General features: G+C 65.4%; 54 protein-coding genes (1 of these 54 cut by a window edge). 28 read left to right on the forward strand and 26 right to left on the reverse strand.

All coding sequences use genetic code 11. The features are described 5' to 3' along the window. The first annotated feature begins 344 nt into the window (after positions 1–344). From ACLB6G_RS18675 to ACLB6G_RS18710, 8 genes are all read left to right on the forward strand, one after another. Positions 345–1484: an MHYT domain-containing protein gene (locus ACLB6G_RS18675; protein ID WP_410357739.1), complete on the forward strand. Its 1140-nt coding sequence runs from the start codon at positions 345–347 to the stop codon at positions 1482–1484. A gap of 256 nt (positions 1485–1740) precedes the next feature. Beyond that, positions 1741–2595, forward strand: a complete 855-nt coding sequence (locus ACLB6G_RS18680; RefSeq protein WP_410357740.1) for an FAD binding domain-containing protein — start codon at positions 1741–1743, stop codon at positions 2593–2595. 14 nt (positions 2596–2609) lie between these two features. Beyond that, positions 2610–3101: a (2Fe-2S)-binding protein gene (locus ACLB6G_RS18685; RefSeq protein ID WP_410357741.1), complete on the forward strand. Its 492-nt coding sequence runs from the start codon at positions 2610–2612 to the stop codon at positions 3099–3101. Beyond that, complete coding sequence (locus ACLB6G_RS18690) at positions 3098–5518, forward strand: aerobic carbon-monoxide dehydrogenase large subunit (protein WP_410357742.1); 2421 nt, start codon at positions 3098–3100, stop codon at positions 5516–5518. Before ACLB6G_RS18685 ends, ACLB6G_RS18690 begins: the two co-directional genes overlap by 4 nt. Positions 5519–5566: 48 nt before the next feature. Next, positions 5567–6445 carry an AAA family ATPase gene (locus ACLB6G_RS18695; protein ID WP_410357743.1) on the forward strand — a complete coding sequence of 293 codons (879 nt, stop codon included), beginning with the start codon at positions 5567–5569 and terminating at the stop codon, positions 6443–6445. Then, a complete protein-coding gene (locus tag ACLB6G_RS18700; RefSeq protein ID WP_410357744.1) occupies positions 6442–7617 on the forward strand; it encodes a vWA domain-containing protein in 1176 nt (391 codons plus the stop codon). The genes ACLB6G_RS18695 and ACLB6G_RS18700 overlap by 4 nt, the downstream gene beginning before the upstream one ends. Then, positions 7614–8441: an XdhC family protein gene (locus ACLB6G_RS18705; protein WP_410357745.1), complete on the forward strand. Its 828-nt coding sequence runs from the start codon at positions 7614–7616 to the stop codon at positions 8439–8441. Before ACLB6G_RS18700 ends, ACLB6G_RS18705 begins: the two co-directional genes overlap by 4 nt. A 129-nt stretch (positions 8442–8570) precedes the next feature. Next, on the forward strand, positions 8571–9026 hold the full coding sequence (locus ACLB6G_RS18710) for a CoxG family protein (RefSeq protein WP_410357746.1): 456 nt from the start codon (positions 8571–8573) through the stop codon (positions 9024–9026). A 52-nt stretch (positions 9027–9078) separates the two neighbouring features. Here the strand turns inward: ACLB6G_RS18710 and ACLB6G_RS18715 are convergent, their stop codons facing one another. Further along, positions 9079–10671, reverse strand: a complete 1593-nt coding sequence (locus ACLB6G_RS18715) for a sulfatase-like hydrolase/transferase (RefSeq protein WP_410357747.1) — start codon at positions 10669–10671, stop codon at positions 9079–9081. Between the two features lie 365 nt (positions 10672–11036). Between ACLB6G_RS18715 and ACLB6G_RS18720 the strand changes: the two genes are divergently transcribed. After that, positions 11037–11870, forward strand: a complete 834-nt coding sequence (locus tag ACLB6G_RS18720) for a hypothetical protein (RefSeq protein ID WP_410357748.1) — start codon at positions 11037–11039, stop codon at positions 11868–11870. Between the two features lie 23 nt (positions 11871–11893). On the opposite strand, the gene ACLB6G_RS18725 is transcribed toward ACLB6G_RS18720, so the two are convergent. Further along, the gene (locus ACLB6G_RS18725) at positions 11894–12040 is read right to left on the reverse strand and encodes a hypothetical protein (protein WP_410357749.1); all 147 of its coding nucleotides are present in this window, start codon (positions 12038–12040) and stop codon (positions 11894–11896) included. Positions 12041–12084: 44 nt separating this feature from the next. Between ACLB6G_RS18725 and ACLB6G_RS18730 the strand changes: the two genes are divergently transcribed. Beyond that, positions 12085–13476, forward strand: a complete 1392-nt coding sequence (locus ACLB6G_RS18730; protein ID WP_410357750.1) for a hypothetical protein — start codon at positions 12085–12087, stop codon at positions 13474–13476. Between the two features lie 48 nt (positions 13477–13524). On the opposite strand, the gene ACLB6G_RS18735 is transcribed toward ACLB6G_RS18730, so the two are convergent. The 10 genes from ACLB6G_RS18735 to ACLB6G_RS18780 all read right to left on the reverse strand — a co-directional run bounded on the left by ACLB6G_RS18735 (position 13525) and on the right by ACLB6G_RS18780 (position 22587). Continuing rightward, entirely contained in the window at positions 13525–14232 is a 708-nt protein-coding gene (locus ACLB6G_RS18735; RefSeq protein ID WP_410357751.1) for an NADase-type glycan-binding domain-containing protein, read from the reverse strand. Continuing rightward, positions 14219–15880 (reverse strand): tetratricopeptide repeat protein, encoded by a 1662-nt coding sequence (locus ACLB6G_RS18740; RefSeq protein WP_410357752.1) that lies wholly within the window; start codon positions 15878–15880, stop codon positions 14219–14221. Before ACLB6G_RS18740 ends, ACLB6G_RS18735 begins: the two co-directional genes overlap by 14 nt. A 158-nt stretch (positions 15881–16038) precedes the next feature. Further along, complete coding sequence (locus tag ACLB6G_RS18745; protein ID WP_410357753.1) at positions 16039–18873, reverse strand: Calx-beta domain-containing protein; 2835 nt, start codon at positions 18871–18873, stop codon at positions 16039–16041. A gap of 240 nt (positions 18874–19113) precedes the next feature. Beyond that, a complete protein-coding gene (locus ACLB6G_RS18750; protein WP_410357754.1) occupies positions 19114–20220 on the reverse strand; it encodes an acyl-CoA dehydrogenase family protein in 1107 nt (368 codons plus the stop codon). Between the two features lie 269 nt (positions 20221–20489). Further along, positions 20490–21290 (reverse strand): transglutaminase-like domain-containing protein, encoded by an 801-nt coding sequence (locus tag ACLB6G_RS18755; RefSeq protein WP_410357755.1) that lies wholly within the window; start codon positions 21288–21290, stop codon positions 20490–20492. A gap of 10 nt (positions 21291–21300) precedes the next feature. Continuing rightward, positions 21301–21564, reverse strand: coding sequence for a DUF1488 family protein (locus tag ACLB6G_RS18760; protein WP_410357756.1), 264 nt, complete (start codon positions 21562–21564; stop codon positions 21301–21303). Between the two features lie 5 nt (positions 21565–21569). Continuing rightward, on the reverse strand, positions 21570–21878 hold the full coding sequence (locus tag ACLB6G_RS18765) for a hypothetical protein (RefSeq protein ID WP_410357757.1): 309 nt from the start codon (positions 21876–21878) through the stop codon (positions 21570–21572). After that, on the reverse strand, positions 21875–22117 hold the full coding sequence (locus ACLB6G_RS18770; protein ID WP_410357758.1) for a hypothetical protein: 243 nt from the start codon (positions 22115–22117) through the stop codon (positions 21875–21877). The genes ACLB6G_RS18765 and ACLB6G_RS18770 overlap by 4 nt, the downstream gene beginning before the upstream one ends. Positions 22118–22154: 37 nt before the next feature. Further along, entirely contained in the window at positions 22155–22298 is a 144-nt protein-coding gene (locus ACLB6G_RS18775) for a hypothetical protein (protein ID WP_410357759.1), read from the reverse strand. Next, entirely contained in the window at positions 22291–22587 is a 297-nt protein-coding gene (locus ACLB6G_RS18780; RefSeq protein ID WP_410357760.1) for a hypothetical protein, read from the reverse strand. Before ACLB6G_RS18780 ends, ACLB6G_RS18775 begins: the two co-directional genes overlap by 8 nt. Before the next feature lie 830 nt (positions 22588–23417). Between ACLB6G_RS18780 and bchI the strand changes: the two genes are divergently transcribed. From bchI to ACLB6G_RS18810, 6 genes are read left to right on the forward strand one after another with little or no spacing between them, the layout of a single operon-like run. Further along, positions 23418–24452, forward strand: a complete 1035-nt coding sequence (bchI, locus tag ACLB6G_RS18785; RefSeq protein ID WP_410357761.1) for a magnesium chelatase ATPase subunit I — start codon at positions 23418–23420, stop codon at positions 24450–24452. After that, positions 24445–26283, forward strand: a complete 1839-nt coding sequence (locus ACLB6G_RS18790; RefSeq protein ID WP_410357762.1) for a VWA domain-containing protein — start codon at positions 24445–24447, stop codon at positions 26281–26283. The genes bchI and ACLB6G_RS18790 overlap by 8 nt, the downstream gene beginning before the upstream one ends. Then, a complete protein-coding gene (bchO, locus tag ACLB6G_RS18795) occupies positions 26280–27197 on the forward strand; it encodes an alpha/beta fold hydrolase BchO (RefSeq protein ID WP_410357763.1) in 918 nt (305 codons plus the stop codon). The genes ACLB6G_RS18790 and bchO overlap by 4 nt, the downstream gene beginning before the upstream one ends. Beyond that, on the forward strand, positions 27194–28753 hold the full coding sequence (locus ACLB6G_RS18800; RefSeq protein ID WP_410357764.1) for a phytoene desaturase: 1560 nt from the start codon (positions 27194–27196) through the stop codon (positions 28751–28753). The genes bchO and ACLB6G_RS18800 overlap by 4 nt, the downstream gene beginning before the upstream one ends. Continuing rightward, on the forward strand, positions 28750–29940 hold the full coding sequence (locus ACLB6G_RS18805) for a phytoene/squalene synthase family protein (RefSeq protein WP_410357765.1): 1191 nt from the start codon (positions 28750–28752) through the stop codon (positions 29938–29940). Before ACLB6G_RS18800 ends, ACLB6G_RS18805 begins: the two co-directional genes overlap by 4 nt. After that, entirely contained in the window at positions 29933–30103 is a 171-nt protein-coding gene (locus tag ACLB6G_RS18810) for a hypothetical protein (protein WP_410357766.1), read from the forward strand. Before ACLB6G_RS18805 ends, ACLB6G_RS18810 begins: the two co-directional genes overlap by 8 nt. A gap of 15 nt (positions 30104–30118) precedes the next feature. Here ACLB6G_RS18810 and ACLB6G_RS18815 read toward each other — a convergent pair whose 3' ends face one another. Continuing rightward, the gene (locus ACLB6G_RS18815; protein ID WP_410357767.1) at positions 30119–30973 is read right to left on the reverse strand and encodes a carotenoid 1,2-hydratase; all 855 of its coding nucleotides are present in this window, start codon (positions 30971–30973) and stop codon (positions 30119–30121) included. Continuing rightward, positions 30970–32556 (reverse strand): 1-hydroxycarotenoid 3,4-desaturase CrtD, encoded by a 1587-nt coding sequence (gene crtD, locus ACLB6G_RS18820; protein WP_410357768.1) that lies wholly within the window; start codon positions 32554–32556, stop codon positions 30970–30972. The genes ACLB6G_RS18815 and crtD overlap by 4 nt, the downstream gene beginning before the upstream one ends. Positions 32557–32665: 109 nt before the next feature. Here crtD and ACLB6G_RS18825 point away from each other — a divergent pair, with 109 nt between their 5' ends. From ACLB6G_RS18825 to pufC, 12 genes are all read left to right on the forward strand, one after another. Then, positions 32666–33535, forward strand: coding sequence for a polyprenyl synthetase family protein (locus tag ACLB6G_RS18825; protein ID WP_410357769.1), 870 nt, complete (start codon positions 32666–32668; stop codon positions 33533–33535). 48 nt (positions 33536–33583) lie between these two features. Beyond that, positions 33584–34720, forward strand: coding sequence for a methyltransferase (locus ACLB6G_RS18830; RefSeq protein WP_410357770.1), 1137 nt, complete (start codon positions 33584–33586; stop codon positions 34718–34720). A gap of 115 nt (positions 34721–34835) precedes the next feature. After that, positions 34836–35774, forward strand: coding sequence for a chlorophyll synthesis pathway protein BchC (gene bchC, locus ACLB6G_RS18835; RefSeq protein ID WP_410357771.1), 939 nt, complete (start codon positions 34836–34838; stop codon positions 35772–35774). Beyond that, a complete protein-coding gene (locus ACLB6G_RS18840; protein ID WP_410357772.1) occupies positions 35771–36778 on the forward strand; it encodes a chlorophyllide a reductase iron protein subunit X in 1008 nt (335 codons plus the stop codon). The genes bchC and ACLB6G_RS18840 overlap by 4 nt, the downstream gene beginning before the upstream one ends. Before the next feature lie 15 nt (positions 36779–36793). Then, on the forward strand, positions 36794–38350 hold the full coding sequence (bchY, locus tag ACLB6G_RS18845) for a chlorophyllide a reductase subunit Y (protein WP_410357773.1): 1557 nt from the start codon (positions 36794–36796) through the stop codon (positions 38348–38350). After that, the gene (gene bchZ / locus ACLB6G_RS18850) at positions 38344–39789 is read left to right on the forward strand and encodes a chlorophyllide a reductase subunit Z (RefSeq protein ID WP_410357774.1); all 1446 of its coding nucleotides are present in this window, start codon (positions 38344–38346) and stop codon (positions 39787–39789) included. Before bchY ends, bchZ begins: the two co-directional genes overlap by 7 nt. After that, a complete protein-coding gene (locus tag ACLB6G_RS18855; RefSeq protein ID WP_410357775.1) occupies positions 39786–40070 on the forward strand; it encodes a hypothetical protein in 285 nt (94 codons plus the stop codon). Before bchZ ends, ACLB6G_RS18855 begins: the two co-directional genes overlap by 4 nt. 114 nt (positions 40071–40184) lie before the next feature. Continuing rightward, a complete protein-coding gene (gene pufB, locus ACLB6G_RS18860) occupies positions 40185–40406 on the forward strand; it encodes a light-harvesting antenna LH1, beta subunit (protein ID WP_410357776.1) in 222 nt (73 codons plus the stop codon). A gap of 11 nt (positions 40407–40417) precedes the next feature. Continuing rightward, a complete protein-coding gene (pufA, locus tag ACLB6G_RS18865; RefSeq protein WP_410357777.1) occupies positions 40418–40615 on the forward strand; it encodes a light-harvesting antenna LH1, alpha subunit in 198 nt (65 codons plus the stop codon). A gap of 101 nt (positions 40616–40716) precedes the next feature. After that, the gene (pufL, locus tag ACLB6G_RS18870) at positions 40717–41562 is read left to right on the forward strand and encodes a photosynthetic reaction center subunit L (protein WP_410357778.1); all 846 of its coding nucleotides are present in this window, start codon (positions 40717–40719) and stop codon (positions 41560–41562) included. Positions 41563–41573: 11 nt separating this feature from the next. Further along, a complete protein-coding gene (gene pufM / locus ACLB6G_RS18875) occupies positions 41574–42539 on the forward strand; it encodes a photosynthetic reaction center subunit M (protein WP_410357779.1) in 966 nt (321 codons plus the stop codon). A 13-nt stretch (positions 42540–42552) separates the two neighbouring features. Continuing rightward, complete coding sequence (gene pufC, locus ACLB6G_RS18880) at positions 42553–43698, forward strand: photosynthetic reaction center cytochrome PufC (protein ID WP_410357780.1); 1146 nt, start codon at positions 42553–42555, stop codon at positions 43696–43698. A 259-nt stretch (positions 43699–43957) separates the two neighbouring features. Here the strand turns inward: pufC and idi are convergent, their stop codons facing one another. The 12 genes in view from idi to ACLB6G_RS18940 are tightly spaced (at most 45 nt apart) and all read right to left on the reverse strand, a layout consistent with a single transcriptional unit that may run on beyond the window. Beyond that, positions 43958–44512, reverse strand: coding sequence for an isopentenyl-diphosphate Delta-isomerase (gene idi, locus ACLB6G_RS18885; RefSeq protein WP_410357781.1), 555 nt, complete (start codon positions 44510–44512; stop codon positions 43958–43960). A gap of 45 nt (positions 44513–44557) precedes the next feature. Beyond that, a complete protein-coding gene (gene hemA, locus ACLB6G_RS18890) occupies positions 44558–45775 on the reverse strand; it encodes a 5-aminolevulinate synthase (protein ID WP_410357782.1) in 1218 nt (405 codons plus the stop codon). Between the two features lie 2 nt (positions 45776–45777). Then, positions 45778–46659, reverse strand: a complete 882-nt coding sequence (gene puhE, locus ACLB6G_RS18895; RefSeq protein WP_410357783.1) for a putative photosynthetic complex assembly protein PuhE — start codon at positions 46657–46659, stop codon at positions 45778–45780. A gap of 7 nt (positions 46660–46666) precedes the next feature. Beyond that, entirely contained in the window at positions 46667–47776 is a 1110-nt protein-coding gene (gene acsF, locus ACLB6G_RS18900) for a magnesium-protoporphyrin IX monomethyl ester (oxidative) cyclase (RefSeq protein WP_410357784.1), read from the reverse strand. Beyond that, on the reverse strand, positions 47773–48078 hold the full coding sequence (locus ACLB6G_RS18905) for a hypothetical protein (RefSeq protein ID WP_410357785.1): 306 nt from the start codon (positions 48076–48078) through the stop codon (positions 47773–47775). The genes acsF and ACLB6G_RS18905 overlap by 4 nt, the downstream gene beginning before the upstream one ends. Beyond that, a complete protein-coding gene (gene puhC / locus ACLB6G_RS18910; RefSeq protein ID WP_410357786.1) occupies positions 48075–48569 on the reverse strand; it encodes a photosynthetic complex assembly protein PuhC in 495 nt (164 codons plus the stop codon). The genes ACLB6G_RS18905 and puhC overlap by 4 nt, the downstream gene beginning before the upstream one ends. A gap of 9 nt (positions 48570–48578) precedes the next feature. Then, positions 48579–49259, reverse strand: a complete 681-nt coding sequence (gene puhB / locus ACLB6G_RS18915) for a photosynthetic complex putative assembly protein PuhB (RefSeq protein ID WP_410357787.1) — start codon at positions 49257–49259, stop codon at positions 48579–48581. Next, positions 49256–50041: a photosynthetic reaction center subunit H gene (gene puhA, locus ACLB6G_RS18920; RefSeq protein WP_410357788.1), complete on the reverse strand. Its 786-nt coding sequence runs from the start codon at positions 50039–50041 to the stop codon at positions 49256–49258. Before puhA ends, puhB begins: the two co-directional genes overlap by 4 nt. Before the next feature lie 35 nt (positions 50042–50076). Continuing rightward, positions 50077–51489 carry a BCD family MFS transporter gene (locus ACLB6G_RS18925; RefSeq protein WP_410357789.1) on the reverse strand — a complete coding sequence of 471 codons (1413 nt, stop codon included), beginning with the start codon at positions 51487–51489 and terminating at the stop codon, positions 50077–50079. 23 nt (positions 51490–51512) lie between these two features. Continuing rightward, positions 51513–52223: a magnesium protoporphyrin IX methyltransferase gene (bchM, locus tag ACLB6G_RS18930; RefSeq protein WP_410357790.1), complete on the reverse strand. Its 711-nt coding sequence runs from the start codon at positions 52221–52223 to the stop codon at positions 51513–51515. 16 nt (positions 52224–52239) lie between these two features. Beyond that, complete coding sequence (gene bchL, locus ACLB6G_RS18935) at positions 52240–53169, reverse strand: ferredoxin:protochlorophyllide reductase (ATP-dependent) iron-sulfur ATP-binding protein (RefSeq protein ID WP_410357791.1); 930 nt, start codon at positions 53167–53169, stop codon at positions 52240–52242. Continuing rightward, on the reverse strand, positions 53166–56533 hold the 3' portion of the coding sequence (locus ACLB6G_RS18940) for a magnesium chelatase subunit H (RefSeq protein ID WP_410357792.1). It continues 403 nt past the right edge of the window; only the last 3368 of its 3771 coding nucleotides appear in the window; its start codon lies beyond the right edge, outside the window; it ends in the stop codon at positions 53166–53168. Before ACLB6G_RS18940 ends, bchL begins: the two co-directional genes overlap by 4 nt.

Here is a 56533-nt window from a genome sequence, read left to right on the forward strand (position 1 = left end):
GCAGCCCGCTGTCGCCAGCAGCGCCGCCGCCCTCGTTGTGAGCGGTATATAGGCCCCACCAACCAAACCTGTCAACAGCCATTTCTTGAAAAAATCACGGTTTCGGAGGATCGTTTTTCGGGCACCATTTTCTGCGGCATGCCCCTCCCTTGCGACACGGGGCGAACGGGGTCAGCGTCGATTGCCTGGCGGTGCGGAACGTTATCTCCTTTCCGGCCGATGGTGCCCGCACAGCCTGCCTGCCGCACTTCGCACGCAGCCTGCAATGACATCACTTGAGGCCTTCCTGTCGGCTGCGCGGCCCTGTAAAGTCCGCCGGCAATCCGGAAGTGGGGAGGCTTTTGGTGCTGGAATACAGCCATGACTGGCGCCTTGTCCTGGCGGCCTTCGCCATTGCGCTGATGGCAGGCTTTACGGGGCTATCGCTCACGCGCGGCGCTTCACGCCTCGAGATCGGCCGCCGCAAGGCCGTCGTCTCCATGGCCTCGGTCGCCCTGGGCGGCGGCATCTGGTCGATGCATTTCGTGGCCATGCTCGGCCTGCAACTGCCCATCCTCTATTTCTACGACGTGCTGACAACGCTCATATCCGCCCTGGCCGCCATCCTGATGACCGGCGTGGCGCTGCTGATCCTGCATTTCCGCAAGCGCTCCAACGGGAACATGGTGCTGGCAGGCACGGTGATCGGGCTCGGCATCGTCGCAATGCATTATATCGGCATGTCCGGCATGGAATTGTGCCAGCCGGTCTATACGCCCTTCGGCCTTGGCGGCGCGTTCGCGGCCTCGGTCGCGCTGTCCGTCCTGGCGGTTCGCGTCGCCTATTCGGAGCGCGGAAGGCGCAACATCGTGCTGGGCACCGTGTGCTTCGGGATCGCGGTCGTGATGGTCCATTTCATCGCCATGGCGGGAACCGGCTTCCTGCCGGCCGGTATGCCGGGCGCCATCGGACCGGCGATCAGCAACGAGACGCTGGCGATCCTCGTCACGCTGTCGACCTTCCTGATCTCGGCGGCCTTCCTGCTGACCGGAATCACCTTCACCCCGCCGGCCGAACCGGCGCAGGCGGCCGTTGCCGCGCCAGTCGCCGGTGTCAGCGCCGCGCAACCGGCGCAGCCCGTGGTGCCGCCATCCCTGCCGAAGGGCAATGGCGCGGGCCTGCGGATACCGCATGAGAAGGGCGGCAAGACCCTTTTCCTCGATCCGGCCTCCGTCTCGGCGGTGCGCGCCGAAGGTCATTACACCCGGCTTCACATGGGTTCAGAGACGCTGTTCTGCCCGTGGTCCATATCCGAGGCGGAGGAAAGGCTGGCACCTGCGGGGTTCTTGCGCGTGCATCGCAGCTACCTCATCAACCCTGCCCACGTGGCGAAATTCGAGCGGCTCAAGGACACCGGCCAATGCTCCGTGGTCGGCGCGGAGGACCTCTGGATCCCCGTCAGCCGCACCCGGCTGACGCAGTTTCGGGAGGAACTGGGGCTCTAGGGCAACATCGGCTGTCGTCGGCTCAATCCATTGGTCCGGCTTGCCGGTTTCTCGCAATTCCGGACGCAAAACCGGTTCCCGCTTCCGTCGGAATTGCCGTCAAGCCTGCCAATCCATTCCCTTTCGCAGTTCGTGCAACGATTTCGCAGTTCGTGCACCGACCGGATGCATTCGTTGAATCGCACTGCGCCCGCGACCACCAGCCGCCCTAGCTTGCCCGCAAATGCGTCCATACGACGCATGAGTGGAGGAGCACATGATACCATCATCGTTCGAATATCACCGGCCGTCAGACCTTGCGGCGGCCATCGGCATCCTTGCCGAACATGGCGACGAGGCGCGGGTGATCGCCGGCGGGCACAGCCTCATCCCGCTCATGAAGATGCGCATGGCCGCCGTGACGCATCTGGTCGACCTGCAGGGGCTTGGCGACCTCAAGCAGATCAGCATCTCGCCGGAGGGCGTCACCATCGGCGCCATGGTGACGCAGGCCGAGCTCATCGCGCATGAGGGACTGGCCGCAGCGGTGCCCCTGCTGCGCGAAGCGGCGCTGCAGATCGCCGATCCGCAGGTGCGCAACCTGGGTACAGTGGGCGGCAATGTCGCCAATGGCGATCCGGGAAACGACATGCCGGGCCTCATGCAGTGCCTTGACGCGACCTTCACACTCGAAGGCCCGAATGGCAACCGCGACGTCGCGGCGCGGGACTTCTACCTTTCCGCCTATGTGACCGAACGCGCCGACGACGAGATCCTGACTCGCATCCGCCTTGCCGCCACGGGCGGCGGCCATGCCTATGAAAAGCAGAAGCGCAAGATCGGCGACTATGCCACGGCGGCCGCTGCCGTGCTGCTCACCAAGGCGGATGGCAAGGTGGCATCGGCCTCCATCGCCATGACCAACCTGTCGGACGTGCCGGTCTGGTCGCAGGCCGCCGGCGATGCGCTCGTCGGCACCGATTGCGGGGAAGAAGCGGTCAAGGCGGCCGTCGCGGCGATGCTCGGCGACATCGACCCGCAGCCGGACAATCGCGGTCCCATCGAATTCAAGCGGCACGTGGCCGGCGTCATGCTCGGCCGTGCCATCGCCCGCGCCTGGTCGCGGGCCTGAGGGAGGAAAGCCAGATGGCAAAGAAGATGCAAGTCACCCTGACGGTGAACGGCGAGACGCATGAACTGCTCGCCGAACCGCGCGAACTGCTGATCCATGTGCTGCGCGAGCGGCTGGGGATCACCGGGCCGCATATCGGCTGCGAGACCAGTCATTGCGGCGCCTGCACCGTGGACATGGACGGCAAGTCGGTGAAGGCCTGCACGGTGTTCGCCGCCCAGGCCGACGGCGCCGACATCACCACCATCGAAGGCCTCGGCAATCCCGACGGACTGCACGTCCTGCAGGAAATGTTCCGCGAACATCACGGCCTGCAATGCGGTTTCTGCACGCCGGGCATGATCACCCGGGCGCACCGGCTGCTGATCGAGAACCCGAACCCGACCGAGGAGGAGGTGCGTTTCGGCATGGCCGGAAACCTGTGCCGCTGCACCGGCTACCAGAACATCGTCAAGGCCATCCTGGCGGCCGCAAGCCAGATGAACCAGAAGGAGGCCGCGGAATGAACGACATGACGCCAAGCCGCGAACAGCGCATCGCAAACCTCAAGGGCCTGGGTTCCAGCCGCAAGCGCGTGGAGGATGTCCGCTTCACCCAGGGCAAGGGCAACTATGTCGACGACATCAAGCTGCCCGGCATGCTGTTCGGCGATTTCGTCCGTTCGCCCTATGCCCATGCACGGGTGAAATCCATCAATACAGAGGCCGCCATGGCCATGCCGGGGGTGATCGCGGTGCTGACCGCCGCCGACCTCGCGCCGCTCAACCTGCACTGGATGCCGACGCTGGCCGGCGACAAGCAGATGGTGCTGGCCGACGGCAAGGTTCTGTTCCAGGGCCAGGAAGTGGCCTTCGTCGTCGCGACCGACCGGTACATCGCGGCCGACGCGACCGAACTGGTCGAGGTCGAATACGAGGAACTGCCGGTCGTGGTCGACCCGTTCAAGGCGCTGGAGGACGAAGCCCCGGTCCTGCGCGAGGACCTGGAAGGCTCGATGACCGGCGCGCACGGCCCGCGCCGCCATCACAACCACATCTTCCTGTGGGAAGCGGGCGAGAAGGAAGCCACCGAACAGGCCATCGACGCGTCGGAAGTCGTCGCCGAGGAAATGGTCTACTACCACCGCACCCACCCCTGCCCGCTGGAAACCTGCGGCGCGGTGGCCAGCATGGACAAGGTCAACGGCAAGCTCACCGTCTATGGCACGTTCCAGGCGCCGCACGTGGTGCGCACCGTCGCCTCGCTGCTTTCGGGCATCGAGGAGCACAACATCCGCGTCGTCAGCCCGGACATCGGCGGCGGCTTCGGCAACAAGGTCGGTGTCTATCCCGGCTATGTCTGCGCCATCGTCGCCTCCATCGTCACCGGCAAGCCGGTGAAATGGATCGAGGACCGGATGGAGAACCTGACCTCCACCGCCTTTGCCCGCGACTACTGGATGAAGGGCCGCATCTCGGCCACCAAGGACGGCAAGATCACCGCGCTGCACTGCCATGTGACGGCCGATCACGGCGCCTTCGACGCCTGCGCCGACCCGACCAAGTTCCCGGCCGGCTTCTTCCACATCTGCACCGGTTCCTACGACATTCCCGTCGCCTATGTCGGCGTGGACGGCGTCTATACCAACAAGGCGCCGGGGGGCGTGGCCTATCGCTGCTCCTTCCGGGTAACCGAGGCTGCCTATTTCATCGAGCGCATGATCGAGGTGCTGGCGATCGAACTGGGCATGGATGCCGCCGAACTGCGGCGCATCAACTTCATCCGCAAGGACCAGTTCCCCTACCAGTCGGCACTGGGCTGGGAATATGATTCCGGCGACTATCACACCGCCTGGGACAAGGCGCTGGAAGCCGTCGGCTACAAGCAGTTGCGGGAAGAGCAGGCTCAACGCATCGAGGATTTCAAGGCCGGCAGGACCCGCAAGCTGCTGGGCATCGGGCTGACCCACTTCACCGAGATCGTCGGGGCCGGACCGGTCAAGAATTGCGACATCCTCGGCATGGGCATGTTCGACAGCTGCGAGATTCGCATCCATCCGACCGGCAGCGCCATTGCCCGGCTCGGGACAATCAGCCAGGGTCAGGGCCACGCCACGACCTTCGCCCAGATCATCGCCAGCGAGATCGGCCTGTCGGCCGACAGCATCACCGTCGAGGAGGGCGACACCGACACCGCCCCCTACGGGCTCGGTACCTATGGCAGCCGCTCCACGCCGGTTGCCGGTGCGGCCACGGCGCTTTGCGGCCGCAAGATCCGCGCCAAGGCGCAGATGATCGCCGCCTACCTGCTGGAGGTGCATGACGGAGACCTGGAATGGGATGTGGACCGCTTCGTGGTCAAGGGCGCACCGGAGCGCTTCAAGACCATGAAGGAGATCGCCTATGCGGCCTACAACCAGGCCATTCCGGGCCTCGAGCCGGGGCTGGAGGCCGTCAGCTACTATGACCCGCCGAACATGACCTATCCTTTCGGCGCCTATATCGCCGTCATGGAGATCGACGTGGACACCGGCGAGCACGAGGTCCGGCAGTTCTACGCGCTGGACGATTGCGGCACGCGCATCAACCCGATGGTCATCGAGGGCCAGGTGCATGGCGGCGCGACGGAAGGCTATGCCATCGCCATGGGTCAGGAGATCGCCTATGACGAGATCGGCAACGTCAAGACCGGCACGCTGATGGACTTCTTCCTGCCGACCGCATGGGAGACGCCGCACTACACGACCGACCATACCGAAACCCCCTCGCCGCATCATCCGATCGGCGCCAAGGGTGTCGGCGAAAGCCCCAATGTCGGCTCGGTCCCGGCCTTCTCCAACGCGGTGCACGATGCCTTCCGCGCCTTCGGCCTGCGGCAGTCCCATATGCCGCACGACCACTGGCGCATCTGGAAGATCGCGCACGATCTCGGGCTTCACGGCTGAACAGGGAGGGGGCGGCACGGACGTTTCCGGCGCCGCCCCGCCATATCCATGACAAAACCCGCTGACATCCAGTCCGGCCTTGCAGGACAGGGCTATGTGGCCGCGCCGGATCTCGCCATGGCGCTGCACCTGGCGCTTCAACTCGGCCGCCCGCTGCTGCTGGAAGGTGCGGCCGGCGTCGGCAAGACCGAGGTCGCGCGCGCATTGGCGCAATGGAAGGGCTGCGCGCTCATCCGGCTGCAATGCTATGAGGGGCTGGACGCGGCGCAGGCCATCTATGAATGGAACTACCAGCGCCAGCTTCTGGCGATCCGTGCCCATGCCGAGGTCGGCGAGACCGGCGACGCGGTCGAGGCGCGGCTCTTTTCCGAGGAATACCTGCTGGAACGCCCGCTGTTGCGCGCGCTGCGCCAGGCGGTCGCGCCGGTGCTGCTGATCGACGAGATCGACCGGGCGGACGAGGAATTCGAGGCCTATCTGCTGGAGGTCCTCTCCGATTTCCAGATCACCATTCCCGAGCTTGGCACCATTGCCGCCACGACACGGCCGATGGTGATCCTGACCGCCAACGGCACGCGCGATCTCTCCGATGCGCTGCGCCGGCGCTGTCTCTATGCCCATGTCGACTATCCCGACCGGGCCACGGAACTGGCCATCCTCAAGGCCCGCTGCCCGCAGGTGGAGGACGCGCTGGCCGGCCAGATCGTCGCCTTCGTGCAGTCACTGCGGCGCGAAGAACTGGAAAAGAAGCCGGGCATCGCCGAGATGCTGGATTTCGCCGCGGCGCTTGCGGGCCTGGGCCTTGCCGACCTGTCCGACGATCCGGCCATCCTCCAGGCCGCGCTCGCCACGCTGCTGAAGACACAGGCCGACCGCGCCGCTATCACGACAGAGGTGGCGCAACGCCTGGCAGGGAAAGCGGCATGAGGGGCGCCGTCACCCGCTTTGCGGCGCGCGATCCGGGGCCTGCGGCGCGAATCGCGGGCTTCATGGCGCATCTGCGCGACAACGGCTTCCGTCTCGGCATTGCCGAGACGCAGACGGCGCTGGCCGCGCTGGCCGCGACCCCGGCCGACGAGGCGTCGGTGCGCGGCGCGCTGAAAACCGTGGCCTGCGGCTCGGCCGACGACTGGGCCCGCTTCGATGCCGTCTTCGACAGCTACTGGCGCAATGGCGGACGGGTGCGCAGCAAGGCGGTGCCTGCCGGAAATCCCGCCCATACCCGCAATTCCCGCACCGCCGAAGGCCAGTCAGGTTCGGCCGGCGGCAAGGCCGACGCCCCCGACAGCGACGGCAAGGGCGAGAGCGAGGCGGGCGGCGAAGGCCGGCTGATCGCCACCACGATCACCAACCGCATGAAGAAGGACCTGCGCGACCTCGTCGCACCAGAAGACATCCGCGCCGCCGAACAGGTGGCATGGCGTCTCGGCAAGGCGTTGCGCGACCGGCGTTCGCGCCGGACCCGCGCTGCCCGGCGCGGCGCGCGGGTCGATCTTCGCCGCACCATCCGGTCTTCCCTTGGCACCGGCGGCGAGCCGATGCGCCTTGCCTTCCGCCAGAAGCCGGACCGCCCGGTGCGGATCACGGCGCTGGTCGACGTGTCGGGCTCCATGACGCCCTATGCCCGCCCCTTCCTGGCCTTCCTCGCCGGCCTGATGCGCGCGGACGCGTCCGCCGATGCCTATCTGTTCCATACCCGTCTCGTGCGCGTGACCGAGGCGCTGCGCGACGAGGACCCGTTGCGCGCACTCAACCGCATCACGCTGCTGGCCGAGGGTTTCGGGGGCGGCAGCCGGATCGGCGCCGGCCTGCACCATTTCGCCACCACCCATGCCCGGCGCCTCGTCAACGGGCGAAGCGTCGTCATCATCCTGTCGGACGGCTATGACAGCGCGCCCTCCGGCGAGCTTGCCGCCGCGCTGGAGCGGCTCTCGCGGCGCGGATGCCGCATCCTCTGGCTGAACCCGCTGAAGGGCTGGCGCGACTACGCGCCGGTGGCATCCGGCATGGCCGCCGCCCTGCCCTATCTCGATCTCTTCGCCCCCGCAGCAACGCTCGAAGACCTCGCAGCCCTTGAAAAGGAGCTTGCCCGCCTATGAACAAGACACGCTTCGACGACCGTTTCGAAACCAGGCTGGCCAGCCTGCGCGCCGCCGGCGAGCCCTTCGCCGTTGCCACCGTGGTGCGTACCGTCGACGCAACCAGCGCCAAGCCCGGCGCCAAGGCCATCGTGCTGGCCGACGGCACCATCGCGGAAGGCTGGATCGGCGGCGGCTGCGCCCGTTCCGCGGTGGGCAAGGCCGGTGCGACGGCCATCCGTGAAAGCCGCGCGCAATTCATCTCGCTTCGACCCGAGGAACTCCTGAACGCCGAAGGCGTGGCCCCGGGCGAGGAACGGCACGGCGTCCGCTTTGCCCGAAACGGCTGCCCCTCGAAGGGTTCCATGGACATCTTCATCGAACCGGTGCTTCCAGTGCCCCGACTTGTCGTGTTCGGAGCCAGCCCCGTTGCGCTGGCCCTTTCGGCCCTGGCCGCCCATTTCGACCTGCACCGCACGCTGGCCGCCCCCGATCTGAGCGAAGGCCCGGCCGACCAGGTTCAGGACGGCTACGCGCTCGACGCCCGGCCGGCCGGACAGCGTTTCATCGTGATCGCCACGCAGGGCAAGGGCGACGAGGCCGCCTTGCGCGCAGCGCTGTCGTCGTCGGCCGATTACATCGCCTTTGTCGGATCGCGGCGCAAGTTCGCCACGCTCGCCGAACGCCTGCGCGCCGACGGGATTGACGACGCATCCCTGGCGCGGGTCAAGGCGCCGGCCGGCCTCGACATCCACGCCATCACGCCGGAGGAGATCGCCCTGTCCATCCTGGCCGAAATCACCGTGCTGCGCCGTTCTGGCGGAAGAGGAGACGCCGATGCCTGAAACGCACACCCCGGCGAAGGAGAAACCACCACCGAAACCGGGCCTGCTGGCCCGCATCCTGCCGCCGCTCGCACCCGAGCAAGTCGCCCTAATGGCCCAGTACAGACTTCCCTGCTGTTGAGAGAAACGATGAACCTTTCCGACGAACTGACCATTCCCGCCCCCCGCGCCCGCGTTTACGCGGCCCTGCAGGATCCGGAAATCCTGCGCCGCTGCATCCCCGGCTGCGAGGAACTCACCAAGGTGTCCGACACCGACCTGGAAGCCAAGGTTGCCCTCAAGATCGGGCCGATCAAGGCGCGCTTCTCGGGCAATGTCACGCTGAACCCGGAAAACCCGCCTCAGCGCTTCTCGCTGACCGGGGAAGGCAATGGCGGCATTGCCGGTTTCGCCCGTGGCGGCGCGGATGTGGAACTGGAAGACCGGGGTGAGGAAACCCTGTTGCGCTACGAGGCCAAGGCCGAGATCGGCGGCAAGCTGGCGCAACTGGGCTCACGCCTCATCCAGGGCACCGCGAAGAAGCTGGCGGGCGAGTTTTTCGGTGCATTGAAGACCGAACTGGAGCAGACCCGGGAAACCGCCTGAAGACTACCGGCTGCGGGCTCCCGGGAGATGCGGGCGCCCGCGGCGCCCGGGTTCAGAAGGACGCGTCAGCGTCCGATTCGCCGCCGAGGTCGAGCAGGCCGCCGGCAACGCGGTGCGCGATGTGCCTGTCCACGCCGGTCCTGTCCGGGCAATCGTGGAAGCGCCCGTCGCATTCCCTGGCCAGCCGTCGCAGGTCCTGGAAGACATCCGATCCTGGAATGGCGGCGGCATCGAGGATGACGGTCGAAAGATAGGCGATGTCGACCGGCCGGTCCGGAGTGAGCGCGCCGGCGGGCTCGATGGTGTAGAATGTGCGGTAGGCCAGGGAACGCGGGATCGCCAGCGCGTCATCTCCGGCGCTTCGCCTGGCGCGGTCGAGCGTGACATAGGTCTGGTGGTCGCCGAAGCTCATCACCACGAGACCGCTGTCCCTCTGCCGGGTGGTTTCGCGTTCGGCGAAGGCGGCGAAATCCTGGCGTCCGGCGATCATGCGGCGCAGGTATTCCGCCGTTTCGGGATCGGCATCCAGGGGAATGCGTGACGCGTCGTCGTCGCCGGCAAGCAGGCTCTCCTCGTAGGGCGAATGGGCGAACATCGTCTGAACGAGCAGGAAGAGCGGCCTGCCGTCCTCCCTGCGATGGCGTTCGATCAGTGCGCTCGCGGCATCGAAATAGAAGCTGTCGCGCATGTGGTACGACGGCGCCTTGAGGGCGTCCCGGTCGATCACGGTCTCGAAGCCGATCGACGAGAGAAACGGCCCCTCGTTGACGAAGGTATAGTTGAGCGGCAGGATCGCGGCGGTCCTGTATCCGCACGACGCCAGGACCTGCGGGAGCGCGCCGCGAACCTTGCCTTCCAGGATCATGGTCAGATAGGGACTGCGCCAGCCGAAATCCGTCGCCGAAAGCCCCGTCATCAGTGACAGGTTCGAGATCCAGGTCCCGCCGCCGAAGGTCTCGACGAAGAGCGGGTTCAATGCCGGACCGTCGCCCCGCATGAGGTCCGACACCTTCCGGCCGTCGTTCAGCCCAGGGAAGATGGCGGGATCGGTCATGCTTTCCTCCAGCACGACAACGATGTCGGGCCGGTTCCCCTCGCCGCAATCCACGGCATTGGTGAAGGGCCGCTCCGGCTTGATGGCGGCGATGCGCTTCTCGAAACCGTTGGCGGCGAACATGTACTGCAGATCGAAAAGGGAGATGAAGAACGCCGAAACATGGCGTCCCTGCAAATAGTAGAAGTAACGCTGTTCGGCCGACGCTTCCGACGGATAGGTGAGCCTCAGGACCAGGGCGGCGGCCAGAACGCCTGCCGAGCGAACGGCAATCCCCGAATCGTTGCGCCTGTCCGCCCTGTAGAGAAGCACCGCGCCGGCAACCGAGAGGATGCCGATGGCAAGAACCGGCAAGGCCAGCAGGGGATAGGAGTCCAGCAGGAAGGCCGCTATTTCGTGGTCCTTCGCCATGACCACGAAATCGTAGAAATGGAGCGAGAACCCCTTCATCTTGTATTTGATCGCCGACACGACGGTCAGAAACCCGACCAGGATCCAGGCAAGGAGGATCGAAAAACGTACCCGGCCGGACAGCACGTAAGCCATGCTGGCAACAAAGACAAGAATTCCGACGCAGTATGGAACTGTCATCAGACTGTTATCCATCTGTACCATGAATAAAAGTCCGGCGATGCTGACAATCAGCAACACTGCAGGATGCAGGATAAAGCATAAAATTTTATTCAATTGCATTTCCCGGCCCACCTTTCATGGTCCGGCCATGATGTCCCAACAAGAATTCCTTTTGGAAAGAAAATTATAATTTGCTTAATTTGATGACCGGAACACCACGGACGCCGTGCCTCGCGCCGGGAGGGCGAGGTCAATCGATGGCCGAACGCATCAGCGGCCCCTGCGGCTTGCCGGGCGGACTTCACGAAATATTACAAAGGGAACGATGCGCCGCCGCCTCAGTTGGATTCATGGAATTGCATGACAGACAGAGGAGGAATGCAATGAAACGTCTCGCAACCACCACCGCGATCGCGCTGATGACCGGCACGCTTGCCATGGGCGCCCAGGCCCAAGACGCCGCCAACAGCCAGGTGTCTTCGGCCTGCACGGACGCCTGGAAGACGGTGGATTCTGACGGGAACGGCACTGTCTCGGCCGATGAAGCGAAAAAACACCTCAACGTGGCGTTCAGCCAGATCGACGTCGACGGCAACGATGCGATCTCGCGGCAGGAGTATCGGGACTGCTTCGTCCGCCAGATGGACAAGTCAGCCTGGCTTGAACGCCGGGAACAGGATTTCGACGCGGTCGACCTCAATGCCGACGATGAGATCGCCATGAACGAGTTCATGCAAGGCGCCGAGAAATCCTATGATGCGATGAAGAAGGCGGCGTCCGATCCCGACACCAAGATTGATCCCGGCCCGAACTATGCTTCGTTCACCTATGACGAAGTGGCTGACCGCGCCATGATTTCCGGTATGAAGGCCGAGGAATTCGCCGGCCGGTCCGCCTACACGTTCCAGTCGCTCGACCGCGACGCCGATGACGTGATCAGCCGGGAGGAGTGGACCGACACCGACACCGGATCGGGCCGCAACGAGGCGCGCGCCGACGCGAAGTTCGACGCGATGGATTCCGATTCCAGCGATACGCTGACGCAGGACGAGTTCGCCGCGCAGCAGCCGGATGTCGACCGGTCCACGACCGCGGCCACCTCTTCCGGTTCCGGCGAACAGACCTCTGATGCGAAGCAGGACAAGGCCAAGAACCAGACGCCGGCCGATGCCGGCAGGGAAGTTCCCGTCTTCTTCTACGTCTATGAAATCTTCTGATCGTGCCGAAAACACGACATGAGTCACAAGCCCGGCCCTGCGCCGGGCTTGCGCTGTGTTGCATCGCCGATGCACAATGGGAACCCGTCCTGCGCTGCACTACCAACCAAACCGTTGTCATCGGAGCCTTTGGTCAGGGTGGGAGCCTGTGCGAAAAACACTTTGATCAAGCATTTTCCCGCCGGAATGGCCTGCGTTGAACAATGACCACCCGATGAGCGCCCTTCGGTTTCTCGACTTGTTGTCCGGCGCGATCCTGATCGCGCTGCTGGTTCTCGTGATCCTTGCCGAGTGGTTCGGCGTGAAGGGTACCGCGCCCTATTCGGCGGGCCTTTGCTTGGCTCTCCTGGCCCTGTTCGCGCCACGCGTACCGTTTTCACGCCAGGTCTTCGTTGCTTTCGGGCTGATCCTGGCGTTCGTTGCATGGCTGTCGGACCCGCTCTGGCTGGACCGCACCGTGGCCGCCCTGCGAAGCGCGGCATTCATCGCGGCCTTCCTGACGGCATTGACAGCGCTTCGCAACGTCGCCGAAACATCCGGTTCCATACGCGAATGCGGCCGGTTCCTGGCCCGGCAGCGCCCCGGCCGGCGATATCTTGCCCTGACCTTTGGCGGGCATCTTTTCGCACTGTTGCTGAGTTACGGGTCCATGGTGCTGCTGGGCCATATCGTCAAGGAACACGTCCGCAAGGACGAAAATCCCGAGATCGCTTTCCACCGCACGAAACGGATGCTGTTGGCGATCCAGCGCGGCTTCGTGTCCACGCTGCCCTGGTCGCCACTCGCGCTTGCAGTCGCGATCTCGACCACGATTGTCCCCGGATCGAGCTGGTCGGGGGCCGTTCCGGCCTGCCTCGTCAGCGCGGTCATCCTGTTCGGGACCGGGTGGGCGCTGGACACGATCTTCAAGCCTCGCATATCCGGTCCGGTTCCGCCGCGCGATTATCCCGAAGGTGGCTGGTCAGCCGTGCTGCCCCTGCTCGTCCTGCTGGCCGTGCTGGGATTTCTTGTCGTCTCCATCAGCATGGTGACGGAAATTCGCGCGGTCGCCGTCGTCCTTGTCGTCGTTCCGGCGGTCTCCATCGGCTGGGCCATCCTGCAAAACCGGAACCGGGGCGTTTCGACCGAAACGCTGGGCGGGCATGTCTCCAGGTTCCTGACCGCCGATCTTCCGGGTTTCAGGGCCGAGTTCGTGCTGATCATGATGGCCGGTTTCATCGGCTCACTGGGCTCGGTGCTGCTGCGGCCCCTGATGTCATCGATCGGACTCGACCTGCACGCAATTCCGGGCGCGGTGATCCTCGTCGCCGTGCTCTGGCTCATTCCGCTTGCCGGCCAGATCGGCATGAACCCGATCATGTCGGTCTCCATCATGGCGCCGCTCATACCGCCTGCGGCCGAGATCGGGGTTGACCCGAACGACATCATCGTCGCCATCACGTCGGGATGGGCCCTTGGCGGCGCCAGTTCCCCCTTCACGGCAACAACGGTCTTCATCGGCGCGATGGGCGGCGTGAGCGCATCGCGTGTCGGCCTGGACTGGAACGGGCCCTACACGATCATTTGCGGGATATTGCTGTCGTTCTGGCTCGTCATCCTGACCTAGAACCGGCAGCTTCCTTTCCCGAAGCGATGGCCCTGGCCGGGTCGACGTTCAAAGCTCCGGCAGCGGCGGCAATTCCTCGAAATCCGGCAGGACGGGAGTCCCCTTGCCTTGCGCACCGGATTCGCCAGGCGCATCCGGCATGGCAGGCTCTTGCCGCCGACCGGGTTCGTCACCCTGCCATTCGAGAAATTTCTCATAGTCGAAATCGACCAGGATCGTGCTGATGCACATGTCCTCGTAACGGCTGCCCGGATAGACATCGAGGACCTTGATTTGCAAGATGCGATATTCCCCCGGCGCCGGCAGTTCGACCCAGCGCTCATTCCACCTGTCCTCCAGCTGGTGGCGGAATGACAAGCCGGTATCGGTGGTGACCTGAATTGTTCTCGGCCGGGCGTTGCGCGAGAAGATCCGTTCGTCCTTACCGTATCCGTTCTCGATCAGGAATCGACGGAACGGGCCGCCGCCGTCGATCTCGAGCGTGATCACCTGGCCGGCACCACTGCCGGGGGCGCCCTCGCACCAGGCGGTGTTGCGGTCGTAGTCGAACAGGTTGGCCGGCCCGTAGCTGTTGCGTCCCTGCGGCGCAAGCACGGAGCTGACACAATAGCGGATGGCGTTGAAATTCTCGGTCGCACCGAGATCGGCACATTCTTCCGCCTGCGCGCCTGCCGAAAAGACCAGCCCGAAGCAGCAGACAATTCCTGACAGAGGCTTTGGGGACTTCATCACATTGTTCCTTTCAACGGCCGACAACGACCATCCAGCGCCATGCGCCTTCCTTGCGCCAGAAGTAGCCGGTGCCTTTGCCTTCGGGACGGACGTCAGTGAAAGCGATTGTTTCCCTTGCGCGGCAATCGACATAGTGATCGCCCTGCCGGGTGCAGGCATAGAGAGTCATCGAATTGCCGCCGAGAATGGCAAAGGGCGTATCGATAAAAGGCGGATCGCAAAGATAGCGGCCCTTGATGGTGAAGCTTTCCCCGCCGCCACCGGAATATTGCGCATAGAACGAAGCGGTGCCATCGGCCGGCACCGAGGGGTCGTGACAGGGGTGCGGCCGTCCGGCGAAGGGCTGGCCCGGATCGGCTGGCGTGACCGATTGCGATCCGCCTTGGCCATTCCGCATCTGGCCTGACGCCTTTGCACTGGCCAGGCCCTCCGCCAGTTCGAGGCTTCCGCCGACCACGCGCAGCGCATCGGTGATCCGGTCGCGATAGGCCCTGCATTCCGTCAATTGGCGCGCATTCACGAGACCCTGGCGGGCATCCTGCAGCATCTCCAGAGCCTGCCCGGGATTGCCGGCACGGACCCGTTCGTCGGCAAGCCGGTGCAGGTTTCTGGCCGCATCGAACATCTGCTCCACGCGGGATTCGCGATTGCGCGCCTCTTCGAGCAGCTTCATCACGGCGTCCCGTCCCGGCGTGTCGGCCGGAACCCCGTCGAGAAGCTCCTGTGCGGCCTTGAAATTGCACAGGCCGATATCCGTTTTCGCCAGAGCGACCAGCGCCACGGCCCGGGTGGGCGCAGCGTTGCGCCGGTTGATGGCTACCGCTTCGTCGATGACATCGAGTGTACTGTCGCAATGCGTCAGGGCGCGGGCGTCGCGCAGCAGGTCCGCGGCCGCCTGGAAAGCCAGCAGTGCATTGTCATGGTCGCCCTCACCAACCAGGCGGCGGGCTTCAGCTTGCCTGGCCAGCGCCCGGTCGTAGAGTGCGCGCACTTCGTTTTCGCGCCCGACGGCATCGGTCAGGATACGGGTCACATCCTCGTACCAAGGCTCATCGGGATCGGCGGCGGCGTGCATCGCGCGGGCTTCGGTCAGCCGGCAATCAGCGATGGCCGCAAGGATTGCCGCCCTTGCGTTGCCCTGGGCGGGAGACAATGGCGCATCTCCGCCCTGCCCGGTGTTTCCCGCCTGCTTTTCCGGCAGGCAGACATTGTTGCGGCAGGCGCCGTAATCGCAGGATGCGCCGGGGCAGCAGGGTTGGCCGTAGTCTCCGCAGGCCGCGCAAAAGGCCGTTCCGTCAGCTGCAACCACCTGAATGCCGAAGCGGCAGACCGGCTTGCCGGAGACGTCGCACGCCGGCAGGCCGACCTGGCCGCAATCGGTGGTCTCTTGCGTGAAGCAATAGAGCTGGCGTCCGCCAAGCGACATGGGGCGATAGCCGTAACCGGGAAATGTGCAAACCGGTTTGCCGTCACGACCGATACAGGCTGGCGCGCCCTCCCCGCCGCAACTCACGCAGATGTTGATCGTCCGGTCGCAGACGCCCTGATCGCAAGGATTGTCGCCGCCGCGGCAAGCTCCACCATAGGCACCCTCCGCAACGGTCGCGCCCGTTTGGCTGAACGCAGAGCCCCCCAGCAACATCAACATCAGTGCAACGAGGATCAACCGCATGAACCGCTCCTGCTGTAACATTTGAGCATGTTCACGTATTTCCGATGGATCGCCCTTGACATTTCTCAAGCTGACGCGCCGGGCCGGCAAACAGGGGCAGTTTCTGCCGGCGCTGAAAGCCAAACCTTGATCTGGTCAGCAAGCGAAGCCAGACGCTGTCAGAGAACGAAATCGCCCCCGTCGATGCCAAGCCCCGTTCCGAGGAGTTCGATGCGGAAGTCGGCAGAACCATCACCGTCGACATCGCCTTCGATGAAGGTCAGCCCGACATTCTCATAGGATCGCAATTCGCCGGCGGTTCCGGAGAAGAAGCGGCCGACATAGCTGAAAGCCTGGTTCCCCGCTGTTCCCGTGTCGGCATCGATCGCCGAAAGATCGATACGGTCGTCCCCATCGGTGAAATCCTGGATGCGGTCCCGGTCGGCAAACAGCAGGCCGGCATCCGCGACGCTGAAATAGGCAAAGGTGTCGTTGTCGTTGCCGCCATACAGGATGTCACGGCCCGCACGCCCGCGCAGCGTGTCATTACCGTTGTTGCCGAGCAGGATGTCGCCCCCTGCTCCGCCGTCGAGCAGGTTGACCTGCGCGGAACCAAACAGGCGGTCGTCGAAATTCGAGCCAACGACGTTCTCGAAGCCGGAAATCGTGTCGCCCGCGGCATAGCCGCCGGCAACCGTATTGCCGCCAAGAAAGACCTGCACCGCGGCCGTGGAGTCCGCATAGCTGAGTGTGTCGAAACCGGCCCCGCCCGACATCACGTCCGCGCCCGCGCCGCCGCGGATGATGTCGTTGCCCTCGCCTCCGGTCAGCACGTCGTTGCCCGCGCCACCATACAGGCTGTCGTTGGAACGGCCACCAAGGAGGACATCCGCGCTTTCGTCGCCGACGAGAACCTGGGGGACCAGAAGTCCGACAAACAGCGGACCGTCATCGCTGCCGCCGGCCGTGCCGGCCTCGTTGTCCCTGATCGTCAAGGTGGACGTCATGGTCGACTGGCCATTGCTGAAGACCGCGCCGGTCAGATTTGAGAATTCGACCGAGAATGTCTCATCGCCCTCGACGAGCGTGTCGCCATAGACCCGGATCTGGACGAAACCCGTCCTCTCCCCGGCGTTGATGGTCAGGGTGCCGGATTCCGTCGCGAAATCCGTACCGGCCGTCGCCGTGCCTGCCACGGTCGTGAAATCCATCGTCACGGTCGTTGCGGCGGGCTCCGACAGGAGCACATAGGCATAGACATAGACGGAGGAACCGCCCTCGTTCGCGGCCGACCCGACGATCGAAACGTTCACTGACGGCCCGATGGACGGGCCTTCGACTGGGTCGGCCTGAAGGCCGGTGCCACCGACGAGGTCCGTGGCCCCGGTGTCGTTGTCGAGGATCTGGACTTCTGCTTCGATTGCAGGGCTGCCGCCCGGAAGTTCGGCGTTCGTGACATCGAGAATGACCACACGCGCGGTCTCGTTGCCTTCGATCAGCGTATCGCCATACACGGTAACATTGATGTAGGTCGACTGCGCGCCGGCAGGGATAGTTGCCGTACCCGATGTCTGGAAGTAGTCGCCGCTGCCGTGGGACGCCGAACCGTCCTGCACGATGTAGGTGAATGTCACCGGTCCGAGCGCCGGCCGGTCAAGCGTCACGAGCACGCGTGCGGTGCCGGAGCCGCTGTCGCCTTCAACAAAGGCGACATCATGGGCTGTGAGCGTCGGCAGAATGCCCGGCTCCGATTGGGCCGGGGCGAGATCGGCGGCGAAATCGCCGATTTCGCCTGTTTCACCGGAGGGTATGCCGTCATCGCTGAGAATCGTTCCGGTCGCGATCAGCGCCGGCGCATTGTCGCTCATCACCGCATTGTCGACATCCCAGATGACAAGCTGGAAATCCTCGTCCCCCTCGATCCGGTTGTCACCGTAAACGGTCACGGCAACATAGCCGGACTGGCTTCCGGCCGGGATGACAAGGGTTCCGGCGGTGGAAAAGAAATCGTCCTGTTCGCTCCAGGCGGTGTGGTCCTGGGTATAGTAGCGGATCGTGACATCGCTCGTCGCCGGGCGGTCAAGCGACACGAGGAAGCGGGCGGACGTGGACCCCGAACTGCCCTCGATGACGCTGACGTCGCGGACATTGACCGTCGGCACCGTCCCGGAATCCTGGTCCGGTGCCGCCAGGCCGATACCCACAGGGCCCGTACCACCCGGTCCGGACACCGGCCCCCCGTCGTCATCGATGATGGTCGCCGTTGCAACAAGCGCTGGTGCCTCGCCCTCGAGGACCGCGTTCGAGGCGTCGAAGATGACAAGCTGGAACGCCTCGTCGCCCTCAATGGCATTGTCGCCATACACGGTGGCACGCACCCAGGTGCTTTGCTGGCCGGCCGGAATGGTCACCGTGCCGGTACTCTGGAAATAATCACCCAATTGTTCAGACGCCGATCCGTCCTGCATGTAGTAGGAAATCGTCACGTCGCTGGTTGCCGGGCGATCGAGCGTAATCAGGAAGTAAGCGTATTCCGAACCCGAATCGCCTTCGATGATCGAGGTTCCGTAGACACGGACCGTCGGCTCGGTCGGTGAAACCAGGGCCGGTTCCGCCACTTCCGCTGCCGGACCGCCGACGCCGCCGGGCGCGTCCGGCACGGCGTCGTCATTGTCCCGGATGACTCCCGTGGCGACCAGGGCCGGCGCATCGTTGGTCAGGCTGGCGTTCTGGCCGGCCAGCACGACAAGCTGGAAGTATTCGTTTCCCTCGATCTGCTGGTCGCCATAGACCGTGATTCGAACGGTCGCGGATGTCTGGCCGGCAGGAATGAAACCTGTGCCATTGGTCTGGAAAAAGTCGCCATTGGCACTCGAAGCCGTGCCATCCTGGGTATAATAATAGAAATATGTATCCGCGGTGACAGCCGCATCGGCGTAGACGACAAATTCAATATACTGGCTTCCGCTGTCACCTTCGATTATCGCATAATTGTTGATATTGATGACAGCCATTCGTGTTGCTCCAATTGAAATAACGAGGAGCCATTAAGCAGATAATTTACTGATATACAATGCGTGATCCATCTCAGGATCGATCGCCATCATGCTGCCCGAACAGATCGGTTCTTGCCTGAATCGTACCGGTGCCGGACCCTCAACCGGCACGTTGCCCGTGCCGGTTTGCGTTGGCGACCGGCAATCGCTCCGCACCACCGGATGCCACGGCGCGGCGCATCTGGCATTTGCCGGCGTCTACCCTTGGGCATTCTTCCACTGGCGCTTGATCCGCTTGGCCAGGCTCCATTTGTGGACTTCGGTCGGGCCGTCATAGATGCGAAAGGCGCGCACCTCGCGGAAGACCTGCTCGACGATGGTGTCGCCGGAGACACCGGTGCCACCCATCACCTGGACACAGCGGTCCGCGATGCGCATCAGGGCCTCGCTGACGGCCACCTTCGCCATCGAGCTTTCCTCGGTTCCCGACCGCCCCTCGTCGAGGACGCCGGCGCACCAATCGACCATCAAGGCGGCCTGCTGAAGATCGATCCGGTTTTCCGCCAGCATGAAGCCGACACCCTCGTGATCGATCAGGGCCTTGCCGAAGGCAGTACGCCGGTTGGCGTAATCAACGGCGATTTCCTGGGCGCGAATGCAGGCACCCAGCCACCGCATGCAATGGGACAGTCTTGCCGGGGCAAGCCGTATCTGGGCATATTTGAAGCCCTCGCCCGCCTCGCCCAGCATCTGGTCCGCCGGCACGCGAAGATTGTCGATCTCGATGACCGCATGCCCGCCGGGCATCGAACTGTCGATCGTCTGCGGGACGCGGGTGATCCTGATGGCGGGATCCGGCAGGTCGACCAGGAACATGCAGGCCCCCTCTTCGGCCCTGGCCATGACAATGCCGACGGCGGCCCCTTGCGCGCCGGTGATGAACGCCTTGTGGCCATTGATGACCCAATGGTTGCCGTCCTGCCTGCAGGTGGTCAGCATCATGGAAGGATCGGAGCCCGCGCCATCCATGGATGCGGGCTCGGTCATGAAGAAGGCCGAGCGCGCGGTCCCTTCCACGAGCGGTTCAAGGAAGCGCTTCTGCAGGTCGGGCGAGCCGACCTTGCCGAGCAGGAACATGTTCCCTTCGTCCGGCGCGCCCGTGTTGCAGGCAAGCGGACCGAGCGGGGACAGGCCCGAACGGATCAGGACCGCTGCCGTTTCCCTTTGCGAAAGATGGCTGCCGTCCGCCAGGATGTGGGGCGTGAGGACGCCTGCGGCCCGGGCCTTTTCCCGCATCTCGGCGACGAGTTCATCCGTCGGGCAATCGTGGTGGTCGCGGCGCGCGTCCTGCTCATAGGGGATCACGACGCTGCGGATAAAGGCTTCAACACGATCCGCGATTTCTGCCGATCGTTCAGTTGGCGCTGGTAACACGGATAGCACTCCGGACATGAGGTTTGCTGGCACGGGCACGGCGTATCACCGTGTCACGGTGAATTACTGGCACAGCGGCGAGCACGATGAAAGGCCGCCGCGCAACACGGGCGCATTGGAAACCGGGGTCCGGCGGGGGTTCGCGGTGCGATACCCGCTTGAGCGAAACCGTTTTCATGGACCCTGCGCAAGGCACCGGGCTACAGTTGATATGTCCATACCCGGAATGATTTCAGGACGTGCGGTCCGAAGGAATTGATCAGCGGAACGTCGGCGGCGTCACGGCCGCGTGCGATGACGATCCTGCCGATCCGCGGCGTGTTGTTGCGTGGATCGAACGTGTACCATCCGTCATCGAGAAAGACCTCGATCCAGGCACTGAAATCCATCGGGTCGATGACCGGAACGCCGATGTCGCCGAGATAGCCGTTGACGTAACGCGCCGGAATATTGAGGCAGCGGCACAGGGCCACGGCGAGATGGGCGAAGTCGCGGCAGACGCCAACCCGTTCCTCGTAGGCTTCGAATGCTGTCCGCGTTGCCCGGGCCTTCATGTAGTCGAAGCGGATGTGGCCGTGGACAAAATCGCAGATGGCCTGGACACGCGCCCATCCCGGTTCGACGGGGCCGAAGCGGTCCCAGGCGATCTGGCTCAGCCGGTCCGTTTCGCAGTACCGGCTGCCCATGAGGAAGCCGAGCGTGTCGTCGGGCAGCGCCCATACCGGAACCTCGCTGGCGCCGGGCACGATCCTGTCCGGCCTGCCATCGTCCTCGATGGTGGCATCGCCCCACATCATGAAGTCGCCGGCAGGCGCGGTCAGCCGCCGGCAGCGATTGCCGAACAGGTCATGATACGTCGAAACCGGAACGTCAGGCCGTGTGAAGGTGGTTTCGGGAACCCGGAGATCATCGGCGCGATCGTCATGGACCGAAAGCAGGCAGACCAGGGCGGTCGGTTGCGCGAATGTGAGTTCTATCTCGTAGCCGTAGCGGATCAGCATTCGCCCAGCGTCACCGAAAATCGCCGGGCGTCAAGGTGTAGGAGGTCTGATGCCTGTGGGAATAGGCTTCGCGCGCGACATCGTGGATCGAGGCGCATGCCGCATCGAAAGCCTCAACGATGAGCGCCTCGGATACGTTCGCAGCGCCCGGCCGGACCAGCGCCGCCGTTTCGACGAAGAACGGCACTTCCAACATGCCGTCATGGCCGACGAAACGAACGGCATTGCGCGCCTGGTCGAAGCTGCGGCTGCGGTTGGGAAATTGCAGGGTCATGTCAATCAGTCCCTCCTTGCCACCGAGGCGGAGCCCGCGGGAACCGCGAGAGCGAGCCGATCCTGCCGGACCACGGCTTTTCCGAGATTGAGGGCGAGCATGCCGGCTGTCGCGGCCGAACGGCTCAGTCCGGTCAGGATCTCGCCGCCCGCACGCGCCGGGATACCGGAGAACACATGATAGACCGTCCAGGACCGATCCGTCTCGATGCGGCGGCCATATTGTTCAAGATGGAATCTGCTCTCGCGTGGGCGGACCTCGTTGTCCCGGAAAGGGTTGCGAAGGAAATCCCTCAGCATTCTGGCAATATTCATGGGTCCGTCTTTCTGATTCTCATGGTCTCACCGTCGAGTTCGCCCGAATAGAGCGTCCTTCCGGATTCATCGGTGATCGTCACGGCATCGGGTTGCTGGGGCATGTCAAGCGTTCGCAGGAGATTACGGGCCGCCTCGATCGCGCCATCGATATCCGCGACGTCCACGGTTTCGCGTCCGACAACGGCATGCGCATCATCAGCGGCGCGTGTACGGTAGAAGTCGACAAGAACCCTCATCGTGCGTGTCCCCGGCTGGCCTGGCGCGCAGCGGCGCTCAAGGCTTCTTCTTGCCTTTCGGGGCAAGGCCGTTCGAGGCAAGCTTGATCTGGTTGCCAAATGTGGCTTCCGGTGCCTGGGGCGCCTTTTGCTGCTTCGGCTTCCTGATCTCCCGGTTGCTTCGCTTCTGTCCCTTAGCCATGACCGAACGTCCTTTCCAGCAGGGCCGTGTTCGACCGCGGAACGGTGACTGCCTCGATGTCGTCCTGTGTCGCGACGCGCTCGTGGAGTTCTGCCTCGTTCCGGATGCGGTATTGCGGAGAGTTGCCTTTCGGAGGAAGCGTGGCGGTGATCTGGAAAACGCCGGCGGGTGATCGGGACCCGGTGAACCGGCCCTTCATCTGGACGGCCTGCCCGACGGAGAAGAAGTGGGTTGGCGTTTCATGGCGCGACCGGCGCGGATCCGGTTGCCTGATTTTCATGTCTGTCATGATGGAGTCTGATCCTTGTTGATGGCCGTATCGAGGCCGGCGGAAATCACCGGCATCATCTGGCCTGTGTTTGCATTCGTGCCGGCGGCCGGCAATCGGATGAGGAACCGGATACCGTGCCCTCGACGCTGCGAGACCTGTCGCATTATTCCTCGGCGCGACCGACCCGATGTCCTGCGGGATGCAGCCCGATGATGCCGGGCAACACATGGATGTGGCCGCAGGATGGTGCGGGTGATGCGCGTTCTTGTGGTCAAGTCATCGCTTGCGAGAGCGCGGCGGTGCGCTCCTGCATTGCAGTGTTCAGCAATGTAACAATAGTCAAACCGGGGTGTCTTGAGAGACCGGCACCGGGCGGGAGCGAAGATGTGTGGATCCTTGCGCGGCTGTCAGCGCCCGATCCTTGCAGCGACAGGAAACGATTTCACAGGGCCTGTCATACAGACGAACCTGATCGCCAGTCGTCCGTGTGACTCATGCCTATATGCAAATAGCGGTTTAAACAAGGCCGGACGAAAAAATGTTTGCCGTCCGGCTCCACCGGACGGGCCGGGCAAGCACGCCGGAACACCCGCCGGCGTTTCCGGATGACAGCCCGGGGCGGCGGCGATGCGCCACTCTCACCGCCTCGACGATCGCCAAACGGCCAGCGTCGGTCCGCTTTCCCGGTGGCAGCGATCGAGGCCGTTTTCAACCGGATGGACGTTCCGGAAACAGGGGCCGGAAACATGAAGGTCCACGAAATCATGCCGCAACACCTGCGTGCCCACTTTTGCTGCGCGACAAATTGTGTAAACTTGGGTTGACACACTGGAGCAAGCGTTGCCGTCATGCCTTCCGTCTTTCCGTTCTCTGCCATCGTCGCCCAGGAGGAAATGAAGACGGCGTTGCTCATGGCCGCCGTCGATCCGACACTCGGCGGCGTGCTGGTCTTCGGCGACCGGGGGACCGGCAAATCGACGACCGTGCGGGCGCTGGCCGAACTTCTGCCGAAGATCGAGACCCGCGATGGCTGCCGGTTCAACTGCCTTCCCGAAATGCCGCAGACGGCCTGCGAAAACTGCCGCTGCGAGGGGCACGCCAAGCCGCCGCGCGTCGTGAAGATCCGGGCGCCGATGGTGGACCTGCCGCTCGGCGCAACGGAAGACCGCGTCTGCGGCGCCCTCGACCTCGAAAAGGCCCTGGTCGCCGGCGTCAAGCGGTTCGAGCCCGGCCTGCTTGCCGCCGCCAATCGCGGCTTTCTCTACATCGACGAGGTCAACCTGCTGGAGGATCATGTCGTCGACCTGCTGCTCGACGCGGCCGCATCCGGCGTCAACATCGTCGAGCGGGAAGGGCTGAGCATCCGCCACGATGCCCGGTTCGTGCTGGTCGGCAGCGGCAACCCCGAGGAAGGCGACCTCAGGCCGCAGATGCTCGACCGGTTCGGCCTTTCGGTCGATGTGAAGACGATTTCCGATCTCGACCAGCGCATCGAGGTGATCCGCAGGCGCGACTCCTACGAGGCGGATCCGGAAGGCTTTTCAGCACGTTGGCGCAAGCGTGAAGCCGGCGTGCGCAACCGCGTTGTCAGCGCCCGCAAGCTCCTGTCCAAGGTCGAAACGGCCGACGCCGTCCTGCGCCGCATGTCGGAACTGTGCATGGCGCTCGGCATCGACGGCATGCGGGGCGAACTGACGCTGATGCGCGCGGCGCGGGCGGCAACCGCACTGGAGGGGCGAACCGAGGTCCGCTGGGAGGATGCGGTCGCGGCCGCGCCCATGGTGCTGCGCCACCGTCTGCGGCGCGATCCGCTCGACGATACCGCCAGCACAGTGCGCATCGAACGGGCCATTGCGGCGATGAACGGCGCCGGCCATGGCTGAAGCGCGGCCGCCCGACAACCCGGTTGATGCAGCCGACCGGCTAGGCGCGCAGCTTTGGCGCGAAGCGTTGCTCGCGGCACGGGTTCTGGCGGTGGCCGGCCCGTCACTCGGCGGCGTCCGGGTTCAGGCGCGCGCCGGGCCGGTGCGCGATGCCTTCCTGCAATGTCTCGAAACTGCAGGCCCGGCCACGGCGCGGATCGTGCGGGCATCGGCGATGGCGCCGCTTTCCCGGCTCACCGGCGGAGTGGACGTTTCGCAAAGTGTCGCCGCCGCGCGTCTTGTTTCCGAGACCGGTCTGCTCGCGCTCGCCGATGGCGGTGCGCTGCTGCTTTCGATGGCGGAGCGGCTCGAACCTGCAAATGCGGCCGTGATCGGTGCCACGATGGACAATGGCACCTGTCCGGATCCCGCCAACCCAAGCCAAGGCGTCGAAGCGCGGTTTGTCGTCATCGCCCTCGACGAGGCAGCAGATGACGGGGAAACGCTTCCCGCCGCACTTGCCGACCGTCTCGGACTGACGATCTGCCTCGACCGGATCGGCTGGCATCATGTGGCGCAGGCCCCCGCCCCTGCCCGGCTGCCTGCGCTCGAACAATGCCGCGCGACGCATGTCAGCGACCGCTTGCACGCATTCCTTTCCGCTGTTGCGCTGACCTGTGCCGGCGGGTCGCTGCGCCGCCATGCCCATCTGGTCCTGGTCGCGCGCATCCTTGCGGCGATGAGCGACCGCAGCGAGGCAAGCGAGGCGGACGCGACGATGGCCGCACGGCTGTGCTTCGGGATCCTGCCCGCCGCGCCGGATGAAGAGCCTGCGCATCAGGAGCAGGATGAAGGCGACGGTCCGCCCGCAGACCCGCCGCCCGGCCGGAACGACACGAACAGCGACAGCAAGGGGGACCGTCAGGATGCGGAGGTCCGTCACGCCGACGAACCGCCCGGCGACCGGCAAACGGAGAGCGAAACGGCAAGGCTGATGGGCCTGCTCGATCTTGCCTCCGCAGAGGTCTTGCGCGCCAGCAAGCGTTCCGCCGGGAAGGCCGGCGCCATGGCGCGGAACGCGCGCCGGGGGCGGCAATACGGCACCAGCCACGGCCCGCCCTATCCCGGCGCGCGCCCCGATATCGTCGCGACACTCAATGCTGCCGCGCCCTGGCAGATCATCCGACTGCGGGAGCGCGCCGCCGCCGGCCTTCCCGGCCAGGCTTCAGGACGCCTGCAGGTGCGAAAGTCCGATTTCCGTTTCAAGCGCCTGCGTCACGCCGCGCCTTCCACGGCGATCTTCGTGGTCGATGCCTCCGGCTCCACGGCGCACCAACGGCTGGGCGAAGCCAAGGGCGCAGTGGAAGGGCTGCTCGCGCGTTGCTATGTGCGCCGCGACGAGGTGGCGCTGGTCGCCTTTCGCGGAACCAGGGCGGAAACCGCGCTTGCGCCGACCCGGTCGCTCCTGGCGGCCAAGCGCAAGCTGGCGGCGCTTGCCGGCGGCGGGCCGACGCCGCTGGTGGCCGGTCTGCATCACGGGCTGGAGCTTGCCCTTTCCGTGCGTCGCGCCGGCAATTCGCCGGTTGTCGTGCTGTTGACCGACGGCAGTGGCAACATCACGCTGGACGGGACCCCCGATCGTGCCCGCGCCGCGCAGGAACTGGAACAGATCGCGCGGCGCTACCGCGAGCAGACATTTCGCAAGCTGTGTATCGATGTGTCACGCCGCCCGCGCGGCGATGTCAATGACCTTTCGCGGGCGATGGGCGCGGACTACCATTTCATGCGCCAGGCCGAGGCGGGGCGGATGTCGGAACTGGTCGACAGCCACATGCAGGAGGGCCGGCCATGACGGGTGCCGCACGCTGGCCGGACTGGCAGACCGACGGGCGCGACTGGCCGCATCGCGGGGCGAGCCGGTTCGTCGAGACCGGCGGTTACCGCTGGCATGTGCAGCTTGCAGGTCCCGAAGATGCACCGGCATTGCTTCTGCTGCACGGGACCGGCGCCTCGTCGCATTCCTGGCGGCACGTGATGACGCACCTCGGCGGGGCGTTCCGGCTGGTCGTCCCGGACCTGCCCTGCCACGGTTTCACGCGACCGTCCGGGCCCGCGGACCTGTCGCTGCCCGGCATGGTGACGGCGCTTGCGGCACTTTTGCGCAAGCTCGAAATCGTTCCGCAGGGGCTGGCCGGTCATTCGGCCGGAGCGGCTATCGCCGTGAAACTCGCCGAAGCGCTGTTTGCCGCAACGCCAGGACGGGACGGCCGGTTCGTCGTCGGCATCAACGGTGCTTTCCTGCCGATCCGGGGCTACAGCCTGCTGTCGCCGATGGCGAAGATGCTGTTCGCCAACCCGCTTTCCGCGTCGATGTTCGCCGCGCTGACCCGCCACACCCCGCTCGGTGAAAACCTGATTTCCTCCACAGGTTCGCGCATCGACGCCGAAGGTGCGGAATTCTACCGCCGCCTGATGGCACATCCCGGCCACGTGCAAGGTGCGCTGGGCATGATGGCGGCGTGGAACCTCGACGGTTTCCGCGATGCGGTGACGCGTCTGGATATGCCGCTGACGCTGATCGCCGCCGCTGACGATCCGATGGTGCCTTCGGCCAACTCCCGCGAGATGGCTGCGGCCGCACGCAACGGGCGGCTGATTCTTGCCCGCACCGGCGGACATCTCATTCACGAAAGCGAGCCGCAGCAGGTCTGCGAGTGGATCACGGCGGCGGCGAAAGCATCGGCAAGAGTGGAGGATGCGGCATGAACGGATTCGTCGCCGGCACGCTGGCACGGCCACCGGCCGGTACCGCGACGGTCGACCGGAGACCGTCAGCCGTGATCATCGGCGCGGGCGTCGGCGGGCTGTCTGCCGGCGCGCTGCTCGCCGCGAAGGGCTATCGCGTCACGATCGTCGATCCGCTCGATGCACCGGGCGGACGCGCCTACGCCCATCGGCAGGACGGGTTCGTCTTCGACGCCGGGCCGACCATCATAACCGCGCCGCATCTGTTCGAGCAGCTTTGGCATGATTGCGGCGGCCGCATGAGCGACGACGTCGAGCTGCGGCCATGCCTGCCGTTCTACAAGATCCGCTTCGATGACGGTTCCGTGTTCAACTACAGCGGCGATACTGTGGCCATGGAGGCGGAGATCGCCCGTTTCGAACCGGAGGATGTGCAGGGCTATCGCAGCTTCATGGCCGAAAGCGCCCGCATTTACGCCGTCGCATTCGAGCAACTGGCAGACAAGCCGTTCCACAGCCTTGCCTTCACGGCAAGGACGCTTGCCGGGCTGGTGCGGCTCGGCGGCTATCGCTCCGTTCATTCGGTCGTGGCGCGTCATTTCAGGAACGAGAAGCTGCGCACCATCTTCTCCTTTCATCCGCTGCTTATCGGCGGAAATCCGTTTTCGGCCACATCGTTCTATTGCCTGATTGCGCATCTGGAAGGAAAGCACGGTGTTCACTACGCGGTCGGCGGCACCAATGCCCTGGTGAAGGGCATCGCCGCGCTCACGGAGCGCAACGGCGGCACGATCCGTCTTGGCGAAACGGCAACCGAGATCGTGACCGAGGGCCGGCAGGCCAAGGCGGTGCGGCTGGCCAGCGGCGAAACGATCCCTGCCGACATCGTCGTCTCCAACGCCGACCCGGCGACGACCTACTCGCGGCTCCTTTCCCGCCATCCGCGCCGGCGGTGGACCGACCGGCGCGTGGCGGGCGGCGATTACTCGATGAGCCTGTTCGTCTGGTATTTCGGCACCAACCGCCGGTATGACGATGTGTATCACCACACCATGGTGTTCGGACCGCGTTACCGGGGCCTGCTCGACGACATCTTCCACCATCGCCGTCTCGCGGAGGATTTCAGCCTCTACCTGCACAGGCCGACCGCCAACGACCCTTCGCTGGCGCCGCCCGGGTGCGACGCCTTCTACGTGCTCAGTCCCGTGCCCAACCTTGCAGGCGGGCAGGACTGGGATGCCATGGCCGAAACCTATCGGGCGCGCATCGAGAAGCGGCTCGACGAAACGCTGCTGCCCGATCTGGGCCAGCATGTCGTGACCTCGCGCGTGGCGACGCCGAACGACTTCCGCGACCGGTTGCTGTCCTGGCAGGGCGCGGCCTTCGCCCTGGAACCGAAACTGTTTCAGAGCGCCTGGTTCCGGCCACACAACAGGAGCGAGGAAGTCGACAATCTCTTTCTGTGTGGCGCGGGCACGCACCCGGGCGCCGGGCTGCCCGGCGTCCTGTGCTCGGCGCGGATCGTGGCGGACCTCGTTCCCGAACCCGCCGCATTGATGGCAGGGAGGCGCGCATGACCGCTTCAGCAGCAGGGCGCTCGTCTGCGCAGGACGGACTGGCGCTGCCCATGCCGGCGCGTCCGCTCGCGCTGACACATGGTTTCAACGGGGAAGCGGCAGACCGGCGCGCCTGCGAACTGGCCATCCGGCGTGGTTCGAAATCGTTCCACCTCGCCTCGATGCTGCTGCCGCGCGGACAACGCGAGGCGGCGCGGGCGCTCTATGCATTCTGCCGGAACTCCGACGATCTTGTCGATGATCCGCGCGCAAGCCTCGCCTCGCTCGACCGGCTGCGGGTGCGCCTGGAGCGGATCTATGCCGGTGATCCCGCACCGCTCTCCTGCGACCGGGCATTCGCCCGCGCGGTGCGGCATCACGGGATCCCGCGCGCCGCGCCGAACGCGCTGCTCGACGGATTCGAGATGGATCTGCGCGGCCGCCGCTACGAAACGCTTGGCGAGGTGAAGGAATATGCCACCGGCGTTGCGGCCAGCGTCGGCGTCATGATGGCGATGGCGATGGGCGCGCGCAGTGCGCAGGCGCTGGCGCGTGCCGCCGATCTCGGCATCGCCATGCAACTGACCAATATCGCCCGCGATATCGGCGAGGATGCGCGAAACGGGCGGCTTTATCTGCCGCGGGACTGGCTGGACGAGGCCGGCATCGATCCGGCGGTCTTCCTGGCCGCGCCCCGCTTCACGCCGGCGCTGGGCGCCGTGGTGCGGCGCCTGCTCGACGAAGCGGAAATCCACTACAGGCGCGGCCATGCCGGTATCGCCTTGCTGCCGCGCCAATGCCAGCCCGCGATCCGCGCGGCCGCGCTGATCTACAAGGCAATCGGCACGCAAATCGCCGAAAACGGCCATGACAGCGTCAACCGCCGTGCTCGCACGACGATCGCGCACAAGGCCGCACTTCTGCTCCGCGCCAGCCAGGCGGACGCGCCGGACCATGCCTCGCAGGCGCTGCCCGCCGATCCTGCCGCAGCAAGCCTGGTGGCGGCCGCCGCGCTCGCGCCTGCCGCCCCGGCAGGGATCGCCGAACGCGGCCAGACCCTCGCGGCTGCGATGCATCCGGCCGCCGGACGCGACCGCGGTTCGGTCGAGCGGGTGATCGTCATCCTCACCGCGCTGCATGCGCGCCAGAGCGCAAGACCGCCCGCAGGCCGTCCGGCACGTGACAACGGGATGACTGCCCATGCTTGAGCGCTGGTTCGGGCTGATCGAAGCCGCCTTCGTGTTCGGCCTCGCCGTTGCGTTCTATGTCTGGCAGCGGCGCGACCTCAAGCGCGAGGAGGAAAAAGCCCGGCGCAAGGCCTCCGGGGACAACGAAGTGCACGAGGATCGCGGTGGCATGTCCGGAGGTTGATGGCAGGAAAGCCCTTCACGCCCGTCGCGGCATCCGGAACGGCAGCATGAGACGCACGACAGGGTTTGCCAGCCGGTCGCAATCCAGCGTCTCGTGCAGCATGCTCCGCTTTTCGCCGCCGATTTCCGTCTCGACGACCGACCGCGTGTAGAACGGCGTGTCTTCCAGCGCGCGCAGGATGCGCGGATGGCTATCCGCATCACAGGCGATACCGCCTTCGACACCCCACCATCCCCGCTTCAGAGGCTGCCGGCCAGGCACCTCGAAGGCGACTGGCGGCGCCCCGTCCCCGGAAAATCGCAGCGCCAGGTTCCGCCGCGTCCCGTCGCGCAGACGCGCATCGTAGAGCACCATGGCGCCGCCATCCGGCGTTTGCCCTCGCGACCAGTCCCAGCCGCGAAAATCCGTTTCCAGCGGGCGCGTGCCCCAATTCAGGTCGTGATAGCCGCTGCCCTCCCAAGCGCCGCCGGCAAGGACGTCGCTTTCGACCCTCACACGCGCGGCGGGCGCGACCGGCCACCATCTGTGACGCCCTTCCGCGTCGAGTGCAAAGGTGGTGCCGCATTCAAGCCGGGGCGTTAGAACGATGCGCCCGCGAAGGCGCCTGGGCCGCAGCCGCCCGGGCGGAAAGGGCGGCGCGATCTCGTTGAAATCGATGACCATGCCGTCATCGCCACGCTGCACCATGCTCGGCCCGATCCGGAACCGGGACGAACTGCGCGCCTGGCTGTGCCGTCCGCGCTCGGTCATGGCCCAGTAATCGCCCTGCGGCGTGTAGAGCACCACGTTGAGTGCGACATGATTATCCGGATGCTTGCGGCCCGCAAAATGGTACCAGGTCGAGAAGACCGAACCGACGAAGGCGATCACCGTGAACGCATATTCCCCGCAATCGCTGACGCCGTCGAAATAGTGCCACCGGTATCCGCCGGCCGGGACATCTCCGTCAAACCCGCATCCGCCAGCAGCGCCTTCGCCGCCAGCTTCCCGGAAAGCGCCGCCATCGGCACCCCCGGGCCCGGATGCACCGAGCCGCCGGCCAGATACAGGCCGCTGATCGGGCCTCTCGCTCCGCGACGGCTGAAGGACGCGGTCCAGCCATGGGTCGCCATGCCATAGAGCGCGCCGCCGCTGCCCGGCCAGGCCCGCGCAAAATCGTCCGGCGCCCGCACCGTGGCCGGCAGCAAACCATGCCGAAGCGTCAGGCCGCCGGCCGCCAGCCTCCGTTCCATCGCCGTCATGCATCGTTCGCGCTCGCTTTCCGGATAGATCTTCCTGTCGCCGTCAGCCGGCATGTTCATCAGCATGTAGATGCGCTCGCCATCGGGCCTGGCCGCATCCCGCGGATTGCCGAGATCGTCACGATCCTGCGCACAAAGATAGACCGTGGGATCGGCGGGCGCGGCGCGGCGCGCGAAGATCGCATCGAACTCGGCGGCATAGTCGTCGCCGAAGAACACATTGTGGTGGGCAAGCGGCAGGCCCTGCGGACGCGCTACCGCACAGGCGACCAGCGCGGAAAGCGAGCGCTTCGCAAACGGCCGCGCCTCGCCCCGGCGGCGATGATCCAGAAGCGCGGCCAGTGCCGCCTCGTCGCCATTGTGGATGACGCGGCGCGCCGGCACCATCCGGTCCTTCCCGGTCACGACGCCGGCAACCGCCCTGTCGGCCGGACTTGCCAGTATCTGCGTCACCGGTTCGTTGAAGTGGAACGCAACGCCGTGCTGCTCGCACAACCCCGCCAGCATCGCGGCGAGCGCCCGCATGCCCCCCTCCACCAGCCAGACGCCGCTGCGTTCGGCATGGGCGACAAGCATCAGCGTGGCCGGCGCGGCGAAGGGAGAGGAACCGCAATAGGTCGCATAGCGGCCGAACAACTGGCGCAGGCGCGGATCGGAGAAATAGCCGCCAAGCGCCGCCCAAAGGCTCGCGAACGGCTTCAGCGCCAGCATGGCGCCGGGCCGCTGCCAGCCGATCCGTGAGGCAAGCGACAGGGGCGTGGGACATGGCGCATCGATATAGGTGGAGCGAAGGGTGTCGAAGATCGCCGCGCTGTCACGGACAAACCGCCGATACCCGTCGGCATCCCTGGAACCGGCGAATGTCTCGATGCCGGCGGCCGTTTCCCCGGCATCGGCAAAAAGATCGAGTTGCGCGCCGCCGCTCCAGAAATGGCGCGCCAGCAGCCGCGAACGGGAAAGGCCCAGCACATCGTCGAGCCTTGCGCCGCAACCGGAAAGCAGGTCGTCGAACACCCAGCGCATCGTCAGCACGGTCGGCCCGCCGTCGAAAGCGGTCCCGCCCACCTTGACCGGCTGCAGCTTGCCGCCCGGCCCCGCGCCCGACTCGAAGACCTCTACCTGCACGCCGCGCAGGGCAAGTACCAGCGCCGCGGCCAGCCCGCCGATCCCGGCGCCAATGATCACAACCGGTTCTTCCTGCGTTTTGCGCACCGTTTTGTCCTTGCGCGTTGACTTTGACGCTCATTGTGTCAATCTTTGTTGACATTACAAGTCGTCAATCGAAATTTACATCCGGAGTCGACATCGGGAGGCCGGTTTCATGAACATCCCAGACCGCATTGAAACCGGCATGCAGACCGCGATACGGTTCGCCACCGCCAATGGCTGCCCGCCCAGGCTCGCAGACGCGCTTCGCCACGCGGTCTTTCCCGGCGGTGCACGAATTCGTCCGCGGCTGTGCCTGGCCGTCGCGATGGCCTGCGGTGACAGCGATCAGGCCGCGGCCACCGGTGCGGCGACGGCAATCGAGTTGCTGCACTGCGCTTCCCTGGTCCATGACGACATGCCCTGTTTCGACAATGCCAAATTGCGCCGGGGCGTAGCCACCGTGCATGTCGCGTTCGGGGAGGAGATGGCGCTTCTTGCCGGAGACGGGCTGATCGTAGCCGCCTTCGAGACCATCGCGCGCGAAACACAACATGCCGCCCACCTGACCGCGCCGCTGATCGGCATTGTCGCCAAGGCGGTGGGTTCACCCTACGGCCTGGTGGCCGGGCAGGCCTGGGAAAGCGAAGAGCAGATCGACGTCGTCAACTATCACCGCGCAAAGACCGCGTCGCTGTTCGTCGGCGCGGTGACCGCCGGCGCGGTGGCGTCGGGTGGCAATCCGGCGGAATGGCGGACACTTGGCGATGCGCTCGGCGCGGCCTACCAGGTCGCCGACGATCTCTACGACGTCCTCGGCGACAGCGGCTCGATGGGCAAGCCCTGCCAGCAGGATGCGCGCAACGGCAAGCCGAACATCATCCGGGAACTGGGCGTGGAAGGCGCGCTGCGCCGCCTTCGCGGCCATGTCGAGGAGGCGGCGGCAAGCGTACCGGACTGCCGCGGCGCCGATGTCCTGAAGGCGATGATCCTCAACGAGGCAACGCGGCTGATACCCAAGACGGCTGCGGCCAGCGCAGCGTGACAGCATCGCGATGCCAGCACAGGCCGAGCCGCTACCGGACAGTTTGCCGTGACGGAAAAGCCAGCCGCAATACCTGCCCCGTTCGCGCTGCGCTACCGGCTTTGGCGGAACCGGGTGATTGCCTCGGCGCGATTTCGCAGCGCCCTGGCGCGGTTTCCGCTCACCCGCTTCCTTGCCAACCGCAAGGCCAATGCGCTGTTCAGGCTTGCCGCCGGCTTCGTGCACTCGCAGGTGCTGTTCGCCTGCGTGCGGCTCGGACTGCTGGAACGCCTTGCGCAAGCGCCCATGAAGACCACGGAACTGGCCGCAGCCACGGCGCTGCCCCTTTCGCGCATGTCCATGCTGCTCGACGGCGCGCGCGATCTCGGCCTGGTGACCGAGGTCGGGCCGGACCTTTGGGCCCTGGATGACGCCGGCGCGGTCATGGCTGCCGACCGTGGCCTGATTGCACTGGTCGACCATCACGCGCAGCTTTACGCCGACCTGCAGGACCCCGTCGCCCTGTTGCGCGGCGCGGGCGAAGCCACGCGGATGCACCGCTACTGGGCCTATGTGCGTGGCGGGCAGGAAAGCGGCCTGACGGCAGACGATGTCGGCGCCTACAGCGACCTGATGCGGGAAAGCCAGGCGATGCTCGCCGACTGCATCCTGTCGGCCCATGATTTCGGCAAGTACCGCGCGGTGCTGGACATCGGCGGCGGCGACGGCGCTTTCCTGGCCGCCGCGGGCGCGCGTTATCCGCGCTTGCGGCTGACGCTGTTCGATCTGCCTGCCGTCGCCGAGCGGGCGCGCGCGTTCCTGTCACGGCAGGGCCTGACCGGCAGGGCGGAGGCGACGGGGGGCGACTTCACCCGCGATCCCGTGCCGGGCGACGCCGATTGCGTGACGCTTGTGCGTATCCTGTGCGACCATGACGACGACGTGGCCTCGCGAATTCTTGCCAATCTGCACCGATCGCTGAAACCGGGAACGCAAGTCATCGTGGCCGAGGCCATGGCCGGTTCGAGCGAGGGCGCGCGTCTGGCTGCGTCCTATTTCAACTTCTATTTTCTGGCGATGGGCTCCGGCCGCTGCCGCAGCGCCCAACAGATCGCCCGCCTGCTCTCGGCCGCCGGGTTCCGCAACACCGCCGCCAAGGCCACCGCGAACCCGCTTCTGGCGACCCTCGTCCTGGCCGAAAAGTGAGAATTCACGCTTTCCGGGGCACGATTGTAAATTTTGTTTGACAGTTACATCTGTCAACTTAAACTGACACTCAGAATTCCAAGGATGGTCCAGCTATACGGGAGGACGGATACGCATGGACTCGTCAGCCGTCGTTTTCTCAAAGCCGCGCGAGATCGCATTGCGTCGTCTGGCGCTCAATGCGCCGCAGGACGGCGACGTCGTGCTGGAAACGCTCTGGAGCGGCATCAGCACCGGCACCGAGAAGATGTTTTTTGAAGGATCGATGCCGCCCTTTCCGGGCATGGGCTATCCGCTGGTGCCCGGCTACGAGTCGGTGGCCCGCGTCGTGGAAGCCGGAAGGGACTCGCCGCGCAAGCCCGGCGATCTCGTCTTCGTTCCAGGCGCGAACTGTTATCGCGGGACAGCCGGTCTTTTCGGCGCAACCGCGTCGCGGCTGGTGGCATCCGAAAGCCGGGTCATCCCGGTCCCCGAGGAATTGGGCGAGCGGGCCGTGCTGCTCGCACTTGCGGCGACCGCGCATCATGCCGTCGTCCGGGCGCGCGGGCGCGTCGGCCTGGTGATCGGGCACGGCGTGCTTGGCCGGCTGGTCGCACGAACCGTTATCGCGCTGGGTGCGCCGCCGCCTGTCGTGTGGGAGCGGGACAGCGCCCGACGCGCCGGCGCGCTTGGCTACGAGGTCGTCGACGAGGCCCGGGACGCCACCAAGGGACACAGCGCGATCGTCGATGCCAGCGGAAGCGTTGCGGCCATCGATGCCGCGATTTCGCGGCTGGCGCGCGGCGGCGAGCTTGTGCTTGCGGGTTTCTACGGTGAGCGGCTCGATATCGGTTTTGTGCCCGCCTTCATGCGGGAGATCTCGCTGCACATCGCGGCCGAATTCCGCCCGGAGGATGTCGAAGCCGTGCTTCGCCTTGTCGCCGGCGGCCGGCTTTCGCTGGACGGCCTGCTGACGCACCGCGCCAGCAGCATCGATGCGCCTGCGGCCTATCGCACGGCGTTCGAAGACCCCGACTGCCTGAAAATGATCATTGACTGGAGGCTGGCCGCATGAACGAGGGAATTTCCACCCGCGATCACGATCAAATGCACGAGCGCTTGCGCATGGAGGCGGCCATCGAGCCTGACGCGCCGGTCACCGGCAAGGCTTCGAAGCAGACCCAGATCATCGCGATCTACGGCAAGGGCGGCATCGGCAAGAGCTTCACGCTGGCCAACCTGTCCTACATGCTCGCCCGGCTGGGCAAGAAGGTCCTGCTGATCGGTTGCGATCCGAAGAGCGATACCACGTCGCTGCTGTTCGGCGGGCGCGCCTGCCCGACCATCATCCACACCGCCTCGCGTCTCAAGGAAGCGGGGGCCGAGGTCAAGATCTCCGACGTCTGCTTCAAGCGCGACGGCGTCTTCGCCATGGAACTGGGCGGCCCGGAAGTCGGGCGTGGCTGTGGAGGGCGCGGCATCATCCACGGCTTCGAGACGCTGGAGAAACTCGGCTTCCACGACTGGGACTTCGACTATGTGCTGCTCGATTTCCTCGGCGATGTCGTGTGCGGCGGCTTCGGATTACCGATCGCCCGCGACATGTGCCAGAAGGTGGTCGTTGTCGGCTCCAACGACCTGCAGTCCCTCTACGTCGCCAACAACGTCTGCTCGGCGGTCCAGTATTTCCGCAATCTCGGCGGCAATGTCGGCGTGGCCGGCCTCGTCGTCAACAAGGACGACAACACCGGCGAGGCCCAGGCTTTTGCACGCGCCGTCGGCATTCCGGTGCTCGCCTCCATTCCGCAGGATGAGGATATCCGCCGCAAGAGCGCCAACTACCAGATCATCGGCACGCCGGACTCGCGCTGGGGCCCGCTGTTCGAATCGCTGGCGATCAATCTGACGGAAGCGCCGCCGGTGCTGCCGTCACCGCTCGACCAGGATGGCCTGCTCGGGCTCTTCGACGACAGCGAAACCGGCGCCAACTACCGGCTCGAACCCGCCACGGAAGCCGACATGTGCGCCGCCGGCGCGCTCGCCCGCCCGTCGCTCGAAGTGATCTACGACAACCCCTGACCGGATGGTGTTGACATGGACGTATCGTTGAACGAACGCTCCAGGGAAGGGAGCGCCAAAGCAGCACCGGACGGGGTCGGCGCCGAGCCGTCCGCGGCCGGGTGCCATGGCGGTGCGGAGCTTTCGCAGGCCGCCGCCCGCGCCGCCGGCAACGGTGCGCTCATGGACCGTTTCGAGGCCGACTACCCGAAGGGACCGCACGACCAGCCGCAATCCATGTGCCCGGCCTTCGGGTCGTTGCGCGTGGGTTTGCGCATGCGCCGCGTCGCGACCATCCTCTCGGGTTCGGCCTGTTGCGTCTACGGGCTGACCTTCACGTCCCATTTCTACGGCGCCAAGCGCTCTGTCGGTTATGTGCCGTTCAGTTCCGAGACGCTCGTCACCGGCAAGCTTTACGAGGACATCCGCGACGCCGTTCACCAGATGGCGGATCCGGACAAGTACGACGCGGTGATCGTCACGAACCTGTGTGTCCCGACGGCGTCCGGCATCCCGCTGAAGATGCTGCCGCGCGAGATCGACGGCGTGCGCATTGTCGGCATCGACGTGCCGGGCTTCGGCGTGCCGACCCATGCGGAGGCCAAGGATGTCCTCTCCGCGGCGATGCTTGCCTATGCGCGTGCCGAGGTGAAGGCCGGGCCGGTCCAGACGCCGCGTGCAGGGCGCTCCGGCCGGCCGACCGTGACCCTGCTTGGCGAGATGTTTCCGGCCGACCCGATGGTGATTGCCGCCATGCTGGAGCCGATGGGCCTGGCCGCCGGGCCGACCGTTCCGGTGCGCGAATGGCGCGACCTCTATGCCGCGCTCGACTGTGCCGCCGTTGCGGCGATACATCCCTTCTATACCGCCTCGGTGCGCGAATTCGCCGAGGCGGGCCGGCCTGTCGTCGGCTCCGCGCCTGTGGGCCTCGAGGGCACGGACGCCTGGCTGACGGCAATCGGCGACGCCTGCGGCGTTTCCAGGCGCAAGACCGATGCCAGCCGCAACGCCATGCGAGGCGCCATTTCGGCCGCGCTCGCGGACCAGAAGATAAAGGGCCGCATCACGCTTTCCGGCTACGAAGGCTCCGAACTTGTCGTCGCCAGGCTGCTGGTCGAGCTTGGCGCCGACCTGCGTTATGTGGGCACGGCCTGCCCGAAGACGGTCCACAATGCCCAGGATGCCGAATGGCTCGCCGCACACGGCGTCGAACTGCGTTTCCGCGCTTCGCTGGAACAGGACATCGCCGCCTTCGAGGAGTATCGCCCCGACCTTGCCATCGGCACGACGCCGGTCGTCCAGAAGGCGAAGGAAGCGGCCACACCGGCGCTCTACTTCACCAACCTCATCTCGTCGCGCCCGCTGATGGGACCGGCCGGCGCAGGCTCGCTGCCCGCCGTCATCAACGCGGCGATCGCCAACCGTCCCCGCTTCGAGACGATGCGTGAGTTCTTCGAGGGCGTGGGCGACGGCGACACCGCCGGCATCTGGGAAGAGACGCCAAAGGACAAGTCCGCCTACCGGAAGAAGTACGCCGCGCGCGTTCGCGTCTCAAGCAATGCCGTCGACAACGGGGAGAGCGTGGGATGCTGATCCTCGACCACGACCGGGCCGGCGGCTATTGGGGCAGCGTCTACGCCTTCACGGCGATCAAGGGCCTGCAGGTCATCATCGACGGTCCGGTGGGTTGCGAGAACCTGCCGGTCACCTCGGTGCTGCACTACACCGACGCGCTGCCGCCGCATGAACTGCCCATCGTGGTCAGTGGCCTTTCGGAAGACGAACTCGGCCAGCACGGCACCGAAAACGCCATGAAGCGGGCCCGGCGTGCGCTCGATCCGGACCTCCCCGCCGTCGTCGTCACCGGGTCCATCGCCGAGATGATCGGCGGCGGCGTCACGCCGCAAGGCTCCAACATCCTGCGTTTCCTGCCGCGCACCATAGACGAGGACCAGTGGCAAAGCGCGGACCGGGCGCTCAAATGGCTGTGGACCGAATTCGGCCCGAAGAAGGTGCCTGCCGTGCGCAAGCGCAAGGAGGGCCAGAAGCCGAGAGTCAACATCATCGGCCCGATCTACGGCACGTTCAACATGCCCTCCGATCTCGCCGAGATCCGCCGCCTGATCGAGGGTATCGGCGCCGAGGTCAACATGACCTTCCCGCTTGGCAGCCATGTCGATGACGTGCGCGGCCTCGCCGACGCCGAAGCCAATGTCTGCCTGTACCGCGAATTCGGCCGCCTGCTGTGCGAGGCGCTGGACCGGCCGTATCTGCAGGCGCCGATAGGCATCCACTCGACGACGCGGTTCCTGCGCAAGCTTGGTGAAATCCTCGGCCTCGATCCCGAACCCTTCATCGCCCGCGAGAAGCACACGACGCTGAAGCCGATGTGGGATCTCTGGCGTTCGGTAACGCAGGATTTCTTCGCGACCGCATCGTTCGCCATCGTCGCCGGCGAAACCTATACGCGCGGCGTGCGCCATTTCCTTGAAGAGGAGATGGGGCTGCCCTGCACTTTTGCCGTGACCCGCCACGCCGGGCGCAAGACCGACAACCAGGCCGTCAGCGAACTGGTACGGACATCGCCGCCCTTGGTGATGTTCGGCTCGTTCAACGAGCGGATGTACATGGCCGAGACGAACTGCCGGGCGAAATTCATCCAGCTTTCCTATCCCGGAGCAATCGTGCGCCGGCACACCGGCACGCCGGTCATGGGTTATTCCGGCGCCTCCTGGCTGATCCAGGAAGTCTGCAACGCACTGTTCGACGTGTTGTTCAACATCCTGCCGCGCGCCGGCGAACTCGACGAGATCGAGGCGACCACCACGCGCCTCGACCGGGAACTCGACTGGTTGCCCGAGGCACAGGCCGCGCTTGACGCACACGTCAACGAGGAACCGGTGCTGGTGCGCATTTCCGCCGCCAAGCGCCTGCGCGACGAAGCCGAACGGGAGACGCGTCGCACCGGAGGCAGCACAGTCACCCGCGAGATCGTTGAAACGGCCGCCCGCATCCAGAAGGTGCGCGCATGATTACCGGAACCCCGGCAGCAACCGTCCAGAACGGAGGAACGACCATGGAACAAGCAACACAGGCCCATGCCCCACTGCAGCATCGCCATGACGACCACCGTGCCGAGCGTCGGCTGATGCTCTTCCTTTACTGCTTGTCCTACCCGCTCTGCCTGATCGCTGCGGTGGCGGGCCGGACCGGCGCGTTTTTCGGCAAGGCGGGGATGCGCGTTCGCGAATCCGTCTTCGCCGAAGCGAAATCAGCGGCTTGTGCAGCCGTGGGCTATGCGTTTCGCGCCTAGCCGTACCCCTTTTGCCGTGGTTCTCGACCCTGGCAAAAACCGACGGGGGCTTGCGCCTTCCGTCAAACCCCGCCGCGGGGGCCCCGCGGTTTTCGAGACTAGGAGGTGGCTTTGATGGCTGACTCATCAAACGTCTCCCTTTCGGGTCTGACCGAAAGCGAAGCGCGCGAGGTCCACGGACTCTTCATCCAAGGCTTCATGATATTCACGGCGATCGCGATCGTCGCGCATATCCTGGTGTGGATGTGGCGTCCCTGGATTCCTGGGCCTGAAGGTTACAGCTCTCTCCAGAGCTTTGACCAGGCGGTCCAGGCGCTTCTGCCGATGGTAGCATAGGAGGGCGCGACATGTGGAGAATCTGGCTCATGTTCGACCCGCGCAAGGCGCTGGTCGCACTGTCCGTGTTCCTGTTCACGCTCGCCATCCTGATCCACTTCATCCTTTTGAGCACCGACCGCTTCAACTGGCTTGAGGGCAAGCCTCTCATGACCGGCGCGCTGGAGCAGTCGATCTCTCAGGATGTGGGCGGGAGCCTCATCGGCTGAACAACAAGACGGTGGCGGGCGGCGCCGGCACATGCCGGTTTCGCCCGCCGCCAAGAAACACGCAACCGGGCCACGTCCGGCGCTTTCTTGGAGGATCTCACATGGCGCTGCTGAGTTTTGAGCGGAAATATCGCGTTCGCGGCGGGACATTGATCGGCGGCGACCTGTTCGATTTCTGGGTCGGGCCCTTCTATGTCGGTTTTTTCGGCGTCACCACCGCCTTCTTCGCGGCGCTGGGAACGGCGCTGATCGTGTACGGCGCCGCACTCGGGCCGACATGGAACATCTGGCGCATCTCGATTGCGCCGCCTGACCTCTCCTACGGGTTGGCGCTTGCGCCGCTCATGGAAGGCGGATTGTGGCAGATCATCACCATCTGCGCACTTGGCGCGTTCATTTCCTGGGCGCTGCGCGAGGTCGAGATCTGCCGCAAACTCGGCATCGGCTACCACGTGCCGTTCGCCTTTTCCTTCGCGATCTTCGCCTATGCGACGCTGGTGGTGTTCCGGCCGCTGCTGCTGGGCGCATGGGGCCACGGCTTCCCCTATGGCATCTTCAGCCACCTCGACTGGGTGTCGAACGTCGGCTACCAGTACCTGCATTTCCATTACAACCCGGCGCACATGATCGCGGTGTCGTTCTTCTTCACGACGACGCTGGCGCTGGCGCTGCATGGCGGCCTGATCCTGTCGGCGTCGAATCCCGGCGAGTCGCGCGATAAACCGGGCCAGCAGGCCGAGGTGAAGACGCCCGAATACGAAGACACCTTCTTCCGCGACATCATCGGCTATTCGATCGGCACGCTGGGCATCCACCGCCTCGGCCTGATCCTGGCCCTCAACGCCGGCTTCTGGAGCGCGGTCTGCATCGTGATCAGCGGACCGTTCTGGAACAAGGGCTGGCCGCAATGGTGGAGCTGGTGGCTCGACCTGCCGATCTGGAGCTGAGGAGAACCGACATGGCCCAGTACCTGAATTTCATCACACCGGTGAAGGTGAGCGGACCGATGGAAGCGGGCATGCCGCTTCCGCGCGGCGACGCCCCGCGCCTCGGCCAGCCGTTCGCCGTGAAACTGTTCGGCATCATCGGCAATGCGCAGATCGGCCCGATCTATCTCGGCTGGCTCGGCACGCTGTCGCTCCTGTTCGGCTTCATCGCCTTCGAGATCATCGGCCTCAACATGCTGGCCTCGGTGGGCTGGGATCCGGTCCAGTTCGTGCGGCAGCTCTTCTGGCTCGGCCTGGAGCCGCCCCCGGCAAAATACGGCCTGACCGTCCTGCCGCCGCTTGCCGAAGGCGGCTGGTGGCTGATCGCCGGCTTCTTTCTCACCCTGTCCGTCATCTTGTGGTGGGTTCGGGTTTACCGGCGCGCGCGCCAACTCGAACTCGGCACCCATGTCGCCTGGGCCTTTGCATCAGCGATCTGGCTCTTCCTGGTCCTGGGCTTCATCCGCCCGCTGTTGATGGGCAATTTCTCCGAAGCCGTGCCGTTCGGCATCTTCCCGCATCTCGACTGGACCGCGGCCTTCTCGATCCGCTACGGCAACCTCTACTACAACCCCTTCCACTGCCTCTCCATCGTCTTCCTCTACGGTTCGGTGCTGCTCTTCGCCATGCATGGCGCGACGATCCTTGCCGTCGGCAGGTATGGCGGGGAACGCGAACTGGAGCAGATCACCGATCGCGGCACGGCATCCGAACGCGCCGCCCTGTTCTGGCGCTGGACGATGGGTTTCAACGCCACGATGGAGTCGGTTCACCGCTGGGCGTGGTGGTTCGCCATCCTGACCCCGCTGACCGGCGGTATCGGCATCCTGCTGACCGGCACCGTGGTAGACAACTGGTACCTTTGGGGCATGCAACACGGCATCGTCGCCCCGTTGCCTGACGTTTTCCCGGGCGTCGTTGATCCGGCGATACAGTGAAGGAGTGACGGACATGCGACTTTGGTTACCTTTTGCCGTCAGCGCCGGTTCCCTGCTGGCCATAGCAAGTTTCGTCGGGGCGGGCTGGGATGCCCCGCCCGTCGAGACCACCCAAACAGGATATCGCGGCACGGGCATGTACCTGTCGCAGGATATCGAGAACCAGGCTGCGCTGAAGGCGGCCAACACGGTGCCGGAAGCCCCGTGGGAGGCTGATCCGGGCGGCGACAAGGCCGGTGACATTTACGAGAACGTGCAGGTCCTGGGTGATCTTTCCGACGACCAGTTCAACCAGTTCATGGCCTCGATCACCAACTGGATCTCGCCCAACGAAGGCTGCAACTACTGCCACAATCCCGAAAACATGGCGTCCGACGAACTCTACCAGAAGGTCGTGGCGCGCCGGATGATCCAGATGACGCAGGCCATAAATGTGGATTGGCAGGCGCACGTGGCTGCCACCGGCGTCACCTGCTACACCTGTCATCGCGGCCAGCACGTCCCGGCGGAAGTGTGGTCGCGCGATCTTTCGCCGAAGCCCGCGAGCGCCGCTACGCTGGTCCGGGGCGGCCAGAATGTCGTGGCCGAGAACGCCGGCCGCACCTCGATGCCGCAAAACGCACTCGAGGCCTACCTGCTCAACGACACGCCGATCCGCGTGACGCCGTTGACGGCCCTTCCGTCGGGCAACAACCCGACCGGCGTCAAGGAGACCGAGCAGACCTGGGCGCTGATGATGCACATGTCGGAATCGCTGGGCGTCAATTGCACGACCTGCCACAACTCGCGCGCGTTCAACGACTGGGACCAGAGCCCGCCGCAACGTGTCACCGCCTGGCACGGCATACGCATGACGCGCGATGTCAACATGTCCTACATGGAGGGCCTGTCCCCGGTCTTTCCGGATAACCGCAAGGGGCCCGAGGGCGATGTCCTAAAGGTCGGCTGCGCCACCTGTCACAACAGCGTGCAGAAGCCGCTCTACGGCGTGTCCATGCTGAAAGACTATCTGGACTCGCTTGGAAAGAAAGGGCCGGCCGACGTGCCGGACTATGACTCCTACGAACCCGGCAAGACGCTCCGGCTTGGCGCGACGCCTGCCCTTCCGGGCAACGACAAGCTGGCGACAAACGCAAGCCCGGCGGTTCAGAGCAACTGACCGCCGACCGCGCCCCGGGGCGCATACCGAAAGCCGATTCGAGGGCGGGCCTTTCCCGCCCTCGATTTCGTTTGCGGGTGCCCAGCAGGGCAGGACAATGTCGAGACATCCCCTTCCCTTGCAAAAACAATATCCGCCTGAAAGGCCGTGGTTTCGCCCCGGACGCGCACCACGGCAGTCCAGTGCCCGCGCACGCAAGAGCGCATGCCGCGCAGCATCGTGACGGATATGGGTACCGGAGAAAGCCTGTGGGAAAGATTCAGGACGTGAAGCGCAGATCCGGGAAGCGCTCAAGATAGATGCGCAGCCAGGGCGTGAAGGCGGACGGATCGTCCTCGGCCTCGCGCCGCAGATCGTGCAGGGAAATCCAGCGCGTCTCGTCGACCTCGGCCGGATCCGGGCGAATTTCGATCGTGCGCCGGTCGACGTTTGCGCTGAACAGCGTCACGCGCTCGTGCTCTGTCAGCCCACCGCCGACCTCGGCCGTGTATTCCACCGTGTCATGGCGCGTCAGGGGCAGCGAGAAACCGAGTTCCTCGTGCAGGCGCCGCGGCGCGCAAGCCTCGACGCTTTCGTTCCAGAACGGATGGGTGCAGCACGTGTTCGCCCACAACCCGCCGCAATGGTATTTCTGGCGGGCGCGCCGCTGGATCAGCAGGTCATCACCATCGAATACGAAAACGGAGACGGCGAGATGCAACTGGCCGTCCTGGTGCGCCTTCAGCTTGGCGATGGGGAATAGCGCACCGTCGCCCGCGACCGCGGGAATGATGATGTCGCAATTCGTTTCCCGCCGGTTTTGCACACGCACCATTCAGCTGCTCACCCGTTCATCCTGTCGCCCGCATCCCGGTGCGCTTCACGCCGCTGCCCGGGCCAGCGCGCATTGCGACCACATCGCACACAGCGCATCCGCCAGGTGACGGATGTCGGCGTCGCTATGCAACGGCGTCGGCGTTATGCGCAAGCGCTCCGTGCCCACGGGCACTGTCGGATAGTTGATCGGCTGCACATAGATACCGTGATCGTCCAGCAATGCATCCGATATCCGCTTGCACTTGGCGGCGTTGCCCACCATCACCGGGACGATGTGGCTAGGATTGGCCATGTGAGGGATGCCCTTGGCGTCGAGCGCGGCGCGCACCTTGGCCACCGCACGCTGGTGACCGCGGCGCTCCAGCTCGCTTTGCTTGAGATGCCGGATCGATGCGGCCGCACCGGCCGCCAGCGCCGGAGGCAGGGCGGTGGTGAAGATGAAGCCGGAAGCGAACGATCGCACGAAGTCGATCAGCGTAGCAGGCCCGGTGATGTATCCGCCCATGACGCCATAGGCCTTGCCGAGCGTGCCCTCGATGACGGTCAGGCGGTTCATCAGTCCCTCACGCTCGGCCACGCCGCCGCCGCGCGGGCCGTACATCCCGACAGCATGAACCTCGTCGAGATAGGTCATCGCGTTGTATCGTTCCGCCACATCGCAAATCTCGGCGATCGGCGCGATGTCGCCGTCCATCGAGTAGACGCTCTCGAAGGCGACGAGCTTCGGCGCTGCCGGGTCGTCCTGTTGCAGCAGCCTTTCCAGGTCCTGCGGATCATTGTGGCGGAACACGCGCTTCTCGCATCGGGCATGGCGGATGCCCTCGATCATCGAAGCGTGGTTGAGCGCATCGGAATAGACGATCATGCCCGGAATCCTGCCCGCCAGCGTACCGAGCGCCGCCCAGTTGGAGACATAGCCGGACGAGAAGATCAGCGCCGCCTCCTTGCCGTGCAGGTCGGAAAGCTCGCGCTCCAACTGCACATGATAGTGGTTGGTGCCGGAAATGTTGCGCGTGCCGCCGGCGCCGGCGCCGCACTGGCGCATCACCTCGATCATCCGGTTGGTGACAAGCGGGTTCTGGCCCATGCCGAGATAATCGTTCGAGCACCAAACCGTAACCGTTCCGGTGCTTCCGTCGGGACGATGGATGGTGGCGAGCGGGAAGGCGGAGCATTGGCGCTCGAGTTCGGCAAAGACGCGGTAATTGCCTGCCTTGTGCAGCCCGGCAAGTGCAGCTTCCATCTGCTTGAATGCGTCCATTTTCAGTTCCTCCCCTTTGAGTTTGCATGAAGGGCCGCGCCGATATGTCTTTCCGGCGCGGGCTTCGCTGCACGTGTCGTCTCCGCCTCGGCGGTCGCCGCGACGGCTGCAATCGTGTCCTTCGGCGCCGCCCAGCGCCAGAGCGCGGCGTCGGAAACCGGAAGCACGAGTATGAAGTGTTCGAGGATGGCAAGGGCCATGAAGGTGGCCAGCAGCAAATGCCCGACGGTGGAGTGCGGCGCCTGCGCCTGGCTTGCGCCGACGCACAGCACGATCAGCAGCCCGGCGGCAGCCGCGATCACGAACGGAAACAGCGGGGTGACACCCTCGGTGTTGAAGTAGCTCTTCAGGTGAGCGATGCGGGTGGGCATCAGTTCGCTCACCGCATTGGGTGCGCCCAGAAAGATGACGAACTTGGCCGAGATCCGCATGCCCCAAAGCAGCAGGAAGGTCGCCAGGCCAAAATGGTTCTGCCCGCCGATCAGCCCCAGCCAGAGGATCACCGCTGTCACCAGGATCGCGATTTCATGGTCGCGCACGGCGAGGAAGGCGGCGCGGAAACGCGCCAGACCGGTCAGCCCGCGCGGGCATTCGTCCTTGCTCGGGCCGGTCAACAGACCGGTCAGGAAAGCAGCCTCGTGCCAGGCCCATACGAGCAAGGCACCGAAGAAGCCGGCATAGGAGCCCAGCGGGGTCAACTCGTCGCGTCCGAAGGCAAGCAGGGCCACGCCGGCAAGACCGGCCAGCGTCATCCCCGCCATGACGGCCCACCCCTGCCGGTTTCCGCGACTTGCGCGCCGCACCGCAATCAGCACGAGCCCGGTCGACAGCCACCACACGACGGCGGCGATCATCATGACGGAAACGGGGTGGGTCGCATCCACGGCCGTTTCACCACACCGGTTGCAGGCGCGAGGATTGCGGGATCGCATTGCCTATCGACGGAATGACGTACATGCGCGCGAAATTTGCGGCTGCCGCCACGCCCCAGAAGGCCTTGCGGGCCTTGCCGGCAAGGCCGCCGGCCGCATCGGCGGCCTGCATGTGCCGGTTGATACGCTCCATGCGCCTGAATCCGTTGCGCATCGCCGGGTTGTCCAGGTCGAGCACGAGCGGGAAACACTGGCGCGAGATTTCGCTGGTCAGGCGAAAGACACGCATGTCGTAATCGTCGATGTCGATGCCGAGCGCCTTGTGGAAGGCCGGCCGCATGTGGTCGCGCACATACATCGTGGAGAACACCGCCAGCAGGAAGAACTTGATCCAGTAGCGATTGCGCCCTTCCAGCAGGCGGCGATCGGAACGGATGATCAGCGAGAACGCCTCGCCATGGGAGAACTCGTCGTTGCACCACTGCCTGAACCACTTGAAGATCGGGTGGAAGCGGTGTTCCGGGTGCTTCTCAAGATGCCGGAAGATGGTGATGTAGCGTGCATAGCCGATCTTCTCGGACAGATAGGTCGCGTAGTAGATGAACTTCGGCTTGAAATAGGTGTACTTCTTGGCCTTGGCGAGAAAGCCCATGTTGACGCCGATGCCGAAGTCCTTCAGCGCATCGTTGATAAACCCGGCATGACGGGATTCGTCGCGGCTCATATAGCCGAACAGTTCGCAGATTTCCTTGTTGTTGCCGCGACGTTTCATCTCCTTGTAGAGCACGCAGCCGGAAAACTCGGAGGTCAGCGAAGACACGAGAAAGTCGATGAATTCCTCGCGCAGATCGGCCGGCAGGGCATCGAGATCGATGTCGTCCCAATCCTCGTTGCGCTTGAAATGGCCGCGATTGGGATCGCTGCGCATCTGCGCGATGAGCGCGTCCCATTCGGCGCGCACCGGCTCCACGTCAATCCGGTCCATCTCCTCGAAATCGGTGGTGTAGAAGCGCGGCGTCAGCATGGTGGAGACCAGGGCACTGCGCGTCGTGTCATTGACTTCGGCGCGACGCTGTTCCAGCAGAGCGGCGCCTGCCTCGAGGTCGGCGGGGGGATTGTGCGTGCTCATGACAGCGACCTTTCCGTAAAGCTGAATTCGCAGAGTTCCATCATGTCGAAATCGCCGGTCGCCCGTGTCCAGGCCCGCTCAAGCGCATTGGCGCGGTTGATGGTCGCTGTGCGGCGAAAGCTCTGGCTCTTGCCATAGGGGATCGCGACGGGCGCGCCGTGCACCAGCACCTCGTCGCCGGGATGAACCACCACCCCGTTGTCGAAACGCACATGGGCCCCAAGCGCATCGAAGGTGTTGTTGATCTCGACGGTGCAATCGACCGTCTCCTGGCGCCGCAACGCCTTGAAAACCGCTTTCATGGCTCATTCCTCCCATATTGTCCGAGCAAGGCTTCGAACGCTGCCGCGTTGTCCTTGCCGAAAGGATCGAGATAGATCCGCTCGCCGGTGGCGGTGTCGGACAGGCTCACCATGCCTGCCTCCCACTTGATGAGACGGTATGGCGTCTCCAGCGGCGTTTTCGCAACGATGCGCATGCGCTCGAAGCCGCGAAGCGACCCGTTGACGAAGCCGCCCTCATTCTGGCCGTAGCGCGCGATCCCGGCTCCCGTGACGGCGTCTGTGACGCTCACGCCGCCGTCCGGCGTGCGCGCCAGAACGATGTCGCGCATGGCAACCGGCGCGCCGAGATTCTGCCTAACGGTCCCGATGCCGGTGACCTGGCCGAAAATGATTGCCGCCGCGGAGAAGGCGAGCAGTGCCATTGCACCAAAAAGAATGCGGCGCGGGAACGGGTTTGCCTTGCGGCCGGCCCGTTCGCCGAAATAGCCGAGATGCGAAACGGAACCCATCTGCGTCTCCTACTCTGCCGCCTGCGGCATGGCGATCGCCGGCGCATCACGGTTTTCGGCCTTGCGCACGGCAATGCGCGGCTGCACGGCTGAAGCGAGCCTGTACTCCTCGATCGCCGTCCTCATGATTGACGCCACATTGTGCGCATCGGTGAGGCAGATCATCGCCGGTTCCACCTGCCCAACCCGCCGGAAACGGGCATGGGGCCATTGCACCAGCCATGAAACGCGGTGGCCCGGCGCCAGCGCGATCGAGATCGAGCCGGCGTCACCGCCGAGGCTGCGCAGCGAGGCGGCGTCGATCTGCCGGTAGGGCAGGTTCAGCGTCATCGACAGGGCGACGCCGAAGCGCATCACGATGCGTTCGTTGGTAACGGTGTAGAGGGTCGTCTTTTCCACGCCCCAGGCGAAGGCTTCGATCAGGCCGATGGCAAGCGCGGCAAGCGCCACCAGGACCGCGACCGAGAACAAGATGCCGCCAGGGCCGTGCCCGTCTGCATAACCCGCCCAGGCGCCCCAGAGCGCCAGGGCGAGGAAATAGCCGGCGATCCACCGCGTCTTCAGCACGTGGCGCGAAACCAGCCGTGCTGACGGCCGGCCCTGCCAGAGCACTGTCTCGCCGCGCGGGAGCATGCCGGGAAGGCCCGGCGACGGCTCGATCTCGTGCTCTCGGGTAACGAACTGCTTCACAGCACCGACTCCTGGCGGCCGCGCACGGCATAGAGCAGGCCGGCGCCGAAATAGGCGGCGATCTGGTCTTCCTCACGCAAGGTGACGGTCTCCCCGGCCGCCGTCGGCGGCACATCGGCAAACTGCCCGGCGGTGATGGCGTGCACTTCGAGATGCGTCACCCCGCCGCGCCCCCTGGTGATGACGACGAAGTTGTTGGGCAAGAGAACCGTGCGCGCCTCGTCACCGGTTCCGACCTCGACTTCGTAGTAGCGGATCAGGTGTTCGGAGCGGTCGACCCAGACATCCTTCACCGTTCCGGCCTGCTTGCGGTCGCAGCCCATGACTGCAAGCCCGCGCGGGTCGATATCGCCCTCGGTGATGGAGAAACCCTCCGACAGGCGCATCGGCGCTATGCGCGCCTCGCCATGGGCGGTCATGTCCGGCCGGTCGGCGCGCTCAGCCCACGACCCCGGGCCGACGCCGGCGAGCAGCGGGTTGCCGACCGGCTCGATCGGCGATCCGGACGCCTTGAACAGGCGGCTGGCGGAAAGCGGCCGTGTGTCGCGCTGGCCATCGGGCGCATGGCGCGTGCCACCGCCATGCGGCAGGACGAAGGTCTTCTTGCCGGGAATGAAAAGGAACGGCGCCTTGTTGTAGTGCCCCGAAACGTCGTCCTCGAGCGGGTATCCCTCGCGCCGGTCCTCCTGGCGCAGATACCAGACAAGGCCGGCGAAAAATGCCCAGAACGCATACAGGACCACCTGTGCGACGTCGATGTTTCCTACAACTGAACCAGTCATGGTTGCTCTCCATTGTTTGGCCTTGCGGCCCGGCCTCAGCCCGGCATCCCGGCCAACCCGAAAACCGTTCTTTTCTGCTCTTCCGGCTCGGCGCGACGTCCGACCAGCGGCCCGAGGACCGCCAGGCAGACGAACATCAGGCCGATTTCAAGGTGATAGACGACAAGGTAGCCGGCCACCGGCGTCATCATTGCCTCGCCCAGCGCGCCGGTCGCGCCCAACATATTGACCGCATCCTTGATGAGGCCTCCGGCGAGCAGGCTGGCGCCGATCGCGGTTGCCTGCGCCGCGCCCCAGGCGCCGACGACGATGCCGCTGTCCGACTTCTTCGAGACGGCCATTGCCGCAATCATGGTACCAACGGCGAACAGCCCGCCGCCGAGGCCGACCAGCGACGCGCCCGCGGCAAACAGCGCAGCCGAATCGAGCGGCGCAGCAAAGACGATGGCGCTGAAGGCCACGATGCCGATCAGCAATCCGCGCGCCGCGACGCGATGCGTTTGATGGCCGCGATTGAGGCTGTGCGCCGCCCAGGTAAAACCCGCCAGCGTTCCTGCCGCCCACAGGCCGGTCAGCAGGGTCGTCTGGCCGACGGCCATGCCGAGAATCTCGCCGCCATAGGGCTCAAGCAGGATGTCCTGCATGGAGAATGCGGCCGAACCGAGCGCCACGGCGAGCAGAAGGCGCATCGTGCCGGAATCGCTGCGATACTGCGCAAGCGCCTCGAAGAAACCGGGCATGGGCCTGTCGGCGGCCGTGCCGGCCGGATTGCGCGCCTCCTGCTTCCACAGGGCAACCAGATTGAGGACGATAGTGAAGACCGCCGTGCCCTGGATCACCTGGATCAGCTGCTTTGACGTGAAATCCACCAGCATCGCGCCGTAGAACAGCGAGGCGGCGATCATCCCGGCTAGCAACATGACGTAGAGCAGCGCGATGGCGCGCGGCCGCTTTTCCTCGACGACGAGATCGTTGGCGAGCGCGAGGCCCGCCGTCTGCGCCATGTGCATGCCGAAGCCGGTCAGCATGAAGGCAAGCGCCACGCCGGCCGGGCCGGCCCATTGCGGGCCGAGCGTCTGTTCGCCGAGCAAGAGCAGCGCGAACGGCATGATGGCCAGCCCCCCGAACTGCAGCAGGCTGCCGAGCCAGAGATAGGGCGCGCGCCGCCAGCCCAGCACGGACTTGTAGGTATCGGAGCGGTAGCCGAAGAACAGCCGCAGCGGCGCGGCCAGGACGGGAATCGCCACGACCGCGGAGACCAGCGACACCGAGACGCCGAACTCGACGATCAGCACGCGGTTCAGCGTGCCGGTGAGCAGCACCAGCACGAAACCGCATGACACCTGGAACAGCGACAGCCGCAACAGCCGTCCGAGCGGCATCTCGGCCGTCGCGGCATCGGCAAACGGCATGTAACGTGCGCCAAGCCGCTGCCAGAGCGTGATCATTCTGCGATTTGCCGCGCCGAGCTTCATCCGCGTGTCACCTCCATCGCCTGGGAGGTGTAGAAGCCGCAGGCCACCCGGTGGCTGCGGCCGGCGTGCCAGCCCGCCATCGCCGGATGCCGCAGCGCCTCGCCGACGAGGCGCGCCGGATTGACGGGATAGATCGCCGGCGAGCGGTCGGCGCGCGGAAACGCCTTGCCGGCCCAAAGCATGGTCTTCAGGAGCGCCGACTGCGGGGCAAGCGTGAACAGGAGGCTCCGGCTCGTGCGCGCCGCCAGCCTTTCGATCGCCGCGACGGCATCGGCCGCCGGATAGTGGATCAGCGCATCCATCGAGACGACGGCATCGAAGCGGCCGTGCTGCGGCGCCAGCATGTCGCCGCTTGCGAACGTGACCGAACCGCCGCCGGGAAGCGCGCCCAGCACCTCGGCCTTCTCGCGGGCATGGCCGATCATCCGCGCGGAGAGATCGATGCCCAGCACGTCGGCGCCGCGCTCGGCCAGTTCGAACGCCAGCACCCCGGAGCCGCAGCCGGCGTCGAGGATCCGCCAGCCGGACAGATCGCGGGGCAGGAAGGAGGCGAGCGTGCGCCGCATTTCCATGCGCCCCTTGCGCACGGTGGCGCGGATGCCGCTGACCGGCTGGTCGCTGGTCAGACGCCGCCATGCCTCATGGGCGGTGCGATCGAAATAGGTCTCGATCTCTCCGGTGCGGCGCAGGTAGCTGGTCTGGTTCATGGCGTTGCGCTCCCCGTCACTCGAATCCGAGGAACTCGAAAATGTCGCGGTCCTTCATCGGCTTGGCGATCAGCGGCTCCGTGCCCGCCCACAGCGTTTCGGCCAGTTGCAGATACTCGTTCTGTATGGCGCGGATCTCATCGGTTTCGCCCATCTCGAACAGTGTCGCCTTCTTCAGGCGGCTCAGCCGCACATGGTCGCTGTCGGGCACATGGGCGAGACGCTTCAAGCCGATCGCCGCGTTGTAGCGGTCGATCTGGTCGGTCTCGCGGGAGCGGTTGGCGATGACGCCGCCGAGGCGCACATCGTAGTTCTTCGACTTCGCGCCGATAGCCGCGACGATGCGGTTCATGGCGAAGATCGAGTCGAAATCGTTGGCAGCCACAACCACGGCCCGTTCGGCGTGCTGGAGCGGCGAGGCGAATCCGCCGCAGACCACGTCGCCGAGCACGTCGAAGATGACGACGTCGGTGTCGTCGAGGAGATGGTGTTCCTTCAGCAGCTTCACCGTCTGGCCAACGACATAGCCGCCGCAGCCGGTGCCGGCCGGCGGGCCGCCCGCCTCGATGCACTGCACGCCGTTGTACCCCTCGACCATATAGTCTTCCGGCCGCAATTCCTCGGTGTGGAAATCGACCGTCTCCAGCACGTCGATGACGGTCGGGATCAGGCTCTTGGTCAGCGTGAAGGTCGAATCGTGCTTCGGGTCGCAGCCGATCTGCAGCACGCGCTTGCCGAGCTTGGAGAAGGCGACGGAAAGGTTCGAAGAGGTCGTCGACTTGCCGATGCCGCCCTTGCCGTAGATGGCGAACACCTTGGCGCCGTCGATTTCCATCGTCGGATCGAGATGCACCTGCACGCTGCCTTCGCCGTCGGCCCGCTCCTTCAGCTTCGCCGCCAGGCGCTGCTCGTGCGCAAGCGTCTTGGGATGCATGAAGACGTTCATTCCGCCACCTCCCTGACCAGCCCTTCGAGGCGGTCGTCCAGTTCCTGTTCAGCAACGCGCAGCGCCGCAAGCGTATCGTCGTCCGGCTCCCAGAAATCGCGCTCCTGCGCCTCGATCAGCCGTGACGCGAGGCGCGACACGGCGGCAGGGTTCATCTGGGTGAGGCGGCGGCGCATCGTCTCGTCCAGCACGAATGTCTCGGTAAGCTGCTGGTAGACCCAGGGGGCCACGCCGCCGGTGGTTGCCGACCACCCGAAGGTGTTCGTGACCTGCGCCTCGATGTTGCGCACGCCTTCATAGCCGTGCTGCAGCATGCCCTCGATCCATTTCGGGTTCAGCGAGCGCGTGCGGGTTTCAAGCGCCACCTGCTCGCCCAGCGAACGCACCTTGCCTTCGCCCTGGGTCTGGTCGGAGATGTAGACGGGCAGCGGCTTGCCGCCACGCGCCTTGGACACCGCCTTGGCGAGCCCTCCCAGCGTATCGAAATAATGTTCGATGGTCGTGACCCCGACCTCGACGGATTCGAGGTTCTGGTAGGCCATGTCGACCTCGCCGAGGATCGTGTCGAGCAGTTCGGCCTGCCGGCTGGTCTTGCCCTTGCGGCTGATCGCGAAGCTCTTGCGCGCCGTGTAGGTGTCGGCGATTTCCTGGTCGTCGTTCCAGGCCGAGGAGCCGATCAGCATGTTGACATTGGCCCCGTAGGCGCCGTCGTCGTTGGAAAAGACGCGATAAGCCGCGGCTTCCAGATCGCAGCCATGGGCGGCACAATAGGCGAGCGCATGCTTGCGGATGAAATTCTGTTCGACGGGCTCGTCAGCGGTGGCGGCAAGATAGCTCGCCTCGGCCAGCATGTTGGCCTGGATCGGCAACAGGTCGCGGAAGATGCCGGACAGGGTCATCACCGCGTCGATTCGCGGCCGCTTGAGTTCGTCGAGCGGTATGAGCGTCGCGCCGCAGACGCGGTTGTATGAGTCGAGCTTCGGACGGGCGCCGATCAGCGCCATTGCCTGGGCCAGCGGGGCGCCGCCGGTCTTCAGGTTGTCGGTGCCCCAAAGCACGATGGCGACCGTTTCCGGCAATGCGCCGTCGGCGCGCAGATGCCGTTCCAGAACCCGCGCCGCCTGGCGCTCGCCATCCTGCACCGCGAAGGCGCTCGGAATGCCGAACGGATCGAAGCCGTGGATGTTGCGGCCGGTCGGCAACAGTTCCGGTGTCCGGATCAGGTCGCCCGACGGCGACGGGGGAACGAAACGGCCGTCGAGCGCCCGCACGATGCCGTCGAGCTCGCCGTTCTCGGCAAGCTGCATGTCCATGGTGACGAGCCGGTCGAGCAGGCCCTTGCCGTCCTCGCCGAGGCGGGCGCGCAGTGCCGCGATCGCTGGTCCGTCGCGGCCGGCGATCAGGTCGCAATGCGGTGACAGATCGACGGCGGCCGGGCCATCGGCCATCGCCGTGGCGGCATGGCGGAGCATGTCCGCGCGTTCGGCTGCCGCCATCCCCCGCCCGGCGACATGGAGCCCGTGCGGGATCAGCGCGTATTCGAGTTCCATCATCTCGTCGGCGAGTGCGCGAACATAATCCTCGGCCGCCAGGTTCATCGCCGATTCGCCGAGTTCAAGGCGTTGTGCCTGCACCTGCACCAGTTCCAGCAGCCGTTCACGCTCCGCCGTCGCATCCGGGGCGGAGCCACGATAACGGTCGAGGCTGGCCTTCAGTTCGCTCAGGCCCTTGTACAGGCCGGCATGGGTGACTGGCGGGGTGAGGTAGGACACGAGCGTCGCCGCCGAACGCCGCTTGGCGATCGTGCCTTCAGACGGATTGTTCGCGGCGTAGAGATAGAAGTTCGGCAATGAGTCGAGCAGGCGTTCCGGCCAGCAGCGTCCCGACATGCCGACCTGCTTGCCCGGCATGAACTCCAGCGCGCCATGGGTGCCGAAATGCAGCACGGCATCGGCGCCAAAGGTCTGGCGCAGGTAGGTGTAGAAGGCGGCAAAGGCGTGGTTCGGGGCGAAATTGCCCTCGAACAGCAGCCGCATCGGATCGCCCTCGTAGCCGAAGGAAGGCTGCAACGCGACCAGCACGTTGCCGAACTGGCGTCCAAGAATGAAGATGCCGCGGCCATTGGCGAGCACTCTGCCGGGCGCCGGCCCCCATTGGCTCTCGATGTCGGAAAGGTGCCGCTCGTGGCGAACATGGTCATCGGCAGAGACGATGGCGTGCACATTGGCTTCGGCGCCATGGAATGCGGCATTGCCCTCCAGAACCATCGCGCGCAGTGCGTCGACGTCATGCGGCAGATCGACCGTGTAGCCCTCGGCCTTGAGCCTCGACAGCGTGGCATGAAGGCTTTCGAAGACGGAAAGGAAAGCGGCCGTTCCGATGGCCCCGCTGTTGGGAGGGAAGTTGAAAAGCGTCACGGCGATGCGGCGTTCCGCCCGCTGCCGGCGGCGAAGCGCGATCATCTTCTCGATCCGCCGCGCAAGCAGGTCGACACGGTCCTCGTCGGGGCGCATGCAGGAGCGCCCGGAAGCGCATTCGCCCAGGTTGCGCGAGCAGGTGCAAACGCGCGCGGCGCCATCATCGGCCTCGGAGCGTCCGCCCACGACCATAGAGGCGATGGCGCCGTCAAGCTCGGGGATCGCCACCATCAGGGTCGACTCGATGGGCGTCAGACCCTGCGCCGAATTGCGCCAGGTCTCGACCGACTGGAACTCGGTGACGAAGGCGGAGAAATACGGCACGTCCAGCCGTGCCAGCGTCTCGGCCGCGGCCGCGGCGTCGCTGTAGGCCGGGCCGCCAACCAGCGAGAAACCGGTCAGCGAACACAGGGCGTCGATGCGCCGCCCTGCCCCGCCCGACAGGTAGGCTTCGATGGCGGGACGCATGTCGAGCCCGCTGCAGAACACCGGCACGACGTTGAAGCCGCGCTCCTCCAGAACGGCGATGACCCTGTCGTAATGGCCCGTGTCCCCGGAGAGGATGTAGGTCCGCAACAGCAGCAGTCCGACCGTGCCGCGCGCGTCGTCGCGATGCGGCAGGTCCTTCGGCGATGCGGTGACGCGGCCTTTCAGGCGGGGGTGATAGAGGCCGGTCTGCGGATACTCGACCGGGCTTCCCACCCTGACCTGCGCCTGCAGCGGCTTGCGGTCGCCGCGCGCATATCGGTTGACCAGCAGCCGCACCATGTTGGCGATGTTCTCTTCGGAGGCAGCAATGCGGTATTGCAGGGTCAGGAAGTAGTTGCGCACATCCTGCGCAGTGCCGGGAATGAAACGCAGCAGCTTGGGCAGGCGGCGCAGCATGGCCATCTGCCGCTCGCCAGCGGTGCGGCCATTGTCGCGCCCGCCGCGCGAGGAATCGCCGC

The organism is Zhengella sedimenti (assembly GCF_046506625.1).
GTDB lineage: Bacteria > Pseudomonadota > Alphaproteobacteria > Rhizobiales > Rhizobiaceae > Zhengella > Zhengella sedimenti.

Excerpts from the sequence above, each read along its gene's own strand:
- ACLB6G_RS18680 (WP_410357740.1), top strand. The coding sequence starts at position 1,741 with ATGATACCATCATCGTTCGAATATCACCGGCCGTCAGACCTTGCGGCG.
- ACLB6G_RS18685 (WP_410357741.1), top strand. The coding sequence starts at position 2,610 with ATGGCAAAGAAGATGCAAGTCACCCTGACGGTGAACGGCGAGACGCAT.
- ACLB6G_RS18690 (WP_410357742.1), top strand. The coding sequence starts at position 3,098 with ATGAACGACATGACGCCAAGCCGCGAACAGCGCATCGCAAACCTCAAG.
- ACLB6G_RS18695 (WP_410357743.1), top strand. The coding sequence starts at position 5,567 with ATGACAAAACCCGCTGACATCCAGTCCGGCCTTGCAGGACAGGGCTAT.
- ACLB6G_RS18700 (WP_410357744.1), top strand. The coding sequence starts at position 6,442 with ATGAGGGGCGCCGTCACCCGCTTTGCGGCGCGCGATCCGGGGCCTGCG.
- ACLB6G_RS18705 (WP_410357745.1), top strand. The coding sequence starts at position 7,614 with ATGAACAAGACACGCTTCGACGACCGTTTCGAAACCAGGCTGGCCAGC.
- ACLB6G_RS18710 (WP_410357746.1), top strand. The coding sequence starts at position 8,571 with ATGAACCTTTCCGACGAACTGACCATTCCCGCCCCCCGCGCCCGCGTT.
- ACLB6G_RS18715 (WP_410357747.1), bottom strand. The coding sequence starts at position 10,671 with ATGACAGTTCCATACTGCGTCGGAATTCTTGTCTTTGTTGCCAGCATG.
- ACLB6G_RS18720 (WP_410357748.1), top strand. The coding sequence starts at position 11,037 with ATGAAACGTCTCGCAACCACCACCGCGATCGCGCTGATGACCGGCACG.
- ACLB6G_RS18730 (WP_410357750.1), top strand. The coding sequence starts at position 12,085 with ATGAGCGCCCTTCGGTTTCTCGACTTGTTGTCCGGCGCGATCCTGATC.
- ACLB6G_RS18740 (WP_410357752.1), bottom strand. The coding sequence starts at position 15,880 with ATGCGGTTGATCCTCGTTGCACTGATGTTGATGTTGCTGGGGGGCTCT.
- ACLB6G_RS18745 (WP_410357753.1), bottom strand. The coding sequence starts at position 18,873 with ATGGCTGTCATCAATATCAACAATTATGCGATAATCGAAGGTGACAGC.
- ACLB6G_RS18755 (WP_410357755.1), bottom strand. The coding sequence starts at position 21,290 with ATGCTGATCCGCTACGGCTACGAGATAGAACTCACATTCGCGCAACCG.
- ACLB6G_RS18760 (WP_410357756.1), bottom strand. The coding sequence starts at position 21,564 with ATGACCCTGCAATTTCCCAACCGCAGCCGCAGCTTCGACCAGGCGCGC.
- ACLB6G_RS18765 (WP_410357757.1), bottom strand. The coding sequence starts at position 21,878 with ATGAATATTGCCAGAATGCTGAGGGATTTCCTTCGCAACCCTTTCCGG.
- ACLB6G_RS18770 (WP_410357758.1), bottom strand. The coding sequence starts at position 22,117 with ATGAGGGTTCTTGTCGACTTCTACCGTACACGCGCCGCTGATGATGCG.
- ACLB6G_RS18775 (WP_410357759.1), bottom strand. The coding sequence starts at position 22,298 with ATGGCTAAGGGACAGAAGCGAAGCAACCGGGAGATCAGGAAGCCGAAG.
- ACLB6G_RS18780 (WP_410357760.1), bottom strand. The coding sequence starts at position 22,587 with ATGACAGACATGAAAATCAGGCAACCGGATCCGCGCCGGTCGCGCCAT.
- bchI (WP_410357761.1), top strand. The coding sequence starts at position 23,418 with ATGCCTTCCGTCTTTCCGTTCTCTGCCATCGTCGCCCAGGAGGAAATG.
- ACLB6G_RS18790 (WP_410357762.1), top strand. The coding sequence starts at position 24,445 with ATGGCTGAAGCGCGGCCGCCCGACAACCCGGTTGATGCAGCCGACCGG.
- bchO (WP_410357763.1), top strand. The coding sequence starts at position 26,280 with ATGACGGGTGCCGCACGCTGGCCGGACTGGCAGACCGACGGGCGCGAC.
- ACLB6G_RS18800 (WP_410357764.1), top strand. The coding sequence starts at position 27,194 with ATGAACGGATTCGTCGCCGGCACGCTGGCACGGCCACCGGCCGGTACC.
- ACLB6G_RS18805 (WP_410357765.1), top strand. The coding sequence starts at position 28,750 with ATGACCGCTTCAGCAGCAGGGCGCTCGTCTGCGCAGGACGGACTGGCG.
- ACLB6G_RS18810 (WP_410357766.1), top strand. The coding sequence starts at position 29,933 with ATGCTTGAGCGCTGGTTCGGGCTGATCGAAGCCGCCTTCGTGTTCGGC.
- ACLB6G_RS18825 (WP_410357769.1), top strand. The coding sequence starts at position 32,666 with ATGAACATCCCAGACCGCATTGAAACCGGCATGCAGACCGCGATACGG.
- bchC (WP_410357771.1), top strand. The coding sequence starts at position 34,836 with ATGGACTCGTCAGCCGTCGTTTTCTCAAAGCCGCGCGAGATCGCATTG.
- ACLB6G_RS18840 (WP_410357772.1), top strand. The coding sequence starts at position 35,771 with ATGAACGAGGGAATTTCCACCCGCGATCACGATCAAATGCACGAGCGC.
- bchY (WP_410357773.1), top strand. The coding sequence starts at position 36,794 with ATGGACGTATCGTTGAACGAACGCTCCAGGGAAGGGAGCGCCAAAGCA.
- bchZ (WP_410357774.1), top strand. The coding sequence starts at position 38,344 with ATGCTGATCCTCGACCACGACCGGGCCGGCGGCTATTGGGGCAGCGTC.
- ACLB6G_RS18855 (WP_410357775.1), top strand. The coding sequence starts at position 39,786 with ATGATTACCGGAACCCCGGCAGCAACCGTCCAGAACGGAGGAACGACC.
- pufB (WP_410357776.1), top strand. The coding sequence starts at position 40,185 with ATGGCTGACTCATCAAACGTCTCCCTTTCGGGTCTGACCGAAAGCGAA.
- pufA (WP_410357777.1), top strand. The coding sequence starts at position 40,418 with ATGTGGAGAATCTGGCTCATGTTCGACCCGCGCAAGGCGCTGGTCGCA.
- pufL (WP_410357778.1), top strand. The coding sequence starts at position 40,717 with ATGGCGCTGCTGAGTTTTGAGCGGAAATATCGCGTTCGCGGCGGGACA.
- pufM (WP_410357779.1), top strand. The coding sequence starts at position 41,574 with ATGGCCCAGTACCTGAATTTCATCACACCGGTGAAGGTGAGCGGACCG.
- pufC (WP_410357780.1), top strand. The coding sequence starts at position 42,553 with ATGCGACTTTGGTTACCTTTTGCCGTCAGCGCCGGTTCCCTGCTGGCC.
- idi (WP_410357781.1), bottom strand. The coding sequence starts at position 44,512 with ATGGTGCGTGTGCAAAACCGGCGGGAAACGAATTGCGACATCATCATT.
- hemA (WP_410357782.1), bottom strand. The coding sequence starts at position 45,775 with ATGGACGCATTCAAGCAGATGGAAGCTGCACTTGCCGGGCTGCACAAG.
- acsF (WP_410357784.1), bottom strand. The coding sequence starts at position 47,776 with ATGAGCACGCACAATCCCCCCGCCGACCTCGAGGCAGGCGCCGCTCTG.
- ACLB6G_RS18905 (WP_410357785.1), bottom strand. The coding sequence starts at position 48,078 with ATGAAAGCGGTTTTCAAGGCGTTGCGGCGCCAGGAGACGGTCGATTGC.
- puhC (WP_410357786.1), bottom strand. The coding sequence starts at position 48,569 with ATGGGTTCCGTTTCGCATCTCGGCTATTTCGGCGAACGGGCCGGCCGC.
- puhA (WP_410357788.1), bottom strand. The coding sequence starts at position 50,041 with ATGACTGGTTCAGTTGTAGGAAACATCGACGTCGCACAGGTGGTCCTG.
- ACLB6G_RS18925 (WP_410357789.1), bottom strand. The coding sequence starts at position 51,489 with ATGATCACGCTCTGGCAGCGGCTTGGCGCACGTTACATGCCGTTTGCC.
- bchM (WP_410357790.1), bottom strand. The coding sequence starts at position 52,223 with ATGAACCAGACCAGCTACCTGCGCCGCACCGGAGAGATCGAGACCTAT.
- bchL (WP_410357791.1), bottom strand. The coding sequence starts at position 53,169 with ATGAACGTCTTCATGCATCCCAAGACGCTTGCGCACGAGCAGCGCCTG.